51 protein-coding genes, 2 tRNA genes, 4 pseudogenes, 1 riboswitch and 1 other annotated feature (2 of these 59 only partly in view) are annotated in these 57014 nt (G+C 54.5%); of the genes and pseudogenes, 34 read left to right on the plus strand and 23 right to left on the minus strand.

All coding sequences use genetic code 11. The features are described from left to right. Positions 1 to 857: the 3' portion of an NADP-dependent phosphogluconate dehydrogenase gene (gene gnd / locus NL510_RS09020; RefSeq protein ID WP_253383926.1), read on the plus strand. It extends 550 nt beyond the left edge of the window; the window shows 857 of its 1407 coding nt (coding positions 551-1407); the start codon falls outside the window, past its left edge; it ends in the stop codon at positions 855 to 857. 252 nt (positions 858 to 1109) lie between these two features. Then, positions 1110 to 2276 carry a UDP-glucose 6-dehydrogenase gene (gene ugd / locus NL510_RS09025; protein WP_253383927.1) on the plus strand — a complete coding sequence of 389 codons (1167 nt, stop codon included), beginning with the start codon at positions 1110 to 1112 and terminating at the stop codon, positions 2274 to 2276. A gap of 50 nt (positions 2277 to 2326) precedes the next feature. Here ugd and NL510_RS09030 read toward each other — a convergent pair whose 3' ends face one another. After that, complete coding sequence (locus NL510_RS09030) at positions 2327 to 3331, minus strand: NAD-dependent epimerase (protein WP_253383928.1); 1005 nt, start codon at positions 3329 to 3331, stop codon at positions 2327 to 2329. A gap of 192 nt (positions 3332 to 3523) precedes the next feature. Here NL510_RS09030 and wzzB point away from each other — a divergent pair, with 192 nt between their 5' ends. Then, the gene (gene wzzB, locus NL510_RS09035; RefSeq protein WP_253383929.1) at positions 3524 to 4504 is read left to right on the plus strand and encodes an LPS O-antigen chain length determinant protein WzzB; all 981 of its coding nucleotides are present in this window, start codon (positions 3524 to 3526) and stop codon (positions 4502 to 4504) included. Positions 4505 to 4542: 38 nt separating this feature from the next. Here wzzB and hisIE read toward each other — a convergent pair whose 3' ends face one another. The 9 genes from hisIE to hisL form a co-directional block, all read right to left on the minus strand. Continuing rightward, positions 4543 to 5154: a bifunctional phosphoribosyl-AMP cyclohydrolase/phosphoribosyl-ATP diphosphatase HisIE gene (gene hisIE / locus NL510_RS09040; RefSeq protein ID WP_253383930.1), complete on the minus strand. Its 612-nt coding sequence runs from the start codon at positions 5152 to 5154 to the stop codon at positions 4543 to 4545. Further along, positions 5148 to 5924, minus strand: a complete 777-nt coding sequence (gene hisF / locus NL510_RS09045; protein ID WP_253383931.1) for an imidazole glycerol phosphate synthase subunit HisF — start codon at positions 5922 to 5924, stop codon at positions 5148 to 5150. Before hisF ends, hisIE begins: the two co-directional genes overlap by 7 nt. Next, positions 5906 to 6643, minus strand: a complete 738-nt coding sequence (gene hisA, locus NL510_RS09050; protein ID WP_253383932.1) for a 1-(5-phosphoribosyl)-5-[(5-phosphoribosylamino)methylideneamino]imidazole-4-carboxamide isomerase — start codon at positions 6641 to 6643, stop codon at positions 5906 to 5908. Before hisA ends, hisF begins: the two co-directional genes overlap by 19 nt. Then, on the minus strand, positions 6643 to 7233 hold the full coding sequence (hisH, locus tag NL510_RS09055; RefSeq protein WP_253383933.1) for an imidazole glycerol phosphate synthase subunit HisH: 591 nt from the start codon (positions 7231 to 7233) through the stop codon (positions 6643 to 6645). Before hisH ends, hisA begins: the two co-directional genes overlap by 1 nt. Beyond that, positions 7233 to 8300 (minus strand): bifunctional histidinol-phosphatase/imidazoleglycerol-phosphate dehydratase HisB, encoded by a 1068-nt coding sequence (gene hisB / locus NL510_RS09060; protein ID WP_253383934.1) that lies wholly within the window; start codon positions 8298 to 8300, stop codon positions 7233 to 7235. The genes hisH and hisB overlap by 1 nt, the downstream gene beginning before the upstream one ends. Continuing rightward, on the minus strand, positions 8297 to 9358 hold the full coding sequence (hisC, locus tag NL510_RS09065) for a histidinol-phosphate transaminase (RefSeq protein WP_253383935.1): 1062 nt from the start codon (positions 9356 to 9358) through the stop codon (positions 8297 to 8299). Before hisC ends, hisB begins: the two co-directional genes overlap by 4 nt. After that, the gene (gene hisD, locus NL510_RS09070) at positions 9355 to 10659 is read right to left on the minus strand and encodes a histidinol dehydrogenase (RefSeq protein WP_253383936.1); all 1305 of its coding nucleotides are present in this window, start codon (positions 10657 to 10659) and stop codon (positions 9355 to 9357) included. The genes hisC and hisD overlap by 4 nt, the downstream gene beginning before the upstream one ends. A gap of 5 nt (positions 10660 to 10664) precedes the next feature. After that, positions 10665 to 11564, minus strand: a complete 900-nt coding sequence (hisG, locus tag NL510_RS09075; protein WP_253383937.1) for an ATP phosphoribosyltransferase — start codon at positions 11562 to 11564, stop codon at positions 10665 to 10667. A gap of 44 nt (positions 11565 to 11608) precedes the next feature. After that, positions 11609 to 11732 (minus strand) — a sequence feature (His leader region). Further along, entirely contained in the window at positions 11708 to 11758 is a 51-nt protein-coding gene (hisL, locus tag NL510_RS09080) for a his operon leader peptide (RefSeq protein WP_099516347.1), read from the minus strand. (Overlaps the previous feature by 25 nt.) A gap of 175 nt (positions 11759 to 11933) precedes the next feature. Here hisL and NL510_RS09085 point away from each other — a divergent pair, with 175 nt between their 5' ends. From NL510_RS09085 to NL510_RS09095, 4 genes are all read left to right on the plus strand, one after another. Beyond that, complete coding sequence (locus tag NL510_RS09085) at positions 11934 to 12758, plus strand: SDR family oxidoreductase (RefSeq protein ID WP_253383938.1); 825 nt, start codon at positions 11934 to 11936, stop codon at positions 12756 to 12758. Positions 12759 to 12799: 41 nt separating this feature from the next. Then, positions 12800 to 13717, plus strand: coding sequence for a LysR substrate-binding domain-containing protein (locus NL510_RS09090; protein WP_253383939.1), 918 nt, complete (start codon positions 12800 to 12802; stop codon positions 13715 to 13717). A 232-nt stretch (positions 13718 to 13949) separates the two neighbouring features. After that, the gene (gene yoeI / locus NL510_RS23155) at positions 13950 to 14012 is read left to right on the plus strand and encodes a membrane protein YoeI (RefSeq protein WP_494546346.1); all 63 of its coding nucleotides are present in this window, start codon (positions 13950 to 13952) and stop codon (positions 14010 to 14012) included. Next, positions 14002 to 15360 carry an APC family permease gene (locus NL510_RS09095; RefSeq protein WP_253383940.1) on the plus strand — a complete coding sequence of 453 codons (1359 nt, stop codon included), beginning with the start codon at positions 14002 to 14004 and terminating at the stop codon, positions 15358 to 15360. Before yoeI ends, NL510_RS09095 begins: the two co-directional genes overlap by 11 nt. A 65-nt stretch (positions 15361 to 15425) precedes the next feature. Here NL510_RS09095 and sbcB read toward each other — a convergent pair whose 3' ends face one another. Continuing rightward, positions 15426 to 16862: an exodeoxyribonuclease I gene (gene sbcB, locus NL510_RS09100; protein WP_436299118.1), complete on the minus strand. Its 1437-nt coding sequence runs from the start codon at positions 16860 to 16862 to the stop codon at positions 15426 to 15428. 198 nt (positions 16863 to 17060) lie between these two features. Between sbcB and dacD the strand changes: the two genes are divergently transcribed. From dacD to yccX, 6 genes are all read left to right on the plus strand, one after another. After that, positions 17061 to 18227 (plus strand): serine-type D-Ala-D-Ala carboxypeptidase DacD, encoded by a 1167-nt coding sequence (gene dacD, locus NL510_RS09105; RefSeq protein WP_253383941.1) that lies wholly within the window; start codon positions 17061 to 17063, stop codon positions 18225 to 18227. A 131-nt stretch (positions 18228 to 18358) separates the two neighbouring features. Next, positions 18359 to 18832, plus strand: coding sequence for a DNA gyrase inhibitor SbmC (gene sbmC, locus NL510_RS09110; protein ID WP_253383942.1), 474 nt, complete (start codon positions 18359 to 18361; stop codon positions 18830 to 18832). Between the two features lie 92 nt (positions 18833 to 18924). After that, a complete protein-coding gene (locus tag NL510_RS09115; RefSeq protein WP_253383943.1) occupies positions 18925 to 19983 on the plus strand; it encodes an FUSC family protein in 1059 nt (352 codons plus the stop codon). Positions 19984 to 20158: 175 nt separating this feature from the next. Then, positions 20159 to 20494, plus strand: a complete 336-nt coding sequence (locus NL510_RS09120; protein WP_253383944.1) for a DUF496 family protein — start codon at positions 20159 to 20161, stop codon at positions 20492 to 20494. Positions 20495 to 20953: 459 nt separating this feature from the next. Further along, positions 20954 to 21798, plus strand: a protein-coding gene (locus tag NL510_RS09125; RefSeq protein ID WP_253383945.1) for an IS5 family transposase whose coding sequence is annotated in 2 segments (ribosomal slippage) — positions 20954 to 21299 and positions 21299 to 21798 — 846 coding nt in all. Because the reading frame shifts where the segments join, the coding sequence is not laid out codon by codon here. 1116 nt (positions 21799 to 22914) lie between these two features. Next, entirely contained in the window at positions 22915 to 23196 is a 282-nt protein-coding gene (gene yccX, locus NL510_RS09130; RefSeq protein ID WP_253383946.1) for an acylphosphatase, read from the plus strand. On the opposite strand, the gene tusE is transcribed toward yccX, so the two are convergent. Together tusE and yccA are read right to left on the minus strand one after the other, a co-directional pair. After that, positions 23193 to 23522, minus strand: coding sequence for a sulfurtransferase TusE (tusE, locus tag NL510_RS09135; RefSeq protein ID WP_253383947.1), 330 nt, complete (start codon positions 23520 to 23522; stop codon positions 23193 to 23195). The genes yccX and tusE overlap by 4 nt on opposite strands. 89 nt (positions 23523 to 23611) lie before the next feature. Then, entirely contained in the window at positions 23612 to 24271 is a 660-nt protein-coding gene (gene yccA, locus NL510_RS09140) for an FtsH protease modulator YccA (RefSeq protein WP_253383948.1), read from the minus strand. Between the two features lie 267 nt (positions 24272 to 24538). Between yccA and NL510_RS09145 the strand changes: the two are divergent. Both NL510_RS09145 and NL510_RS09150 read left to right on the plus strand, forming a co-directional pair. Further along, positions 24539 to 25884: pseudogene (locus tag NL510_RS09145) on the plus strand (ABC transporter substrate-binding protein). Between the two features lie 142 nt (positions 25885 to 26026). Beyond that, positions 26027 to 26114 (plus strand) — tRNA-Ser (locus tag NL510_RS09150). 44 nt (positions 26115 to 26158) lie between these two features. On the opposite strand, the gene NL510_RS09155 is transcribed toward NL510_RS09150, so the two are convergent. The 3 genes from NL510_RS09155 to NL510_RS09165 are packed head-to-tail and all read right to left on the minus strand — an operon-like array spanning position 26159 to position 28949. After that, positions 26159 to 26917 carry an ABC transporter ATP-binding protein gene (locus NL510_RS09155; protein ID WP_253383949.1) on the minus strand — a complete coding sequence of 253 codons (759 nt, stop codon included), beginning with the start codon at positions 26915 to 26917 and terminating at the stop codon, positions 26159 to 26161. Beyond that, the gene (locus tag NL510_RS09160; RefSeq protein ID WP_253383950.1) at positions 26914 to 27945 is read right to left on the minus strand and encodes a FecCD family ABC transporter permease; all 1032 of its coding nucleotides are present in this window, start codon (positions 27943 to 27945) and stop codon (positions 26914 to 26916) included. Before NL510_RS09160 ends, NL510_RS09155 begins: the two co-directional genes overlap by 4 nt. After that, a complete protein-coding gene (locus NL510_RS09165) occupies positions 27942 to 28949 on the minus strand; it encodes an ABC transporter substrate-binding protein (RefSeq protein ID WP_253383951.1) in 1008 nt (335 codons plus the stop codon). Before NL510_RS09165 ends, NL510_RS09160 begins: the two co-directional genes overlap by 4 nt. Positions 28950 to 29116: 167 nt before the next feature. On the opposite strand from NL510_RS09165, the gene NL510_RS09170 reads away from it, so the two are divergent. Next, positions 29117 to 29204: transfer RNA gene (locus NL510_RS09170), tRNA-Ser, on the plus strand. A gap of 220 nt (positions 29205 to 29424) precedes the next feature. Here NL510_RS09170 and NL510_RS09175 read toward each other — a convergent pair. Beyond that, positions 29425 to 29544 (minus strand): annotated as a pseudogene (locus NL510_RS09175) (hypothetical protein); the annotation flags it as partial. A 144-nt stretch (positions 29545 to 29688) separates the two neighbouring features. Between NL510_RS09175 and hpxU the strand changes: the two are divergent. The 8 genes from hpxU to NL510_RS09215 all read left to right on the plus strand — a co-directional run bounded on the left by hpxU (position 29689) and on the right by NL510_RS09215 (position 37727). After that, the gene (gene hpxU / locus NL510_RS09180) at positions 29689 to 30528 is read left to right on the plus strand and encodes a MurR/RpiR family transcriptional regulator HpxU (RefSeq protein WP_253383952.1); all 840 of its coding nucleotides are present in this window, start codon (positions 29689 to 29691) and stop codon (positions 30526 to 30528) included. 190 nt (positions 30529 to 30718) lie between these two features. Next, positions 30719 to 31501: a transporter substrate-binding domain-containing protein gene (locus NL510_RS09185; protein ID WP_253383953.1), complete on the plus strand. Its 783-nt coding sequence runs from the start codon at positions 30719 to 30721 to the stop codon at positions 31499 to 31501. 3 nt (positions 31502 to 31504) lie between these two features. After that, entirely contained in the window at positions 31505 to 32170 is a 666-nt protein-coding gene (locus NL510_RS09190) for an amino acid ABC transporter permease (RefSeq protein WP_253383954.1), read from the plus strand. Further along, a complete protein-coding gene (locus NL510_RS09195) occupies positions 32170 to 32826 on the plus strand; it encodes an amino acid ABC transporter permease (protein ID WP_253384827.1) in 657 nt (218 codons plus the stop codon). Before NL510_RS09190 ends, NL510_RS09195 begins: the two co-directional genes overlap by 1 nt. Further along, the gene (locus tag NL510_RS09200; RefSeq protein ID WP_253383955.1) at positions 32807 to 33547 is read left to right on the plus strand and encodes an amino acid ABC transporter ATP-binding protein; all 741 of its coding nucleotides are present in this window, start codon (positions 32807 to 32809) and stop codon (positions 33545 to 33547) included. The genes NL510_RS09195 and NL510_RS09200 overlap by 20 nt, the downstream gene beginning before the upstream one ends. A 9-nt stretch (positions 33548 to 33556) precedes the next feature. Then, entirely contained in the window at positions 33557 to 34798 is a 1242-nt protein-coding gene (locus tag NL510_RS09205; RefSeq protein WP_253383956.1) for a pyridoxal-phosphate-dependent aminotransferase family protein, read from the plus strand. Next, a complete protein-coding gene (gene hpxK / locus NL510_RS09210; protein ID WP_253383957.1) occupies positions 34795 to 36051 on the plus strand; it encodes an allantoate amidohydrolase in 1257 nt (418 codons plus the stop codon). Before NL510_RS09205 ends, hpxK begins: the two co-directional genes overlap by 4 nt. Before the next feature lie 329 nt (positions 36052 to 36380). Next, on the plus strand, positions 36381 to 37727 hold the full coding sequence (locus NL510_RS09215) for a B12-binding domain-containing radical SAM protein (protein WP_253383958.1): 1347 nt from the start codon (positions 36381 to 36383) through the stop codon (positions 37725 to 37727). Here the strand turns inward: NL510_RS09215 and NL510_RS22790 are convergent. Then, a pseudogene (locus NL510_RS22790) lies at positions 37714 to 37869 on the minus strand (carbohydrate porin); the annotation flags it as partial. The gene NL510_RS09215 and the pseudogene NL510_RS22790 overlap by 14 nt on opposite strands. A gap of 7 nt (positions 37870 to 37876) precedes the next feature. Beyond that, a complete protein-coding gene (locus NL510_RS09220; RefSeq protein ID WP_253383959.1) occupies positions 37877 to 38878 on the minus strand; it encodes a magnesium transporter in 1002 nt (333 codons plus the stop codon). Between the two features lie 60 nt (positions 38879 to 38938). Further along, positions 38939 to 39108, minus strand: a riboswitch (M-box (ykoK) riboswitch). Positions 39109 to 39363: 255 nt separating this feature from the next. Here NL510_RS09220 and NL510_RS09225 point away from each other — a divergent pair. From NL510_RS09225 to NL510_RS09250, 6 genes and pseudogenes are all read left to right on the plus strand, one after another. Then, on the plus strand, positions 39364 to 39999 hold the full coding sequence (locus NL510_RS09225) for a response regulator transcription factor (protein ID WP_253383960.1): 636 nt from the start codon (positions 39364 to 39366) through the stop codon (positions 39997 to 39999). Next, positions 39986 to 43135: an ATP-binding protein gene (locus NL510_RS09230; protein ID WP_253383961.1), complete on the plus strand. Its 3150-nt coding sequence runs from the start codon at positions 39986 to 39988 to the stop codon at positions 43133 to 43135. Before NL510_RS09225 ends, NL510_RS09230 begins: the two co-directional genes overlap by 14 nt. 122 nt (positions 43136 to 43257) lie before the next feature. Next, positions 43258 to 43692 carry a DUF1090 domain-containing protein gene (locus NL510_RS09235; RefSeq protein ID WP_253383962.1) on the plus strand — a complete coding sequence of 145 codons (435 nt, stop codon included), beginning with the start codon at positions 43258 to 43260 and terminating at the stop codon, positions 43690 to 43692. A gap of 218 nt (positions 43693 to 43910) precedes the next feature. Then, positions 43911 to 45917, plus strand: coding sequence for a fimbria/pilus outer membrane usher protein (locus NL510_RS09240; RefSeq protein WP_436299128.1), 2007 nt, complete (start codon positions 43911 to 43913; stop codon positions 45915 to 45917). A 64-nt stretch (positions 45918 to 45981) separates the two neighbouring features. Beyond that, positions 45982 to 46485: a DedA family protein gene (locus NL510_RS09245; RefSeq protein WP_253383963.1), complete on the plus strand. Its 504-nt coding sequence runs from the start codon at positions 45982 to 45984 to the stop codon at positions 46483 to 46485. Between the two features lie 135 nt (positions 46486 to 46620). Beyond that, positions 46621 to 46758: pseudogene (locus tag NL510_RS09250) on the plus strand (bifunctional glucose-1-phosphatase/inositol phosphatase); the annotation flags it as partial. Between the two features lie 71 nt (positions 46759 to 46829). Here NL510_RS09250 and NL510_RS09255 read toward each other — a convergent pair. Together NL510_RS09255 and wrbA are read right to left on the minus strand one after the other, a co-directional pair. Then, positions 46830 to 47057: a YccJ family protein gene (locus NL510_RS09255; RefSeq protein ID WP_253383964.1), complete on the minus strand. Its 228-nt coding sequence runs from the start codon at positions 47055 to 47057 to the stop codon at positions 46830 to 46832. 20 nt (positions 47058 to 47077) lie between these two features. Next, the gene (gene wrbA, locus NL510_RS09260; protein ID WP_253383965.1) at positions 47078 to 47674 is read right to left on the minus strand and encodes an NAD(P)H:quinone oxidoreductase; all 597 of its coding nucleotides are present in this window, start codon (positions 47672 to 47674) and stop codon (positions 47078 to 47080) included. A gap of 393 nt (positions 47675 to 48067) precedes the next feature. Here wrbA and NL510_RS09265 point away from each other — a divergent pair, with 393 nt between their 5' ends. Further along, positions 48068 to 48238, plus strand: coding sequence for a con-10 family general stress protein (locus NL510_RS09265; protein WP_137848914.1), 171 nt, complete (start codon positions 48068 to 48070; stop codon positions 48236 to 48238). A gap of 294 nt (positions 48239 to 48532) precedes the next feature. Here NL510_RS09265 and NL510_RS09270 read toward each other — a convergent pair whose 3' ends face one another. After that, complete coding sequence (locus NL510_RS09270; protein WP_253383966.1) at positions 48533 to 48928, minus strand: lysozyme inhibitor LprI family protein; 396 nt, start codon at positions 48926 to 48928, stop codon at positions 48533 to 48535. Between the two features lie 49 nt (positions 48929 to 48977). Then, a complete protein-coding gene (putA, locus tag NL510_RS09275) occupies positions 48978 to 52940 on the minus strand; it encodes a trifunctional transcriptional regulator/proline dehydrogenase/L-glutamate gamma-semialdehyde dehydrogenase (RefSeq protein ID WP_253383967.1) in 3963 nt (1320 codons plus the stop codon). A gap of 423 nt (positions 52941 to 53363) precedes the next feature. Between putA and putP the strand changes: the two genes are divergently transcribed. From putP to efeO, 3 genes are all read left to right on the plus strand, one after another. Further along, the gene (gene putP, locus NL510_RS09280) at positions 53364 to 54872 is read left to right on the plus strand and encodes a sodium/proline symporter PutP (protein WP_253383968.1); all 1509 of its coding nucleotides are present in this window, start codon (positions 53364 to 53366) and stop codon (positions 54870 to 54872) included. Positions 54873 to 55104: 232 nt separating this feature from the next. Next, on the plus strand, positions 55105 to 55938 hold the full coding sequence (efeU, locus tag NL510_RS09285; protein ID WP_253383969.1) for an iron uptake transporter permease EfeU: 834 nt from the start codon (positions 55105 to 55107) through the stop codon (positions 55936 to 55938). A gap of 40 nt (positions 55939 to 55978) precedes the next feature. Next, a protein-coding gene (gene efeO, locus NL510_RS09290; protein ID WP_253383970.1) for an iron uptake system protein EfeO crosses the window boundary here: on the plus strand, positions 55979 to 57014 show its 5' portion. Its footprint extends 86 nt past the window's final position; only the first 1036 of its 1122 coding nucleotides appear in the window; the start codon lies at positions 55979 to 55981; the stop codon falls past the right edge of the window.

The raw sequence follows: 57014 nt of genomic DNA on the forward strand, positions 1-57014 counted from the left end.
TGGTTCACAATGGCATTGAATACGGTGACATGCAGTTAATTGCAGAAGCCTATGCTCTGCTTAAGGGTGGCCTGAATCTGTCCAACGAAGAACTTGCTGAGACCTTTACCGACTGGAACACCGGCGAGCTGAACAGCTATCTGATCGACATCACCAAAGATATCTTCACCAGGAAGGATGAAGAGGGTAAATATCTGGTCGATGTGATTCTGGATGAAGCCGCGAACAAAGGTACCGGTAAATGGACCAGCCAGAGCTCGCTGGATCTCGGCGAACCGCTGTCTTTGATCACTGAATCCGTCTTCGCACGCTATATCTCTTCTCTGAAAGAGCAGCGCGTAGCCGCCTCTAAAGTGCTGTCTGGCCCACAGGCCAAACCTGCCGGTGATAAAGCGGAATTCATTGAGAAAGTCCGTCGTGCGCTGTACCTGGGTAAAATCGTCTCCTATGCGCAAGGCTTCTCTCAGCTGCGTGCCGCGTCCGACGAGAACAACTGGGATCTGAACTACGGCGAAATTGCGAAGATCTTCCGTGCAGGCTGCATTATTCGCGCACAATTCCTGCAGAAAATCACCGATGCCTATGCTGAAAACGCGGGCATTGCGAACCTGCTGCTGGCACCGTACTTTAAGAAAATTGCTGATGAGTACCAGCAGGCGCTGCGTGACGTGGTTGCTTACGCTGTACAGAACGGTATTCCGGTTCCAACCTTCTCCGCTGCCGTGGCGTACTACGACAGCTACCGAGCTGCCGTACTGCCTGCGAACCTGATCCAGGCCCAGCGTGACTACTTCGGTGCGCACACGTACAAACGTACTGATAAAGAAGGTGTGTTCCACACCGAATGGCTGGATTAATCTGATTTAAGTCAGTCTGATAGAAAGGCCCGATGCGTATCATCGGGCTTTTTTTATGGCTGATCAGCCTATTTCTTCTAGATCTTTCCATTCACACTTCTTCAATGCAGCATAAATCACTGAGAAATTACAAGCTTACAGCAAGGTATTCGCCTTGACAGTCAATCAACATAAGAGGTAAAAACCTCAACAGTTGTTTATTGCGGTGGTGTTCTTGTGCCTCCTGACACTCATACTGAAGAAGTCAAACGAATGAAAATAACTATCTCCGGAACTGGCTATGTGGGCCTTTCAAACGGTATCCTGATTGCGCAGAATCATGAAGTGGTTGCGCTTGATATCGTGCAGGCCAAAGTGGACATGCTAAACCAGAAGCAATCTCCGATTGTGGATAATGAGATCCAGGATTATCTGGCGAACAAGACGCTGAAGTTTCGCGCCACCACGGACAAAGAAGATGCTTACCGCAATGCGGATTATGTCATCATCGCCACGCCAACCGATTACGATCCTAAAACGAATTACTTCAATACCTCTACCGTTGAAGCTGTGATTAAAGACGTTGTGGCAATTAACCCTAACGCGGTAATGGTCATTAAGTCGACCATTCCGGTGGGTTTTACCCAATCCATTAAAGAAGAGTTGGGTATTGATAATGTCTTCTTCTCACCTGAGTTCCTGCGCGAGGGTAGGGCGTTATACGATAACCTGCATCCGTCGCGTATTGTGATTGGTGAGCGTTCTGAACGCGCCGAGCGCTTTGCGGCGCTGCTGCAGGAAGGCGCCATCAAAAAAGATATTCCGCTGCTGTTTACCGATTCCACCGAAGCCGAGGCCATCAAGCTTTTCGCCAATACCTATCTGGCAATGCGCGTGGCTTACTTCAACGAACTGGATAGCTATGCTGAGAGTCTGGGGCTAAATACCCGCCAGATCATTGAAGGTGTGTGTCTTGACCCGCGTATCGGCAATCACTACAACAACCCTTCATTTGGTTACGGTGGCTACTGCTTGCCGAAAGATACCAAGCAGCTGCTGGCGAACTATCAGGCGGTGCCGAACAACCTCATTTCAGCGATTGTTGACGCTAACCGTACGCGTAAAGATTTTATTTCCGATTCCATTCTCGCGCGTCATCCAAAAGTGGTTGGCGTGTATCGTTTGATCATGAAGAGCGGCTCCGATAACTTCCGCGCCTCTTCAATTCAGGGGATCATGAAGCGTATTAAGGCTAAGGGCGTTCAGGTCATTATTTTTGAACCTGCGATGCAGGAAGATGAGTTCTTCCACTCTCGCGTAATTCGCGACCTGAACGCCTTCAAGCAGGAGGCGGATGTCATTATTTCCAACCGCATGGCGGAGGAACTGTCAGACGTAGCGGATAAAGTTTATACCCGCGATCTGTTTGGCAGTGACTGATACCCCGTTTGCTGCTGATAAAACCCGGCTCATGTGCCGGGTTCTTAACTTTATACCTTGTAGAAACCGCGATACCAGTCGACAAAGTTTTTCACGCCGTCGTTAACGGATGTCTGCGGCCTGAAGCCGATAACTTCATAAAGCGCCTGGATATCCGCGCTGGTTTCAAGCACGTCGCCGGGCTGGACTGGCATCATATTTTTCTCGGCTTCCAGGCCCAGAGCATCCTCCAGGGCGGTGATGTAATCCATCAGTTCAACAGGCGAACTGTTGCCGATGTTGTATACGCGATACGGGGCTGAACTGGTCGCGGGCGAACCGCTCTCAACGCGCCAGTTAGGATCGGGCGTAGGGATAACATCCTGAAGTCGAATAATGGCTTCAGCGATATCGTCGATATAGGTAAAGTCACGCTTCATCTTACCGTAGTTGTATACGTCGATGCGTTTACCCTCAATCATTGCTTTAGTAAATTTAAACAACGCCATGTCCGGGCGACCCCATGGGCCATACACGGTAAAGAAACGCAGGCCGGTGGTCGGCAGGTTATAAAGATGTGAATAGGTATGCGACATCAGCTCATTAGCTTTTTTGGTCGCTGCGTACAGCGAAACCGGGTGGTCTACAGAGTCATCAGTCGAGAACGGCATTTTGCGGTTAAGCCCGTAAACGGAGCTTGAGGATGCATACAGCAGATGTTGTACCTTATTGTGACGACAGCCTTCCAGTACGTTCAGGTGGCCCGTCAGGTTGGCATCCGCGTAGGCATGAGGGTTTTCCAGAGAGTAACGAACGCCGGCCTGGGCGGCGAGATGAATGACGCGGTCGAATTTCTCATCCGCGAACAACGCGGCCATGCCCGCACGGTCAGCTAAATCGAGCTTGTGGAAAGTGAAATTGTCTGATGTGAGCAGATCAAGACGCGCCTGCTTGAGGCTGACATCATAGTAGTCATTGAGATTATCAATGCCAGTGACCTGATGGCCAGCGTCAAGGAGTCGCTTGCTGACATTTGCGCCGATAAAGCCAGCAGCGCCTGTTACCAGAAATTTCATACTTTCACCTCATTCACACATGTTCTTACAAATGCCATAACGCATCCGTTTACGCCTATGATACCGCGATGGCCGCCAGTAACATAACCCATCTTTCCGATATAACTCATCGGATTCTTATAGAAAAATTGCCAGCAACAGATACACTATGTAGACATGTTTTTTTTGCCCTTTTTATCTGTTAGGGATTGTATGACGCAGAACAACAATAACCTGGTCAATCGAAGCAATGACCCGGAGCAAATTGATTTAATTGATTTAGTAATTCAACTTTGGCGCAGCAAGTGGACCATTTGTTTGTTTGTCTTCTTCGCAATTCTGTTAGCGGGTAGCTATCTATTTGTTGTTAAAGAAAAATGGACGTCAACAGCAGTCATTACCCAGCCCGATGCAGCGCAAGTCGCCTCTTATTCAAATGCGCTGAATATTGTCTACGGTAATGCTGCTCCTTCTATGTCCGATGTGCAAACGCGTACGATAAATCGCTTCTATTCTGCTTTTTCAGCCCTTTCGCAGACGTTAGAGAACCAGCAGGAACCTGAAAAACTGACAATTGAACAATCTGTTAAAGGTCAGGCTCTCCCACTCACTGTCTCTTACGTCAGCACCACTGCTGAAGGTGCCCAAAAGCAGCTTGCGCAATATATCCAGCAGGTGGATGAACAAACCGCTAAAGAACTAAGTGTTGATCTCAAGGACAACATCAAGCTGCAGATTGCGACGCTGAATGACTCTCTGGAAAATCAGGAGAAGGTTGCTCAGGAGCAGAAAGATTTGCGCATTAAGCAGATTATTGAAGCACTTAAGAACGCAGAGGCCGCTAAAATTACCTCTCCGCAACTTCAGCAAACCCAGGATGTCACCCAGGAAACAATGTTCTTATTGGGTTCAGAAGCGCTTAATTCAATGATCCAAAATGAGGCTTCACGTCCCTTAGTATTTTCATCTGCTTATTACCAAACCAAACAGAATCTGCTGGATATACAAAATCTGCGTGTGAACCCGGAAACCATCCATGTTTATCGCTATGTGATGAAGCCTGATTTGCCAATCAAGCGGGACAGCCCGAAACGTGCTATTACGATGATTTTGGCTGTATTGCTGGGTGGGATTGTAGGTTGCGTGTTTGTTATCGGACGTAACGCACTGCGTAGCTATAAGCCAAAATCCTGATTCACATATAAAAAAGGCCGGGTTTCCCCGGTCTCTTTTTATTTATGTCGCTTTCGCAAATTCTCAATCACTGCCGTTAAATCCAGCTCCTGATCCTGCAGCAGCACCAGCAGGTGATACAGTAAATCCGACGCTTCGTTGGTCAGCTCTTCCCGGTCATGCACGGTGGCAGCCAGCGCTGTTTCAACGCCTTCTTCACCTACCTTCTGCGCAATACGCTTGGTGCCACTGGCGTACAGTTGTGCGGTGTAGGAACTTTCAGGGGCAGCCGTTTTACGTTCAGCCAGAAGTTGTTCCAGCTGGTAAAGGAACAGCCACTGATGGCTCGCCTCGCCGAAGCAGCTACTGGTGCCTGTATGGCAGGTGGGGCCGATGGGGTTCGCGAGGACCAGCAGGGTGTCGTTATCGCAGTCTGGGGTAATGCTGACCAGGTTCAGGAAATGACCAGAGCTTTCCCCTTTGGTCCACAGGCGTTGTTTGGTCCGCGAATAAAAGGTGACATTGCCGCAGTCGAGGGTTTTGGCCAGCGCCTCTGGGTTCATATAGCCCAGCATTAGCACTTCCCCCGACACGGCATGTTGTACAACCACTGGCAGTAACCCGTCAGTTTTTTCCCAGTCAAGCTGTGCCTGCTGTTGCTCTGTTAACATACCCTAATCTCCACGCCCTGGTCGACCAGGTACGTTTTTAACTCACCAATATTGATAATCTGCTTATGGAATACGGAGGCCGCCAGCGCACCGTCAACGTCCGCATCGCGGAAGGCTTCCAGGAAGTGTTCCATAGTGCCTGCGCCGCCGGAAGCAATCAGGGGGACGTTACACACCGTGCGCACTTTTCTCAGTTGTTCCAGATCATAACCGTTACGTACGCCATCCTGGTTCATCATGTTCAGTACAATTTCGCCCGCACCGCGTTTTTGCACTTCCTGCACCCAGTCCAGCGTTTCCCATTCGGTTACGCGGGTGCGGCTCTCGTCGCCTGTGTATTGATTAACGTGATACTTGCCGGTTGCAGCGTCATACCACGTGTCGATCCCCACTACAATGCACTGCACGCCGAAGCGGTCCGCCAGGCGGGTAATAAGTTCGGGTTCGGCCAGCGCCGGGGAGTTAACAGAAATCTTATCTGCGCCGAAAGAGAGGATTTTGGCCGCGTCTTCCGCGGATTTAATCCCGCCCGCCACGCAGAACGGAATATCTATGACTTCCGCCACGCGCGCCACCCAGCTTTTATCGACCACGCGGCCATCGCTCGACGCGGTGATATCGTAAAAAACCAGTTCGTCCGCGCCTTCATCGGCGTAACGTTTTGCCAGCGGGACGATATCGCCAATAATTTCGTGGTTGCGGAACTGTACGCCTTTGACGACCTGGCCTTCGCGTACGTCCAGGCAAGGGATTATCCGTTTTGCCAGCATTGAATCGCCTCCGTCACAGTGAACTTATCTTCCAGTAAAGCCCGTCCCACAATCACGCCCTGCACTCCAGTACCGCGCAGTGCGGCAATATCGGCTAATTCACCAATCCCACCGGACGACTGAAATGCAACGAGCGGATAACGCGCGCAAATTTCTTCATACAGCGAGACGTTCGAGCCTGCCAGCGTCCCGTCGCGGGAGATATCCGTGCACAACACGTGCTTCAGGCCAACGGGCTGATAAACGTCCACCAGCGCCTCCAGCGTTACGCCGGAATTCTCCTGCCAGCCGCTGACCGCAACCTGTTTGTTGCCCCGTTCGTCGATACGTACATCCAGCGCCAGCACCAGCGCATCAGCGCCGAAGCGGCGGAACCAGCCTTTGACCCTTTCAGGATCGTTAACGGCAGTAGAGCCAACCACCACGCGGGCCACGCCAGCGTCCAACAGGGCAGCAACATCATCCTCTGTGCGCACGCCGCCGCCAACCTGTACCGGAACATCCACGCCTGCGACCAGCTTTTTAAGCAGCGGGATCTGACGTTTTGCCGGATCCTTCGCGCCCGTCAGATCGACCAGGTGCAACACCTGTGCGCCCTGCACGGCGTAATCCTGCAGACGCGGCAGCGGATCGTTACCGTAGTCACGCTGCTGACCATAATCGCCCTGATGCAGACGCACAACCGTGCCGTCAATTAAATCTAAAGCAGGAATAATCATCACATCTCCAGGAAGTTTTTCATCAACTGTGCGCCTGCGGCACCGGAGCGTTCCGGATGAAACTGCACGCCGAAGAAGTTATCTTTCTGTAGCGCAGCGGTGAAGGCCTCGCCGTAATGGCACTGGGCGATGGTGTTCACGTTCACGGGCATGGCGTAGCTGTGCACGAAGTAAAACCAGGCGCCGTCTTCGATACCGCTAAACAACCTCTCGCCCGCTTTTGGGTAAACGCGGTTCCAGCCCATGTGCGGCAAAGGCAGGCCGTGGTCAACCATTTTAGGCACGTCTTCCTCAATAATGCCCAGCAGGTCAACACCGTTGCTCTCTTCACTGCGACGGCCGAGGAGCTGCATACCTAAACATATCCCCAGCACCGGTTGGGTACAGGCTTTAATCAGCTCAACCAACTCACGCTCGTGGATCTGATCCATCGCGGCCTGGGCGGTGCCCACACCCGGCAAGAAGAGTTTGTCCGCGCGTAATACGACGTCCGGATCACGGCTCACCACTGGCTCATAGCCGTGGCGTATAATCGCCGCTTTTACCGAGTTCAGGTTGGCGCATCCGGTATCCAGAATCACCACGTTCATCACAACACTCCTTTCGACGAGGGCAGGGTGTCGCCTTCCACACGAATGGCCTGGCGCAGGGTGCGGCCAAAGGCCTTGAACAGGCTCTCTACACGATGATGGTCATTCTTGCCTTTCGTTTTCAGGTGCAGCGTCAGGCCCATGGTGTAGGACAAAGAGCGGAAGAAGTGCTCCACCATTTCGGTGCTGAGGTCGCCGACGCGCTGGTAGGTGAAATCGGCTTTATATTCCAGGTGCGGGCGGCCAGAAATATCCAGCGCACACCGCGCCAGACATTCGTCCATCGGCAGAACAAACCCAAAACGGTTGATGCCACGCTTATCACCCAGCGCCAGCTTCAGCGCTTCACCCAGCGCCAGGCCAGTATCTTCGACGGTGTGGTGATCGTCTATGTACAGATCACCTTTCACCGCGATCTCCATGCGGAAGCCGCCGTGGGTGCAGATCTGGTCCAGCATGTGATCGAAGAAACCGACGCCGGTGTGGATCTTGCTGCCGCCTTCGCGGTCCAGCCAGACCTTAACGTCGATTTGCGTCTCTTTTGTATTCCGCTCAACGTGCGAGTAGCGGTCACGTTTGGTCAGTTGTTCGCCAATTTGCGCCCAGTTGAGCGCTTCGCGGTTATAGCGCAGGCCCGCGATACCCATGTTTTCGGCAAGCGTCAGGTCGGTGACGCGATCGCCAATCACATAGCTGTTGGCTTTATCAAGCCGGCCTTCTGCCAGATAACGTTCCACCAGCTTGATCTTCGGTTTACGGCAGTCGCACTCATCGGCGGGCAGGTGCGGGCAAATCAGCACCTCCTCAAACACCACCCCCTGAGAGCTAAGCACTTGCATCATCAGGTTGTGCGGGCCGTCAAAATCCCCCTGCGGAAAGCTGTCCGTACCCAGGCCGTCCTGGTTGGTGATCATCACCAGCATAAAGCCTGCGCTCTGCAGTTTGAGCAGCACCGGGATCACGTCCGGTTCAAAAGCCAGTTTGTCGAAACGATCGACCTGAAAATCGGTTGGTGGCTCCGAAATGATAGTGCCGTCGCGATCGATAAAGAGATACTTCTGACTCATACTTTCTCCGCTTTCAGGGCGTCAATAACGCGCTGGCTCTCTGCCCGGGTGCCTACGGTAATACGCAGGCAGCCGCTCAAGGAAGGTTGTTTATTTTGGTCTCGTAAGATAATGCCCTGATCCCATAAAGATTTAAATACCGCGCTTGAGGCGGTGAAGCGCACCAGAATGTAGTTAGTTTCAGAGTCGAACACCTGCTCCACGCACGGAAGATTATTCAGTGCCCTCACCAGGTACTGGCGCTCTTCGAGGATCTGCGCCACGCGTTCACGCATCGCAGTAATCCCCTCGGGAGCCAGCGCCTGAGCGGCTATATCCGCGACTGGCGTAGAGAGAGGGTACGGGGCGATCACTTTCAACAGCAGATCGATAACCTCTTTATTCGCCAGCGTAAACCCACAGCGCAGTCCGGCAAGGGCGAAAGCTTTAGACAGCGTGCGTAGTACCACCAGGTGGGGATATTCTTCGAGCCAGCCTGCCAGCGTCGCCTGTGGGCAAAACTCAATATAGGCTTCGTCGGCCACAACCAGCGCTTTACCACGGGTCATTTCCAGCAGCGTGCGGATATCCTGCGGGGTGATTATCTGTCCGGTCGGGTTGTTCGGGCTACAGACAAACACCACCTTCACGCCATCAAGATTATCGGCTATTCCCTGTAAATCTAGCTGCCAGTCGTCCAGCGCCAGCACGTTGCGGCACGCCACGCCGAAGGTCTCAGCGCTGACGCTGTACATGCCATAGGTTGGCTGACAGTACATCACCGCATCTTTGCCTGGCTCACAGAAGGCGCGGATCAACAGCTCGATCCCTTCGTCTGCGCCACGGCTCACCAGTACCTGCTCAGGCTTCACGGCCGCGTAGCGGGCGTAGTTTTCAATCACCGCTTTTGGCTGACACTCTGGGTAGCGGTTCAGCGTTTGCTGTGACAGTTCAAACTGCACTGCCGTTGGAAATTCATTGGCGTTCAGCCACACATCACCGTTACCACCCAGACGGCGCGCAGACTGATAGGGAGTCAGGCGACGGACATTTTCGCGGGCTAACTCTTCAATGTTCATGCTTGCTCCTTCAGCGCGGCAACGCGAAGCGTAACGGCGTTTTGGTGGGCGGTCAGCCGCTCTGCGGCGGCCAGCGTTTCAATGGTTGAGGCCAGTGCAGCAAACCCCTCGCGGGACAGCTCCTGCACGGTCATGCGTTTCTGGAAATCGGCCAGCCCCAGGCTTGAGCAGGTAGAGGTATAACCGTAGGTTGGCAGCACGTGGTTGGTGCCGGAGGCGTAATCGCCCGCCGATTCCGGCGACCAGTCGCCAAGGAAAACCGAACCGGCGCTGGTAATGCTGTCGACCAGTTGACGTGCGTTGCGCGTCTGAATAATCAGGTGCTCAGGGCCGTAAAGGTTAGAGATCTCAATACACTGGTCTATATCGCGCGCGACAATCAGGCGGCTGGCGGATAACGCCTGACGTGCCGTATCGGCGCGCGGAAGGTCAGCTAGCTGGCGCTCAACCGCTTCAGCCACGCGTTTCGCCATATTTGCGTCCGGGGTGAGTAATATCACCTGAGAGTCCGGCCCGTGCTCGGCCTGAGATAACAGGTCAGAAGCCACGAAGTCCGGCGTGGCGCCGCTGTCGGCGATCACCAGTACTTCAGACGGCCCGGCAGGCATATCAATTGCCGCGCCGTCCAGACGCTGGCTGACCTGGCGTTTTGCTTCGGTGACATACGCATTGCCCGGGCCAAAAATCTTATTGACCTTTGGTATGGATTCAGTGCCAAACGCCAGGGCCGAAATAGCTTGTGCGCCGCCTGCGTTAAACACCTCTTGCACGCCACAGAGCCTTGCGGCATACAGAATTTCATCGGCAATGGGCGGCGGAGAGCAGAGCACCACTTTCTGGCAACCGGCGATACGCGCCGGGGTAGCCAGCATCAGCACGGTGGAGAACAGCGGGGCGGTTCCGCCAGGAATATAGAGGCCGACGGAGGCGACCGGGCGCGTCACCTGCTGGCAGCGGACGCCGGGCAGTGTTTCCACATCCACCGTTGGCAGTATCTGCGCGGTGTGGAAAGTATCGATATTTTTTACCGCGACGGCCATTGCCCGTTTGATATCGTCACCGAGACGAGCTTCCGCCTGGGCGATCTGCTGTTCGCTAACCCTTAACGCGCTTACCTCGGTTTTGTCGAACCTGGCGCTATACTCACGTAACGCGTCGTCGCCACGGGTTTTGACGTTATCGAGGATTTCCGCGACGGTGCGGGAAATGCTCTCTGAGGCGGAGATCGCCGGGCGCATCAGCAAATCACGCCGCTGCTCCTCGGTACAGGTATTCCAGTCGATGATTGTGTTAAAACTCATGGCCGTTACTCCATCATCTTCTCAATAGGCAGCACCAGGATGGAGCTTGCGCCCAGCGCCTTCAGTTTTTCCATGGTTTCCCAGAACAGGGTTTCGCTGCTGACCATGTGCATCGCCACCCGCTGTTGGTCCCCTGCCAGCGGCAGGATTGTCGGGCGCTCGGCGCCTGGCAGCAGCGCAATGATGTCATCCAGACGCTCGGTAGGGGCATGCATCATGATGTATTTGGATTCACGGGCCTGAATCACGCCCTGAATGCGGGTCAGCAGTCTGTCGATTAACTGCTGTTTGGCTTCGGCCATTTCGCCATCGCGCTGAATAAGACAGGCTTTGGAGCGGTAAATAACTTCCACTTCACGCAGGCCGTTGGCTTCCAGAGTTGCGCCAGTTGAGACGAGGTCGCAGATGGCATCCGCCAGGCCCGCGCGCGGAGCGACTTCGACAGAGCCGTTCAGCAAGCAGGATTTAAACTGTACGCCTTTTTGATCAAGGTAACGCTTTAACAGGTGAGGGTATGAGGTGGCGATACGTTTACCGTCTAGCGCCGCCGGGCCATCCCATGCTTCATCTACCGGCGTTGCCAGCGACAGGCGGCAACCGCCAAAATCGAGGCGACGCAGGGTGAAGTAACGCGGATCTTCGCCCTGAGCCCGGCGGGTGAGCAACTCTTCTTCCAGCACGTTCTCGCCGATAATCCCCAGGTCAACCACCCCATCCATGACCAGACCCGGGATATCGTCATCACGGACGCGCAGAATATCGATAGGCATATTTTCGGCCAGCGCAATCAGGCGCTGGGTGTGCAGATTAATTTTGATCCCGCAGCGGGCCAGCAGTTCGCGTGATTCGTCGCTCAAGCGGCCTGATTTTTGAATAGCTATGCGTAAACGTGCGTTATCTAACATTCTATATTCCTTATTATCCTGTTGAACCTGGCTGATGACGTACCAAAAAAAAGCCCCCGGAAGAAGATCTTCCGGGGGCTTTTTTTTGCGTTCTCGCACCACTGGAAGATCCAAATGTCTTCCAGCACACATCGCCTGAAAGACTAATCAGGATGATGGTGGTGATGGTGGTTTTTAAATGGAACGCGTGTCATATGAATTCTCTTTGAATGCGTATGCCTCTGATGCCTTTTAACCTAAACCAGTTAGGCGCCAGAATGCAAGGGCTTTTAATGATCATTAATTCATTTCATAGTGATGCTATGAATTGTGTGTTCCCGAAGGCTGACGTAGCCTTAATATAAATGTGTTAAAGCAGGGAGAATTTATATGAAAAAGGTCGCGATTGTCGGTTTAGGGTGGCTCGGAATGCCACTGGCAATGTCATTAGCCGTGAAAGGCTGGCAGGTCACCGGGAGTAAAACCACCGTGGATGGGGTGGAAGCGGCACGGATGTGCGGGATTGAAGGCGTCGAACTGCGTCTTGAACCGGAGCTAATATGCGACTCTGACGACCTGGACGCATTAATGAACGTCGATGCGCTGGTCATTACTCTACCGGCACGACGCAGTGGCCCGGGTGAGACATTTTATCTGCAGGCGATGCAGGAAATTGTCGATAGTGCGCTGGCGCACCGCATTCCGCGCATTATTTTTACCAGCTCAACGTCGGTTTACGGTGATGTTGAGGGGCTGGTGAAAGAGAGTACCGAGCGCCGCCCCGTGACGGCGAGTGGCAGGGTGCTGAAAGAACTGGAAGACTGGCTGCACAATCTCCCGGGCACCCAGGTGGATATCGTGCGTCTGGCGGGCCTGGTCGGCCCCGGGCGGCATCCTGGCCGCTTTTTTGCTGGAAAATCGGCGCCAGATGGACAACATGGCGTTAACCTTGTCCATCTGGACGATGTTATTGGCGCAATTGAGCTCCTCTTACAGGCTCCAAAAGGCGGGCACATCTATAATATCTGTGCGCCCTCGCACCCTGCGCGAAACACCTTTTATCCGCTAATGGCTCGTCAGTTGGGTCTGGCGGCGCCAGTATTTAGCGATGCGCAGGGTGAGAGTAAAGGCAAACGTATTGATGGCAATCGAATTTGCCACGAGCTGGGTTTTGAATACCAGTATCCCGATCCGCTGGTGATGCCAATGGAATAAGGCCATCAATGGAGGCTACCGCATACCGGGAGGGGACGAAAATGAAACCGCTGCTGGATGTTCTGATTATTCTGGATGCCCTGGAAAAAGAGGGGAGCTTTGCGGCAGCCTCGGCGAAGCTCTACAAAACCCCTTCGGCACTGAGCTATACCGTTCAAAAACTGGAAAGCGATCTTAATATTCAACTGCTCGATCGCTCCGGGCATCGCGCACGCTTTACCCGCACCGGGCAGATGCTGCTGGAAAAGGGGCGGGATGTACTTCACACCGTCCGTGAGCTGGAAAAACAGGCCGTTAAGCTCCATCAGGGATGGGAGAACGAGCTGGTAATTGGCGTGGATGATACCTTTCCATTTTCACTCCTCGCGCCGCTGATTGAGGCATTTTACCAGCATCACAACGTGACCCGGCTGATTTTCATTAACGGCGTGCTGGGCGGCTCGTGGGAGGCTTTAACTCAGGGTAGGGCGGATATCATCGTTGGGGCGCTGCGCGAACCTCCCCAGTTGAGCGAGTTTGGGTTTGCTCGTCTCGGCGTTCTGGAACAGGTTTTTGTCGTCGCCTCACATCATCCGCTCGCTCAGGAAGCTGAGCCCATTAATCGCCGTACTATCAAAGGTTATCGCGCCATTGTGGTGGGTGACAGTTCTCTTGCGCAGTGTGCTGTCTCGTCGCAACTGCTTGATGAACAGGAGGCGATTACCGTCTTCGATTTCAAAACCAAGCTGGAATTGCAAATTAGCGGATTGGGTTGCGGTTATTTACCGCGTTATCTGGCACAGCGATTTATTGATAGCGGTGCGCTTGTTGAAAAACAGGTGCTCGGGCAAAGCAGTAATGAATCGGTATGGGTGGGCTGGAATGAACAAACCGCCGGGCTTGCCAGCGCCTGGTGGCGGGATGAGATTTTAGCAAATAGTGCTATCGCCGCTGTTTACACTCAGGCCAATGCTGGCTAATCAACCGGTTAGCGAAAATAATTTATTGTTGGCTTTCGCGAACTATTGCCTTTTGCCTCGGGAATAGGGCAAAATGCCGCCGCTGCAAACAAATGAATAATCGACGATATAAAAGGCGTCGGTTATTTTTTTTTGCATGTACGAAACGAAACTAAAATCCAAGAGGCCGGGCTTCGTACCGGATAGATATTTACTAAAATCCGACAGTTGTTGTCGCTGAGGAATACTGAAAATGGGGCAATATTTCGCTTACGTGGCGGTTTTCACCGTAATGGAGAAAACCCATGTCGCATAACGCAACTCCAAAAACCTCTCGCGTGGAATTACGTAAAACGCTTACGTTGATTCCGGTTGTTATGATGGGCCTTGCCTACATGCAGCCAATGACGCTGTTCGATACGTTTGGTATCGTATCTGGCCTTACGGACGGTCATGTTGCAACGGCGTACGCCTTTGCGCTGGTCGCCATTCTCTTTACAGCGCTGAGCTACGGTAAACTGGTTCGCCGTTTCCCGTCAGCAGGCTCTGCATACACCTATGCTCAGAAATCCATTAGCCCGGCGGTTGGCTTTATGGTGGGCTGGTCATCTCTGCTGGACTACCTGTTCATGCCGATGATCAATATTCTGCTGGCAAAAATTTACTTCGAAGCGCTGGTACCTTCTGTACCCTCGTGGATCTTTGTTGTCGCGCTGGTGGCCTTTATGACCATCTCTAACCTGCGCAGCATTAAGACCGTTGCTAACTTCAATACTCTGATCGTTATCCTGCAGATGGGCATCGTTGCCGTTATTGTGGGCATGATTATTTACGGTGTGATGCACGGTGAAGGTGCAGGTACGTTGACCAGCACCCGTCCGTTCTGGTCTGAAGGGGCGCACGTGGTACCGATGATTACCGGTGCGACTATCTTGTGCTTCTCGTTCCTGGGCTTCGACGGTATCTCTTCTCTCTCTGAAGAGACCAAAGACGCTGAGCGCGTGATCCCGAAAGCGATTTTCCTGACTGCGCTGATTGGCGGCCTGATCTTTATCGGCGCTTCCTACTTCCTGCAGCTCTATTTCCCGGATATCTCACGCTTTAAAGACCCGGATGCGTCACAACCTGAAATCATGCTTTATGTGGCCGGTAAAACCTTCCAGTGGGGCGTGTTGATCTTCTCCAGCGTGACCGTACTGGCATCCGGTATGGCCGCGCATGCGGGCGTTTCCCGTCTGATGTATGTGATGGGCCGCGACGGCGTATTCCCGACCCGCTTCTTCGGCTATGTTCATCCGAAATGGCGTACTCCGGCATGGAACGTGCTGCTGGTTGGGGTGATTGCCCTGCTGGCGATTAAATTCGACCTGGTGACGGCAACCGCGCTGATTAACTTCGGTGCGCTGGTGGCCTTCACTTTTGTTAACCTCTCTGTGATCTCTCAGTTCTGGATCCGTGAGAAACGCAACAAGACGCTGAAAGACCACCTCAACTATCTGCTCCTGCCAGTGTGTGGTGCTCTGACCGTGGGCGCACTGTGGATTAACCTGGAAGAGAGCTCTATGGTTCTGGGTCTTATCTGGGGCGCTATTGGCCTGATTTACCTGGCATGCGTAACCAAAAGCTTCCGCAACCCGGTACCTCAGTACGAAGACGTCGCATAAGCGCAACGACACAGGGTAAAAAAAACCGGAGATTAATTTTTCTCCGGTTTTTTTATGCCTGCCCTTCAGACAATCTCTTGTGCGTACTGGAACAGCGCTTTCAATAACACCTGCTTTTCCGCATCGCCTTCATACTGGTTGTACAGCGATTCCAGCTCCTGAGCATAGCTGTGCAGGAATTCGGGGGTAAACACATTGCGGCGATGCTGCAGCCAACGCGCCTGCTCTGTTTCGTCCAGCGTGCCGGGATAGTTACGGGCGCGGTAGTTAAACATCAGTTTTTCGATGCGCTTATCTGCAAAGGTAATATCCAGCGCCGGCAAATTCCGCGGCTCGGTTTGCAGCACGATATTCATGGCTGCCCGGTCAGCATCGCTAAAGAAGCCGTTATACAACTGCGTGTCGATGTTGTCTGATGGCACAAAGGGCTCGGCTTCAGCGAAGATAGCGACCACTTTCTCACGCACCTGCGGGTTGTCGCGCAGCACTTTCAGGTTATCGAGACAATGTTGGCGATTAATGCCGAGGCGATCGGCATCTTCCGGGCGCAGCGTATTGGCCTGCGCCAGTACCGGACATTTATTGATATGCACCAGTTTAACCGGAACTGCTGGCAGGTCGCCCAGCGCTTCTTTCGACGTATAGAGGCGTTCACGCAGGGCATCGCTGTCGAGTTCCAGCAGTGGCGAGATGTCACCGGCTAAATCGACCATAATCACCGCATTGCGGTTGTCAGGGTGCCAGGCCAGCGGGGCGACCCAACTGGTATTGCCGCGCCAGGCGCCGAACATACCGGAAATATGGACCAGTGGTTTCATCTGCGGCACATCAATCAGCGTGGTGAGCTTGTGCTTGCTGCGGTGGCTCAACAGATAGTCAAACAGCCGTGGCTGAGCGGTTTTAATAAGCTTCGCCATCGCAATAGTGGCATAGACGTCCGCCATCGCATCGTGAGCATTGCTATGCTCAATGCCGTTGGCACGCGTCAGGTGTTCAAGCCTGAAGCTGGGCATTCCGTCATCGTTTTCCGGCCAGATGATACCTTCAGGGCGCAGGGCATAGCAGGCGCGCATAATGTCGAGCAAGTCCCAGCGCGAATTGCGATTTTGCCAGCTCCAGGCATAAGGATCGTAAAAGTTGCGATAGAAAATATTGCGCGTTACTTCATCATCAAAGCGGATGTTGTTGTAACCCACTACGCAGGTATTGGGAACAGTAAACAGGTCATGGATACGCCCGGCAAACTCCGCCTCGTTAACGCCTTTCTCCCGCGCTTCCTGGGGCGTTATCCCGGTCACCATCACGGCACCAGGCTGCGGCAGGTAATCATCGGCAGGTTTGCAGTAAAAGACCTCGGGCTCGCCAATGATGTTGAATTCGTCGTCGGTACGGATGGCGGCAAATTGCGCCGGTCTGTCCAGCGCCGGATGCGTGCCAAAGGTTTCATAATCATGGAACAAAAAAGTCGGGCGTACGGCAGAGTCAGACACCAGTAATACCATCCTGTTAAATATTGACGTCTCTATGGTAAACGATCGTCGAGGGCAGGCCGAACAAAAAGCATCTAAAGATGAGAAATTTGCGCGTCGCCTTCAAATAAATACAGGCTGTCTGTCACATTTATTTGCAATTAAGCCAGGTAACGACAGCAGAACTGCCGTAAAAAGGGCAACGTTTTTTAATGACCTGAGGATATACCGTTGAATCGCCGTCTGTTTATTGCTGTCACTTTACTCGCTTCAAGTATTTCATCTGCACTGGCGGCCGACCCGCTGGATTTCTCCCCGCAGCCTCCTGCTATCCAGGCAGGCTCCTGGGTGCTGATGGATTACACTACTGGTCAGATCTTAACGGCGGGCAACGAACATCAACAACGTAATCCGGCGAGCCTCACCAAACTGATGACGGGCTACGTCGTCGACCGAGCCATTGATAGCCATCGCATTACGCCGGATGACGTTGTGACCGTCGGTCGCGATGCGTGGGCCAAAGGTAACCCGGTATTTGACGGCTCATCGCTGATGTTTCTGAAACCCGGCGACCGCGTGACCGTACGCGACCTGAGCCGCGGCCTGATTGTTGACTCGGGTAATGACGCCTGCGTAGCGCTGGCGGACCATGTAGCCGGTGGACAGCCACAGTTCGTCAAGATGATGAATGACTACGTCCAAAAGCTAAACCTGCGCGATACCCACTTTGAAACCGTGCACGGTCTGGATGCGCCAGGCCAGCACAGTTCCGCCTACGACCTGGCCGTACTGTCCCGGGCCATCATTCATGGTGAACCCGAGTTCTACCACATGTACAGCGAAAAGAGCCTCACCTGGAACGGGATCACCCAGCAAAATCGTAATGGCCTGCTGTGGGATAAGACCCTGAACGTTGACGGCCTGAAAACGGGGCATACCTCTGGCGCGGGCTTTAATCTGATTGCCTCGGCGGTTGATGGCCAACGTCGTTTAATCGCTGTGATTATGGGGGGCGAGAGTCCGAAAGGGCGTGAGGATCAGGCGCGTAAATTACTGCACTGGGGCCAACAAAACTTCGATACCGTGCAGATCCTGCATAAGGGTAAAAAAGTGGGAACAGAACGGATCTGGTACGGTGATAAAGAGCAGGTGACACTGGGAACCGATCAGGACTTCTGGCTGGCGTTACCGAAATCGGAAGTGCCTAATATAAAGGCCAAATACGTGCTGGATAAAAAAGAGCTGGACGCGCCAATCGCCAGCCATCAGCGAGTCGGTGAAATTCAGCTTTACGATCGGGATAAAGTGGTCGCGCACTGGCCTCTGGTTACGCTGGAAGCGGTGGAGAAAGGCGGGATGTTCTCGCGCATGAGCGACTATTTGCACCATAAACTCTGACGACCGCAGCCAGACGTGAAGAGTAGACTGGCAGGGTTGCGAGTCTGCTCGCATAATAAATATTGCGCATTTGCTGAACATTTGAAATCTGCTTTATAATGTATGTATATACAGTAATTAACGGAGGCAGTATGGACTACAGCATTAAGCAGCAACAAAAACGAAAGATTGCCGGTTTTCATCTGGTTGGTCCGTGGGAAAAGACGGTAAAGCAAGGCTTTGAACAGCTGGCTATGTGGGTCAATGGGCGTCATATTCAGCCGCTGGAGTGGGTTGCGGTTTATTACGATAATCCGGATGAAGTGCCTGCTGAAAAGTTGCGTTGCGATACCGCCGTCACGGTTGCGGAGGATTTCGTTATTCCTGAGAACAGCGAAGGGGTTACGTTGACTGAAATCGCTGCCGGTGATTATGCCCTGGCGACAGCACGCGTCGAAAACCATGATTTCGCCACGCCCTGGAAGCAGTTTTTTAATTCCCTCCTTGAGGACAACAAATTCCAGATCGCGCCAAAAGCGTGCTTCGAGCGCTATCTCAATGATGGCAACGCGGATGGCTACTGGGATATTGAGATGTTCGTCCCGGTAGAGCATAAAGCGGGTTAACCATGCTGAGTGTGGGGTTTTTCACTCGGGTATGATCCACCCGGCTAAAAACGCAGTACAATCGGAGTTTGCTGAGTAGCTGGAGAGCGGGTGTGCGTCCCGACAAATCTTTAACGCCGTTTGAAATTCGGTTGTACCGACATTACCGCGTGGTGCATGGGTGCCGCATCGCGCTGGCATTCGTGTTGACGTTTGTGCTGGTCCGTTTACTGGAGGTACCGGAGGGGACGTGGCCGCTGATCACGCTGGTGGTGATCATGGGGCCTATCTCATTTTGGGGCAACGTTGTTCCGCGCGCCTTTGAGCGTATTGGCGGTACCGTTTTAGGCTCCGCGCTGGGGCTTATTGCCCTTAAGCTTGAGCTTATCTCATTCCCGGTAATGCTGGCGTGGTGCGCCGGGGCAATGTTCCTCTGCGGCTGGCTGGCGTTGGGCAAAAAGCCGTATCAGGCGCTGCTCATCGGTATCACCCTCTCTGTCGTCGTCGGAGCCCCTGCGGGTGATATGACGACCGCTCTGTGGCGAAGCGGGGACGTCATTCTCGGCTCATTATTAGCCATGCTCTTTACTGGTATCTGGTCGCAACGCGCTTTTATCCACTGGCGCATTCAGATGGCACACTACGTCACGGCGTTTAATCGGGTCTATCAAGCCGGTTTTTCACCGAACCTGGTCGAACGCCCGCATCTGGAGAAGCATCTACAACAGATCCTCAATGATGTGGTCAACATGCGCGGCTTGATTACCCCAGCCAGTAAAGAAACGCGTATCCAGAAAGCGATTTTCGAAGCGATTCAAACGGTAAGCCGCAATCTGGTTTGTATGCTCGAATTGCAAATCAATGCGCACTGGGCTTCACGTCCCAGCCACCTGTTAATGCTTAACGCCCAGACGCTGAAAGAGACGCAGCAGATGACGCAGCAAACCCTTCTGACCATCGCCCACGCGCTGTATGAAGGAAATCCGCAGCCTATACTGGCTAACAGTGAGCGTCTTACTGAGATCGTTACCGAACTCAAACAGTTGATGAATGAGCGGCAAGGGGATAACGTGGCCGAAACGCCTATTCATGGCTACGTCTGGTTGAGCATGGAGCTGGCGCGGCAGCTTGAGCTGCTGTCGCATCTTATTTGCCGGGCACTGCGCAAATAAAACGCTGCCATTTCCTTATGTGACGCGTGCTGCTTCGATTCAGCAGCAATTGGGGTTATGATAGCTTTACAGTATGACGGGTTTAGTCATTGTCATTCGCGGTCGCTGTCAGTAAGGTTACTGTTACAACGGTTGCTTTAACGAATCCGAATCTCACATTATCAGGGGTGTAAAAATGGAAACTACCAAGCCTTCGTTCCAGGATGTTCTGGAATTCGTCCGCCTGTTCCGCCGCAAAAACAAACTGCAGCGTGAAATCCAGGACGTTGAGAAGAAGATCCGTGACAACCAAAAACGCGTTCTGCTGCTCGATAACCTGAGCGACTACATCAAGCCAGGAATGAGCGTTGAAGCTATTCAGGGCATCATCGCTAGCATGAAAACCGACTACGAAGATCGCGTGGATGACTACATCATCAAAAACGCGGAACTCTCTAAAGAACGTCGCGACATCTCTAAGAAACTGAAGGTGATGGGCGAAATCAAAAACGGCGAAGCAAAAGGCGAGTAAGCGCAGCCTATTCGAAATAGGCCCTCTGATGGACTAAACCCATAATTGGACAGTTCATGTTACGCGGCCTTCAGAGCCTGAGCCCGGTATCCTACCAGGCTCAGGCTTTTCAAATTTGGCACCTCTGACTGGGATCGTCTTAGCCATTAACTGGCTGAAAACTACAGACATGCGATTTCTTTATAATCAAATAGTCAGTATCGTCCTGACAGGTAAACCTGACGCTTGCTGTCCAGCCATAGTCATTACGATCTTATAAGGCAGGAACCTCTTCAGCGCAATTGCAGGGCGGTGTCCCGTCTGTCTGCCTGAGTGTGGAGCCACTGGAATGAACCAGCAGGTTGAGGCCGAATCCGTCAGCGAGCTTGAAAGCCTTTTCAGAAGACTGTGCATTTTTTAGGCTGTGTCCCTTAATCGTTTGAGCTATAGTAACTGTCTGTTTCCACAACATATTGAACTATGGCTCGCTACGACCTTCCTGATGAAGCATGGATTATCATCCAGCCTTTATTGCCTGCTGAACCCGTATCTCCACGGGCCGGACGCCCATGGGCTGAGCATCGTAAAATTATCAACGGTATGTTCTGGGTGTTGTGTTCCGGGGCTCCGTGGCGTGATTTACCTGAACGATATGGACCATGGAAAACGGTTTATAACCGCTTTAACCGGTGGTCAAAATCAGGTGTTATTAACATTATTTTCAACAGGTTGCTTTCGCTACTTGATGCCAGCAATCTTGTTGACTGGTCTGCTACGGCGCTGGATGGCAGCAATATCCGGGCGTTGAAATGTGCTGCCGGGGCTCAAAAAAACATCCCGATATCGCCGGAGATAATGGGCTGGGTCGCTCTCGCGGTGGTTTTGGCACCAAAATCCATCTGGCGACAGACGGAAACGGTCTCCCGTTAAACATAGTGCTGAGTCCCGGACAGGCTCACGAAAGCCAGTTCGCGCAACGTCTTCTCGACGGTATCGGTGTTCAGCGCCAGAACGGCAGCATGAAACGCCGTGGTCATGCGGTACTGGCCGACAAAGCGTACTCCGGGCATGCGTTATGCAACGAACTGAAAAACAAAGGTATAAAAGCAGTCATTCCCCGAAAATCAAATGAGAAAATGGCATTGGATGGGTGTTCACAGCTCGATCGTAATGCGTACCGCAATCGCAACGCTGTTGAGCGATGTTTTGGTCGCCTGAAAGAATACCGTCGCATAGCGACGCGTTACGACAAAACGGCGAGAAATTATCTGGCGATGGTGAAGCTGGGCTGCATCCGGCTCTTTTATCAACGACTATATAATTAAGGGACACAGCCTAGTTAAACCACCAGGATCATTTTTACCCGCATTACGCAACTTACCTAACCATGATAATCCTAATGGATCAATGTAACCTTGTGGGTTTTTAACATATCCATAGAGGTTTACTCCGCCTCTTAATCCAATCGGGTCATCGGGACGCCATCATACTTTTTAACACCCCACAACCCGCGCCATACCTGCGTTTTTAAAGAGCAACTTTTACAACATTAACAACACGTTAACCCGACTTTCCCGACACGCGTTTTGACGCCCGTTCACCATACCACCGCCGCCGTAACCTGTCATTACCCGTTCTCCTCTTACGTCGTTTTTACCCTCCGCCAGATCCCCGCAGGCGATGCCGGGGTTTCCGCCATGGAGCACGCTAACCTGTGACGACCATGCAACTTGTTTGCATGGTCGGGCGCGGGTTGACAGGGGCGCGGGGGTGTAGCCCCCGCAGCCAGACGCAGCCGGGCGGGCATGAACGCCCTTAAGCGGAGGGCGCAGGCCGACAACATTATTGAGGGAACTGACACACGATGATGAGGCTGAAGAACGGCGACCCGCGGCTGAGGATGAACGCCACCGCCCACAGCAGAGCTGAGCGCCAGCGCAGCTTTGCGCTGCCACGGACTGAGAGGCTGAACGCGGGGGCAAGCCGCACGCCGTAGCCGATGCAGCACGCGAAGCGCCCCGGCGCCTCCCGGCGCTGACATCTGAATTGAGCTACAGGCGGACATTACTATTGAGCCCCCACAATACTATGATTCCAGTACCAGCGGTCTTTCCGGGCTTTTCCGCTCAGGTAACGTTTATGCGGATCGTTTTGATGGTTGATGCTGGTTTTGTCATGTAAGTCACCTCTGGTTGAGAGTTTACTCACTTAGTCGCGTGTCCACTATTGCTGGGTAAGATCAGCTGTCGAAGTGTTTTACAATCTGTACAGATAAAGAGGGGCAAGAAAAAAACTGGAGGGGGGGTTATCAGGTTTTAGTATTTCGCTAACGCTAAACGTACACTCATAATTTGCTATTCTGTCGAACCCGCGAAAATGGCCGCCATTTTCGCGGGTTCGCTGGGTAAAAGCAACGTATCAGACGGATAAGGAGAGAGAAGATGTCAAATATCTGCACCATTGCCTGGGTACACGGTGTCGTACAGGGCGTTGGGTTCCGCTATAGCACCCAGCGCGAAGCCCTTAAGCTTGGGCTGACGGGATATGCCCGAAATATGGATGACGGCAGCGTCGAAGTGGTAGCCTGCGGCGAAGCAGGGCAGGTTGAGGCGATGGTGTTATGGCTGAAGGCGGGCGGGCCACGTAGCGCACGGGTGGATAACGTTCTGACAGAGCCGCATCAACCCGGCCGGGAATACGTGAACTTCAGTATTCGCTATTAAATACACTTCACTGGTTTTGGCAATCCCGCAATTTTAGTCGCCTGTTTTGCCGGGCCTTTCGGGAACAGGCGATAGAGATAGCGACTGTTGCCTTTCTCTTCACCGAATTTATTGGCCATTGCTTTGACCAGCATACGAATAGCCGGGGAGGTGTTGTATTCGAGATAGAATTCGCGCACAAAACGCACCACTTCCCAATGCTCTGGCGAGAGGGTAATTGCCTCTTTCTCCGCGATAGCGACTGCCAGCGCTTCGCTCCACTGGCTGCTTTCTTTTAAATAACCGTCGTTATCGGTTTCGATCTCTTTACCTTTAAAACTTAACATACTCATTCACGCGTCAGTCAAATACCGCTGCATTGTAGCGTATAAGCGCTGAGGTTGATACGCATCCCTCAGCGCATAAGCGGGGCGGGTTAATCGCGGCTTGCGAAACCCAGGATGCTTAACAGGCTGACGAAGATGTTATACAGCGAGACATACAGGCTCACGGTGGCGCGGATGTAGTTCGTCTCGCCGCCGCGAATAATATTGCTGGTTTCAAACAGGATCGCGCCGGATGAAATCAGGATAAACACCGCGCTGATCGCCAGGTGCAGGGCAGGCAACTGCAGGAAAATGTTTGCCACCATCCCGACCAGCACCACCACGATACCCGCCATCAGCATGCCTCCGAGGAAGGACATGTCCTTACGGGTGGTCAGCACATAGGCCGAGCAGCAGAAGAACACCAGCGCGGTGCCGCCCAACGCCATACCAATAAGATCGCCCATGCCGGCAGAAAGATAAGCGTTAAGGATGGGCCCCAGGATATAGCCCAGGAAGCCGGTAAAGGCGAACGCAGACAAAATACCCACCGGTTTGTCAGCGGTTTTGTAGGTCAGGAACATCAGACCGTACATCCCCACCAGAGTCAGAATCAACCCTGGAGATGGCAGCATCAGCACGGTGCTTGCCGTTGCGGTGATAGCAGAAAATGCCAGCGTCAGGCTGAGCATAAAGTAAGTATTGCGCAGCACTTTGTGCGTGCTAAGTAGCGATGTGCGGTCGCGTGACGATGAAACTATACGATCCATGAGCCACCCTCTTGTGATAGATATAATTAACGGCAAGAATAGGAAACCCAGCGCCAGTCTCAAAATGGTTTTACCCATCTTTACTCAACGCGTTAGCGCTAACGCTGGTGATTTATTCTTCCTAAATCCCTTCCCGCAATATGAACAGCGGATTAAAACATTTATTCAGATCAACCTCTTATAGGTCACTGAAAAATATTGCGTTATTGCTGCTGGGGCGCTAAGAGTTATCTCCGGATCGTCAAAACAGGCAATAAGGCGAAGGAAATGAAACCACAAACACGCACCCGCTTTACGCTCTCTTTGTTAACTGCCGCTCTTCTGTGCGTCAGCACGGCAAGCCTGGCGGCTAACGTGCCAGCAGGGACGACGCTTGCGGATAAGCAGGAACTGGTCAGGAATAACGGCAGTGAACCTTCGTCACTCGACCCGCACAAAGCTGAAAGCGATGTCGAATACACTATTATCAGCGATTTATTCGACGGTCTGGTGAGCGTCTCTCCGTCCGGGGATTTTCAGCCACGTCTGGCGGAGAAATGGGAAAATAAAGACAACACCGTCTGGTTGTAATGCCGATCAGTTAAGGATCGGTTGACCGATCCAGTGGCTGTGTAAGAATCCGGAAATGCTCACCCGTTTCCGCATTTTTTTATGCACATTGGACAGGCTCTTGTGGCCGAGCGTAACCCGCGCTACTGGGATAACGACCATACCGTCATCAACAAAGTGACATATCTGCCCATCACCTCTGAAGCCTCAGATGTTAATCGTATAAAGCGGGCGAAATTGATATCGTCTTTACGGTGCCGATCAACCAGTTTGCCCAGCTCACGAAAACCCTGGGCGGCGTGCTGGATGTTTCGCCGCAGCTTGCAATATACTATTACGAATTCAACACTACCCGTCCGCCATTTAACGATGTTCGCGTGCGCAAGGCGCTTAACATGGCGCTCGATAAAGAGATCATCGCCGAAAAGGTGTTAGGGCAGGGGCAGCGCCCGGCATGGCTTATCAGTCAGCCGAATATTGGCGGTGTCGCGCTGAAGCAGCCTGACTACGCCAGTTGGCCGATGGATAAACGCATCGCAGAGGCGAAAAAACTGCTGGCTGAGGCTGGTTACAACCCCGGGCATCCGCTGACGTTTAATCTGCTGTATAACACCTCTGAATCGCACCAGCGGATCGCGATTGCCGCCAGCTCAATGTGGAAGAAAAATCTCGGGGTGGAGGCGAAGCTGCAAAATCATGAGTGGAAAACCATGCTGGACACGATGCACACTCACAACTTTGATGCGGTGCGCTACTCGTGGATTGCGGACTATGACGATGCCGCAACCTTCCTGAATAACTTCCGCACTGGCGACAGCGAAAACACCAGCCAGTACAGCAATCCGGAATTTGACCAGACGCTGGTGAATGCTGCGAAAGCGACAGCCCCGCAAGCGCGCGGTAAGTTCTACCAGCAAGCGGAAGATCTCCTTGCCCGTGATGTACCGGCCATTCCGGTCTATCACTACGTGCGTACGCATCTGGTCAAGCCCTGGGTGGGTGGCTTCATGCCGGATAAACTTGGGTACTATTTCACCAAAGATATGTACATCAAAAAGCACTAAGCGCGAAAGGAGTGGGGTGATGATAAAATGGTCAATACGTTGTCTATTCAACCGATTAAACACGTATTGGCTATTTTTGAAGCGAACGAATGCCCTCACACTTTACAGTGTGCGATGAGGTGTTTATAGTTCGCCTCACTTAGGAAGCGTGGCCGAGCGGTTGAAGGCACCGGTCTTGAAAACCGGCGACCCGAAAGGGTTCTAGAGTTCGAATCTCTACGCTTCCGCCAAATTCGAAACCCTGTGATAGCACTATCACAGGGTTTTTTGCTTTCTACGCCATCTGATAGCCGATAGTGATGCTGGTCTCTTCCCGTTTGACCCGTGCCCGAACGTTCCAGGTGCTTGCAATACTGTCTTGCGTAAGGACTGCATCAGGCGTGCCGTACGCCGATACGCAGCCAGAATTTAGCAGCACAAGGTTCTGACAAAAGTTCGCCGCAAGATTAAGGTCATGAAGTGCCACCACCACCGTGATCGGCAGTTGAGAAATGAGTCGCATCAGCTCCAGTTGATACTGAATGTCCAGGTGGTTTGTCGGCTCATCAAGCAGCAATACCGCTGGCTGCTGGGCCAGCGCTCGCGCTATATGACTGCGCTGGCGCTCTCCACCAGACAACTGGCCCCACCGTCGGTGACGCAGCCCGCACAGCTGCATCCGCATCAGCGCGACCTCAACGGCTGATTCATCTTCGCGAGAAATTCCCTGAAACGATCGTCGGTAAGGCGTACGCCCCAGGCGCACAATCTCCTCCACGCAGAGTTCTCCCTCCACCTGCGCATGTTGCGGTACAAACGCCATACAGCGTGCGCGCGTTTTTAGCGACATCTCACTAAGGAGTATGCCATCCAGCGCAACGTGCCGGAAATAGCGTGGGTCAAGCCCTGCAAGGCAGCGTAACAGCGTGGATTTACCCGAGCCGTTGGGGCCTAAAAGACCGCTCATCTGGCCGGATACAAGCTCAAGGCTGATATCGCTTAACACCCTCCGGGATTGCCTGGTCACGGTTAGCCCGGCCACAGAAATGTTCATCTATTATTCTCCCGATTACAGTAGAGCAGCACCACAAAGGCAGGCGCACCGACCAGCGCCGTTACCACGCCGATGGGGAGCACCTGATGGACGATAAGCGTTCGCGACACGATATCGGCCAGAATCATAAAGTGCGCGCCGGTGAGGAAGGTCAGCGGAATTGCGCGACGGTGGCCCGGGCCGATCAGCATGCGGGTAATATGCGGGATAACCAGCCCGACAAATCCCACAGCGCCAATAGCACTCACCAGGGTTGCCGTCACGACCGCGCAGGTCAGCAACAGGACAATGCGCACCACGGTGACCGGGATCCCAAGCGTGGTCGCTACCTCATCTCCAAAGGTGAAGGTATCGAGCGCCCGGGAAAAGGTGAACACCACGAGCAAACCGACAAGCGTCACCGTGAGCGCCAGTAGTGCATCCGGCCAGCGCACGCCGCTTAAGCTCCCCAGCAGCCAGAACATCACGCTGCGGGACTGCTCGGCATTGGCGGAGGTACTGACGACATACGCGGTCAGGGCATTAAAGAGCTGTGTCCCGGCAATGCCTGCCAGCAAAATACGTGACGGGCTTGCGGTCATCCCGTTTGTTATCAGCATAATCAGGGTAAAGGCGGCGCAAGAACCGATAAACGCACCGCCACTGACCCCCAGAATGCTCCCGCCCATGCCGAGCAGCATCACGCACACCGCGCCCAGCGAAGCCCCGGCGGAAATCCCCAGCAGATAGGGCTCCGCCAGCGGGTTACGCAGTATCGACTGCAGCACCAGCCCGCAAAGAGCAAGGCCGCCGCCGCTACACGCCGCCATCAGCGCACGGCTCATACGATACTGCCAGATAATGCCTTCTTCTACTTGCGGCACATCGAATGTTGCCAGTCCCAGCCCGTTGAGAATCGCTTTTCCGCTGTCTGTCCAGCTTACCGTCATGTCTCCGATGCTGGCCGCGAAAACCAGCATCAGCGGTAACGTAATGAGGCCCGCCGCCAGAATCCAGTGCTGGCGGAAAAGGGAGGAGAAGTGGCTCATTGTTCGCTCTGCTGCAAGGCCAGTTGCGCGCTAATCTGCTCGACCGCATCAACGTTACGCAAGGACGGGTTCAGGGACATCGCCGGAACAACGATGATGCGCCCGTTTCTGACGGCGGGAATGTGCTTCGTCACCGGATCGCTGCGCAAAAACGCCTCTTTTACCTTAACATCATCGGCGGGGTAGAGCCTGCGGGACATATCCGCGATGACGATAATATCCGGCTGCGCCTGAGCAATATGCTCCCAGGTCACTGCGGGCCATTCGTCGTGGGAATCAATGATATTTTTTAACCCAAGCGTTTGGCTGATCCAGCCGGGAGCGCCGTAATTGCCGGCCACCCAAGGGTCGCCATTCAGACGACTGCTGGAAAACCAGTAAATGACCTTCAGCGGTTTAACCGGGACAGATGCCCGCGCTTTCTCAATGCGCGTTTCCAGCTCGCGGTTGAGCTGCTCGCCCCGTGCCGCGACATCAAAAATGGCCGACAGCGCGGTCACTTCTTTTTGTATTTCAGTCAGTGAAAAGGGGATGCTACGTGCTCCGTCGGCGTTCGAGTTTTTAGTGACTTCTTTATCCGCGCAGTCGGCGGGGGAGATCCAGGTATTTATTCCCAGCGAGGAAAACTGTTCCCGGGTGCCGACTTCGCCCTGCGGGCCAATATGCCAGTGATACTGGGCCAGCACCAGATCGGGTTTTCTGGCGACCACCGCTTCAAATGACGGCGAGTTATCCGCCAGTCGGATAAGGTTTTTACCTTGCTTTGCCAGCGGCACCGGTAGCGTGCCAAACCACACCGACGTAGCGTCGATTTTGTTTGCCAGTCCTAATGCCAGCAGCAGCTCTGTTTCGTGTTGTCCCACCGTTACCACGCGCTGGGGGGGCTGCATAAAAGTCGCTTTCACCCCGCAGTTTTCCACGGTAAGAGGATACGTCGTTGATGAGAATGTTGCAGATGAAAAAATAAACAGTGTAGACAGTAACAGCGCTTTTTGAGTTAACACGATGAGAGGACCTGTAAATGTTATGTTATAACATAATACATGTATTTGAGGTCAGAGCAACAGGCCACGAGCGGAATGTCCGGGGCAGGAAAAACATGAACACTTTCAAATTCTTCAATTTCTTGCTTTACATAGCGCGAAGAGATGTTTATAGTGCGCCTCACTTTGGAAGCGTGGCCGAGCGGTTGAAGGCACCGGTCTTGAAAACCGGCGACCCGAAAGGGTTCTAGAGTTCGAATCTCTACGCTTCCGCCAAATTCGAAAACCCTGCGATAGCAATATCGCAGGGTTTTTTCGTATTACAGCCCAGGCACCAGCTCCCCTGAATGGCTCTGCGAGCAGCACAGTGCCCCGGCAGCGCATCGCAGACACAGTCCAGGTCGTTTACGAGACGGGCATCATCCAGTCGCCTTGCACGGTTTCCATTTGAGCAAGGTAGTCATTCCAGTCGTTCATGGCGATCTCCTTGATATCCGGCGGCAACCACCATTGCCTCCATCGCCCTACCGCCTTCACGCAGGATCGCCAGCGCGCGCTGACGGGCAAAATGATGGAGTGCCACGGCTATTCCGTGTACACAGACATTACTTTGCATCGGGAGTCCTCAAAACCCAAAGAGTGAACGGGCGTTGCAAAAGCTGTTCCACATCTGGACGAAAAGTTTCATGTTTTCCACGGGGAGAAGCTGGCATGCTTAATGAAAGGGGTAACGCAGTGAAACAAAAGTTACAGAGGCTATATGCAACAACTTGATGAACGTCTGAAAGAACAGTACGCGTTATTGTCCGGGCAGGAGCAGCGGGTGGCCGATTTTATTTTCGATCACTTTGACGACCTCATTAGCTACAACAGCGCCGAGCTGGCGCAGCTGAGCGGGGTGTCAAAAGCCACGGTGAGCCGGCTGTTCAGGCGTCTGGGCTATGAGAAGTACAAAGACATGCGCGATGAGCTTCGCACGCTGCGCCAGAGCGGTATGCCGTTAACAGATAACCGAGATGCCGTACAGGGCAACACGCTGCTGGCACGTCACTATAAGCAGGAGATGGCGAACCTGACCCGGTGGGTAAATGCCCTGGACGCACGGCAATTTTCCGAGGCCATGGCCTGCATGGTCAGGGCGCGGCGGATTGTGATAATCGGGATGCGTAATGCCTACCCGGCTGCGCTGCACCTGCGCCAACAGTTGTTACAGGCGCGGGGGCAAGTGCTGGTGCTGCCCCAGCCGGGACAGAGCCTGAGCGAAGAGCTGGTTGATTTAACCCCCGACGATGTCGTGGTGGTGATGGCCTTTCGCCGTCGGCCACGCATTATCCGCCCGTTAATGCAACAGCTTCAGCGCGGCGGTATTCCACTCCTGCTAATGTGCGAGCCGCAGGCCCACAGCCTGTTTCCGCTGGCAAACTGGCAGCTTTGCGCGCCGCTGGACAGCGTCTCGGCCTATGACAGCTACGCCTCGGTAAACAGCCTGATCAACCTGCTCGCGAACGCCTTTTTGCACGAAATTCTTGATAAGGGTCGTCCACGCATTCACGACATTGCCTCTCTCTACCAACGCCTCGACGAGCTGGAACAACGCTAATGGGGCGTCAGGCGGGTGCTTTGCATTAAAAGAGTGCAAGTGATTGGCAGTTAAAATGCGTGGCTTCGCCGCAGTGCCCCGTTTACTCTGCCCTCAACAGAAAATGGCCGTTTCGCTTTCGTTGGCACATTAGTTGCAAAAGTCAAATAAACGAATCTTTTGTTTCATGCTAACGTAACGGGTAAAGACCATGAAAAAACTGTTGATTGCACTGGCCGGGGCCGCTTGTTTGTTCACTCTGGCGCCCGCAAAGGCAGACCAGCTTCAGGATATCGAGAAACGCGGCACTCTGCGTATTGCCGTCCCGCAGGATTTCCCGCCGTTTGGCTCGGTGGGGACCGATCTGCAGCCGCAGGGTTACGACATCGATATGGCGCGTTACCTGGCGACGCAGATGAAGCTCACGTTGCAGCTGGTGCCGGTCACCAGCGCTAATCGCGTGCCCTACCTGCAGACCGATAAAGTGGACCTGGTTATTTCAAGCCTCGGTAAAAACCCCGAGCGCGAAAAGGTGATCGATTTTAGTCGCGCCTATGCCCCGTTCTTCCTCGGCGTGTTTGGCCCAAAAGGGGCTGAACTGCAAGACGCCGCCGCGCTGAGCGGCAAAACCATCGGCGTGACGCGCGGCGCGGTGGAGGACATGGTGCTGACCAGCCTCGTACCGAAAGACGCCGACGTGAAACGCTATGAAGACAACAACACCACGCTGTCTGCTTACCTGTCCGGCCAGGTACAGTACGTGGCGACCGGCAACCTCGTGGTGGCGGCCATTTCGCGGCAGAACGCGGCTAAAGCGCCGGTTGCGAGCTTTATGCTGAAAGACTCGCCGTGCTTTATCGGCCTGAAGAAGAACGAACCGGCGCTGAAGGCGAAAGTGGACGCGCTGATTGCGCAGGGGATTCAGGATGGCACCCTGAACGGCCTGTCTGAACGCTGGATGAAGGCACCGTTGCCGGCAAGCTTTGGCGTATAAGCCATGGCAGAACATCTTGATTTTTCTGCGCTCTGGCCGTACTGGCCGGCGCTGCTGGCGGGGCTTGGGACCACTATTCAACTGACGGTGATGGCGACCATTGGCGGGCTGGCGATAGGGATAGTCGGGGCGGCCATTCGCAGCGGACGGGCAACCTGGTATAGCCGGATGTGGGGCGTTTACGTGGAAATTATTCGTAACACGCCGTTTGTGGTGCAGCTATTTTTCATCGTTTTTGGCTTGCCCAACATGGGGCTGAAAATGACGGCGGGCGAGGCGGCGCTGCTGGCGATGGTGGTGAACCTGGGCGCCTACAGCACTGAAATCATCCGCGCGGGTATCCAGGTGACGCCAAAAGGGCAGTGGGAGGCCGGACGCGTGCTGGGGCTATCCCATCTACAGACCTTTATCCGCGTGGTGTTACCGCCTTCGCTGCAGCGTATTTACCCGGCGCTGGTGAGCCAGTGCATCATCGTGATGCTCGGCTCGTCGGTGGTGTCGCAGGTCTCGTATGAAGAGCTGACCTTTGCCGCCAACCTGATCCAGTCCAGAACCTTCCTGAGCTTTGAGGTGTATCTGGTGACGACCGCGATGTATTTGGCACTGTCAATCACCCTGCGTCAACTGATGATGGCGGCAGGACGCAAATGGCTCGGGGTACAGACATGATGACCACCTTTACCGACTGGGACATTCTTCGCAACCTGCTGCTGGCCGCACGCTGGACGGTACTGCTGTCGCTGGTGGCGTTTGTCGGCGGCGCGGTGGTGATGCTGCCCTTGCTGCTGTTGCGTCTGACGGGCGGGCGTACGGTGAAGCGCATTATCCGCGGCTACATTGAGCTGTTTCAGGGTACGCCACTGCTGATGCAACTGTTCCTGGCCTTTTTCGGCGTGGCGTTGCTGGGCATTGACGTTTCACCGTGGACCGCAGCTTCAGTGGCGCTCACCTTCTATACCAGTGCCTTTTTGCTCGATATCGGCTATGGCAGCCTTCGTGCGCTGCCAAAAGGGCAGTGGGAAGCCTCGCGCTGCCTGGGGCTGAGCTTTGGTCAGACCTTGTTTCGGGTGGTAGTGCCTCAGGCGCTACGCATCGCCATTGCCCCGACGGTCGGCTTTGCCGTACAGGTTATTAAAGGCACCGCGCTGGCGTCGATCATCGGGTTTATTGAGCTAACCAAAGCCGGAACCATGCTCACCAACGTGACCTACCAGCCGTTTAAAGTCTTTGCGCTGGTAGCGCTGGGCTACTTCATTCTGTGTTATCCGCTGTCGCGTTACAGCCGCTATCTGGAGACGAAATGTAATGCCTCTCATCACCATTAATCAGGTGCAAAAGTACTACGGCGATAACCACGTGCTTAAAGGCGTGGATCTGGATATCGACATGGGCCAGGTGATTTCGATTATCGGGCGCAGCGGATCGGGTAAGAGCACCCTGTTGCGCTGCATCAACGGTCTGGAAGGGTACCAGGACGGCAGCATCAAGCTCGGCGGCATGACCATCACCGAGCGGGATTCTCAGGCGCGGGAGATCAGCCGCTCGGTCGGCATGGTATTCCAGAGCTTCAACCTGTTTCCGCACATGACGGCCCTGGAAAACGTGATGCTTGCTCCGCGTCGGGTGCTGAAGAAAAGCGCCGCCGAATGCCGAGAGCTGGCGCAGCGCATGCTGGAGAAGGTGGGCTTAGGCGATCGCCTGGAATACTTCCCGTCAAGCCTCTCCGGCGGCCAGCAGCAGCGCGTGGCGATTGCCCGTGCGCTGGCGATGTCGCCAAAAGTTTTACTCTGTGACGAGATAACCTCGGCGCTCGATCCCGAACTGGTGGGCGAAGTGCTTAAAGTGCTGGAGCAGCTGGCGGCAGAGGGGATGACGCTGATCCTCGTGACCCATGAAATGAATTTTGCCCGCGAAGTGGGCGACCGCGTGGTGTTTATGCATCAGGGGAAAGTCTGGGAGCAGGGCGACAGCAAAACGCTGTTTGCCAACCCCCAGACCACGGAACTCAAACAGTTCATCTCCTCCGTGCGCGGCCTCAACGTTTAAGGACTCAAAATGGATATCGCTCAGTTTCCGCAAATCAATCCGCCACCGCGCCTGCTGATGGGGCCAGGGCCAATCAACGCCGACCCGCGCGTGCTGCGCGCGATGTCGAGCCAGCTTATCGGTCAGTACGACCCGGCGATGACCCACTACATGAACGAGGTGATGACGCTCTATCGCGGGGTGTTCTGCACCGAAAACCGCTGGACAATGCTGGTGGATGGCACTTCCCGCGCGGGGATTGAAGCGATTCTGGTGTCGGCCATTCGCCCGGGTGACAACGTGCTGGTGCCGGTATTTGGCCGCTTCGGCCATCTGCTGTGCGAGATTGCCCGCCGGTGCCGGGCGAAAGTGCACACCATTGACGTGCCATGGGGCGAGGTGTTTACGCCGGACCAGATAGAAGAAGCCATCAAGCGTGTGCGTCCTCGTCTGCTGTTCACCGTGCAGGGAGATACCTCAACGACCATGCTGCAACCGCTGGCGGAACTCGGGGAGATTTGCCGCCGTTACGATGTGTTGTTTTATACCGATGCCACCGCCTCGCTTGGGGGCAACGCGCTCAGGACCGATGCCTGGGGGCTGGATGCGGTTTCCGCCGGGATGCAGAAATGCCTCGGCGGCCCGTCTGGTACCTCACCCATCACCCTGAGTTCACGGATGGAAGAGGCGATCCGCCGTCGCAAATGCGTCGAGGAGGGGATCCGCACCGATGCCCACCGCGACGGAGACGATGAGATGATTTATTCCAACTATTTCGACCTCGGTATGGTGATGGACTACTGGGGGGCTGAGCGTCTGAATCATCATACCGAAGCCACCAGCGCGCTGTTTGGCGCCCGGGAATGCGCGCGTCTGATCCTGCAGGAAGGGCTGGAGAACGGTATTGCCCGCCATAAGCTGCACGGCGACGCGCTACTAAAAGGCATTCAGGCGATGGGGCTAGACACGTTTGGCGACCTGAAACACAAAATGAACAACGTCCTTGGCGTGATGATCCCCCAGGGGGTGAACGGCGACCAGGTGCGTAAGCTAATGCTGGAGGGTTTCGGTATCGAAATCGGGACCTCGTTTGGCCCGCTGCACGGCAAAGTGTGGCGCATTGGCACCATGGGCTACAACGCCCGTAAAGACTGCGTGATGACTACCCTGAGTGCGCTGGAATCGGTACTGAATTACCTGAAATTTAGCACCACCCAGGGGGCCGGGATGCAGGCCGCGTGGGAACACTATGCAAGCGAGACGGCACAATGAACCCGGCGGCAAAGCGCGTGATGGCGCGCGCGGATGCGCTGGCCGCCATCAGTGAAACCCCGGATACCCTGACGCGCGTGTATCTTTCAACACAGCATCTGCAGGCCAACCAGCTGGTCGGGCAGTGGATGAGGCAGGCCGGGATGACCGTCTGGCAGGATAGCGTGGGGAATATTTGCGGTCGCTATGAAGGCCTCCGGGCGGGCGCTCCGGCAGTGCTGCTTGGCTCGCATCTGGATACCGTGCGCAATGCCGGCCGGTACGACGGCATGCTCGGCGTGCTTAGCGCCATTGAGGTGGTGGACAGCCTTCATCAACAGGGGCTGCATCTGGCACAGGCTATCGAAATTGTCGGTTTTGGTGATGAAGAGGGTACTCGCTTCGGCATTACTCTACTGGGAAGCCGCGGTCTGACCGGCACCTGGCCTGAGAGCTGGCTGGAAAAATGCGATGCCAGTGGCATCAGCGTGGCGCAGGCAATGGCGCAGAGGGGCATGGATCCTGCCCACGTTCCGCATGCCGCGCGCCATCAGAAGGATTTCAGCGCCTATCTGGAACTGCATATTGAGCAGGGGCCGTGTCTGGAACAGGAGGATTTGGCTTTAGGCGTCGTGGACGCCATTAACGGCGCGCGCCGCCTGAACTGCCGATTTATCGGCGAGGCGGGGCATGCCGGAACCGTACCCATGGCGCACCGTAAGGATGCCCTGGCCGCTGCCGCCGAGTGGATGGTGGCTGTTGAGAAGAGTACGCAGCAACACGCGGGCAACCTGGTGGCGACGGTGGGAGCCGTGCACTGCCTGCCCGGTGCGGTAAACGTGATCCCCGGCGAGGCCGCGCTTTCGCTGGATATTCGTGGTCCGCAGGATGGCCCGCTGGAGCGGTTGCTCGACGAACTGTTGGCGAGTGCGCAGGCCATTACCGCACGTCGCGGGCTGAGTTTCAGCGCCGAGACCTTTTATCGTATTGCCGCCACCCCTTGCGATGCGCGCCTGCAGAGTTTGCTGGGCGAGGCGGTGATCTCGGTACAAGGGCGCACGTTATCGCTGCCCAGCGGAGCGGGACACGATGCGATAGCGATAGCGGAGCGCTGGCCGGTGGGCATGCTGTTTGTGCGCTGCAGGGGGGGCATCAGCCACCATCCGGCGGAGTCGGTCATGGCGGAGGATGTGGCGCTGGCGATTAAGGCGTTCGGGCGGGCGGTGTGCCGGCTGGCTAACGGAATGGCTAATCTTCCCGCCGGGAAATGTTAAGGATTTGAATGACCGTTTGTTGAACCTTGATTAATCTCTGCTCCAGGCTGTATCTCCTGTACAAATCGAGCGTTTCATCCGGTCCTCCTTTGGGCGGAGGGGGCTCCTCTCAATTTGCAATCTGATAGTGAGCTTACAAAATACCCCTATCGAGAGAAAAGAGGATTTAATAATTCATGCCTAAAAAGACAGTGCAATATGAGCGAATAAAAAATAATTATGCCTTTTCCCGTTGATTAACATCAACATTTACATCATTAATCGCCTTGAATTTCGACGGGATCCGGTTTTATAATCATTAGAAATCTTTCCAAAAATAGACAAATAAAATGAGTCTTGTATTTTTTATTTCTGCTGGACAGTTGAAAACAAAGAAAGGTGCAAATGTTTCTAATCAAAGAAATATGTACCTTAACTACGGGCTTCTTTCTTTAGCCACGGTTGTGAAAAATGCTGGTTATAGCCCCCTTGTTTTTCATGGTAACTTTACATCGCCAGCCGAATTCTTTGAAGTAGTAGTTGTCAATGGGCTACTAAAAACGCAGTGCCCGATTTATATATCCATACCGAGTTATTACGCCTTAACATGGACAAATGAGCTCACATTTCTAATTAAACAAAAAAGCAAAAATAAAATAATCGTTGGAGGGCGCTGGGTTATTGATGGCGATGAAGATCTTCTCAAAGCTGAACTTCCTTATGTGGATGAAATAAGTCCCGGCTTGGGTGAAAATAAGATTGTTACGACCCTCACAGGTATAATTGATGATAATGATTATAGTTATCTAATGCTTGATTATTCATTGCTACACGATCGTCAATATTATCAACCAAGTATTGAGGTATCGAGAGGGTGTGGAAAGGGGTGTTTGTTTTGCCAGGAAAAAGATGAGCCACTAAAACAACTAAAGCCACCTGAACTGATTTTGAAAGAATATAATAAGTTATTGCTAGATGATGAGCTTAGAACTATGACTCCTTATTTTGAAGCATCTCTTTTCTCGCCTACAGAAGAGTGGTTGAAAGCGCTAATTAATGTTCGAAAAAAATATCAAAAATTTTTCTTATGGCGAGCCGAATGCCGGGTCGATTCCCTGTCCAAAAGAATTGTTCCCCTAATGGCAGAGGCTGGCATGGGCGTAATAGATCTTGGGCTCGAGAGTGCTAGTCTGGAGCAATTACGCAAGATGAATAAATCATCAAGACCGGAGAATTATTTAGAACGAGCATCGAGCCTGTTAAGGCTCTGTTATGAGCATAAAATCAAAACAAAAGTAAATGTAATGTTTTATGCCGGGGAGAATGACTCCTCAATAGCTGAAACACGCAATTGGTTAAACGCACACAGAGAATATATTTACGGTGTTTCGTGTGGTGTGGTCTCCGCATTTGGCTGGGATTGCAACAAACAGGGATTTATTGATGAACTTTGCCAGTATGGTGCTTCTGTATGTCCTGAGGAGAGTTTTCTCGGGGTGACTAATTTCCATCTTAGTGATGCTTTGAATTTTTATCAGGCCTCGAATGAAGCAAAGAAACTTTCTAGAGAATTTATGACAATGGAGCAATTCTTCAGTTTAAAAGCATTCTCTTACTATCCGAGAAATTATATGTTTGAGCAGTTCAAAAATGAAATTAACCTTGAGCAAGGGAGTTATAGTTTCAGGTGTGATTAACCAGCAACAACTGCTTTGTATTTGCTTTTAGGCCTATAAGATAAGAGGCGAAGCAGCGCAGTTCAGGACGGGACATAACATCAGGGACAATCGCCAGACCCAGGGCGACAGTGAACTTGCAGGCACCTCGGGGCGAGGTGCCGGTAAAATTACTCCAGCCCCAGCGTGTACTGGGCAATTTTGAAGTAGATAATCAGCCCGGTACCGTCGATAAGTGTCGCGATAAAGGGCGCGGAAACCACGGCAGGATCGATGCGACAGCGCTTGAGCACCATCGGAATAACCGACGACACAATCGCACTCCACAGCGTAATACAGATGAGCGTCAGGCTAACGATAATCGTAATTTCCATTCCGATCCCCATCATCCAGGCGCGGATACACCCGGCGACACCCAGCGTGGCGGCAATCATCAGTGAGGTGGTCATCTCTTTACGCAGTACGCGCCCGACATCGCGCAGGTGCACTTCACCCAGCGCCATGGCGCGCACCAGGGTGGAGGTAATCTGCGTCCCGCTGTTACCGCCGGTGCCAATCAGCAGAGGAATAAAGAACGCCAGCGCGATGGCGGATTCCAGCGCCTCTTCAAAATGCTGAATAACCGAACTGGTATAGGCCTCCGCAATAAACAGCAGTAGCAGCCAGACGGAGCGTTTTTTCCACAGGCTATACGGGCTGATTTCCAGATAAGGCTTTTCCAGCGGTAGCGTTGCCCCCTGCAGTTGTGCATCTTCGGTCACGTCATCTTCCAGCAAATGCGCAATTTCGCGTTCGGTAAGGCAGCCGACCAGCTTGCCGTGCGTCACGACCGGCACGACATCCGCACTGCCGTGGGCCAGCACTCCGGCGACGTCGGCGCGTTCATCTTCCGGTTTCACCTGGATAAACTCAGAGAGCATTAATGTCTTAACTGGCTGCACCGTGTCAGAAGATTGTAATAATTTTCGCACCGCGATCATGCCTGCCAGACGGCCATGATCTTCAATAAATATATGCGATGGAATATCATCGTCTTTTAATTTTTCGAAAAATTGTTCGCGCGCCAGCGCCACGGATAATGAAATGTCGAGGACGATAAAATCGGTATTCATATATTGCGCTATGGCGCTGTCAGTGAATGCCGGGTTTTGATTATGAATCGCGTAAGACATAGTGAATTCCCTTAGAATAGTAAAATCTCTCAGGGGCGAGCAAGACAGGGCATGTCGAAGAGGAGATCCCCACGTCCTGGGTTCAGCACTGTACACCGTATCCCATAAGGGAAGTTATACTGACAAAGCCTTGATTCGACAGTGCCTGTTTTACCCTGTGCCGGTTCTCTCGAACCCACCAGAGCGATAACGTGTATTTGTACAGGAGCCTCGCCATAACGAGATCGTTGTAAACGTGGGGGATAATACGCCAGTTTTAAAATCCTGCTCTGGAATTTAAAAGATGTTTATGAAACGTTTAGAAGACAAGCCATTGCCGCAGCCTTTCTGTTTCCCTCTTAACCCATAGTGCGAAATACTTTTTCCATAATCCTAAATCCTCCCTCCGGCGCTATCGATCTCATCAGGTGTTGACTATCATAGCGCCCCTGTTGATGGGGAAGGCTGGCGTGGGTCTGCAGGCCGCCAAAAGGAAAGGGAGGAGTATGATTTCCATTTTGCTCGTGGACGATCATCCGGCAATCTGTTTTGCACTGAAGGTGCTGCTTGAAAAGCAGGGTGATATGGTCGTCAGCACCTCTACCGGGGAAAACCTGCTGGCACAGTTGCATCAACTCCGTCCGCAATTACTGATTCTGGATCTCGAACTAAAGCATGCGGACGGCCTGGACCTGTTGCCGCGAATTAAGCTGCACTATCCGCACCTTAACATCCTGATCTTTACCAGCCAGTCTGCAGGTATTTATGCCCTGCGGACGCTTCAGGCCGGGGCGCAGGGATTTATGAATAAAAATATGCCGCTGGAAAACGTCGAGCCGCTGTGTCGGTTAATTATGGCCGGTTATCAATGTTTTCCGGAAGGGACGCTGTTCAAGGCTGCCAGCGTCAGTAATAACAGCGACGCGCACGAAGCGCTGTCAGGCCGTTTTTCCGATCGCGAAATCGCCGTGCTCAACTATTTCAGGCAAGGTAAGACCAACAAAGAGATTGCCGATCTGCTGATGCTGAGCAACAAGACTATCAGCACCTATAAAGCCCGGATGCTGCAAAAATGCGGCTGCGACGAACTCAGCCAGCTTATCTCCCTGGTGTTTAAAGAGGGCGATAATGAGGATCCTTAGCGGGCTGCTGCTGTTATTCATCTCGTGCATCGTTCACGGTGCGATGGCCCAGGAGCCGCTTAAGCTTCTCGCCAGAAGTCTGGAGACGATTGCCGACCCTGGCCTCAGCGCCAGCGAGTGGCGCTGGGTGCGGGAACACCGTAAGATCCGCCTGGCCGTCTGGCTGCCAATGTCGCCGCCCTATGACATTACCACTGGCCTGAACGACTACGGAGGCATTAACGCCGATTTTATCGGCCTGGCAGCAAGTAACCTCGGCGTCGAAATAGAGGTTATTCGCTATCCAGACTATGACGACGCGCTGGCCGCGTTGCGTGCAGGTCATGCCGATTTTATTGCCCAGGCCAGCGATAACCAGCGTAGCCAGGGGCTACTGCTGAGCCATCCCTATAGCCCTAACACCGCCGTTGAAGTAGTGAATAGCGAAGCCACTCAGGATGACCGCGTCAGAAAAATTGCCATCGCGCCGGGCTACTCATCGCACAAAGTCCTGCAACGCTATCCGCAGGCGCAAATCGTCCCCTTTTATTCACCACGGCACGCACTCGAAGCACTCGCGTTTCGAAAAATCGATCTCTTCTTTTGTGACGGCGTTACTGCTCGCTATCTGGTGAACCAGTCTGCTATCAGTAATTTACTGATCCGCCCCCTCGACTCACCTTTTCCCGTCTCCGGGTTTTCCTTTGCCGCGCTGCCGAAAATGCAAACCTGGATAACCGTGCTTAATCGCGTGCTGGCCGCGCTGCCGGAAAGCGCGTCGATAGAGATCCACCGCCGCTGGAACGGAGGCATCCCGCTATCGCTTAGCGAGCAGCGACCGATTTTTACCTCGCTTGAGAATAAATGGATTGATGAGCACCCACGCATCCGGGTGGCGGTGGCCGAAGATAACCCGCCGGTGGCCTTCTTTGATGAAAACGACCAACTGCGGGGCATTATTGCCGATGTCCTTACCGCGTTACAGCTTCGCACCAGGTTTACCTTTGCGATCCAGCGTTTTCCCACTCAGCGGGCGGCCCTGAAGGCGGTAAAATCGGGTAAAGCGGATCTGGTCGCTGGCGTGGCGCAGGGGGATATCTGGCGTGCGGATCTGCTGACCACCCGCACCTGGCTTTATAACTCCTGGGTCATGGTCGGCCGAGCGCACCCCCTTGCGGACGCGGTGAACCCTGGCGTGTTAGGCCTGGAGGGACAGTCGCCAGAAGAGTGGCTGCGCAAGCAGAGCGGCGGCCAGTTGGTAAAAGTCGATACCTGGCGACACGGGCTTAACCGGGTGCTTTACGGCGACGGCGAAATGATGGCGATGCCGTTGATTGTCGCGAACACCCTGCTGGAAAATAACGCCTATTCCACGCTGCGTATTCTGGGCAGTATCGACATCGATCCGATGCGATACGCGTTCGGCGCGTCGCGTCAGTCCTGGCCGCTCGTTACCATTTTGAATAAAGCGCTGATGAATATTCCGCCGGAAGATCTCCATGCCATCACCCGTGGCGGCGGTAGCGCCAACCGCTTCGCCTCGTCCGGCCAGAAGCAGGTCGCGCTGAGCACGGTGCTTATTGCCGCCATGGCCGCGGGGCTGCTGCTGATCCTCGCCACCGGCTACGGTTATCGTCGCCAGGCGCGCTACCAACGGCGAGTGATGGCGATCGTCGCCGCCCAGCGTCAATCCAGAAATCGTGCGCTGAGCGCCAGCCGGGCAAAGAGTAGCTTCCTGACCACCATGAGCCATGAGATCCGCACCCCGGTCAGCGCGATCCTCGGGATGCTGGAGTTGGTGATGCAGCGCCCGGGTGATACGCCGCAAAATCGCCAGTCGGTTCGGGTGGCGTGGGACGCGGCCCAGGCGCTGCTGCACTTAATTGGCAATATCCTGGATGTGACGCGCATAGAGTCTGGCCGCCTGATACTTCGCCCGGAACGCGCCTCGCTGCGTAAGCTGATTGAGGAACCGGCGATGCTGTTCGACGGGATGGCGAGGCAAAAAGGGCTGGCATTCGTGCTGGAGCTTGATGCCGATCTCCAGCAGGATGCGCTGGTCGATCGTAGCCGCTTCAGGCAAATTCTGGTCAATCTGGTCGGAAACGCGATCAAGTTCACCCAACGCGGCCAGATAACCCTGCGGGTGCAGCTTCAGGGGCGCGATAACGGGTATGTGCTGTTGCGCATTGACGTGGAAGATACCGGCGAAGGTATTGACGGCGCGACCCAACGGCGGCTGTTCCAGCCCTTCATGCAGGGCAGCAGCCAGAACGTCGCCCAGGGGAGCGGGCTGGGCCTCTATATCTGCCGTACGCTTACCCGGATGATGGGAGGCAGTATAAAATTACACAGCGAGCCAGGCCGCGGCACGCAGGTGACGGTATGCCTCATGCTGCCCGTGATGGAAGGGCTACAGGAGGCGCCTGTTCAGCCTGTATCGCATCAGTCTCCTGCTGGCCTGCGCGTGATGATCGTGGACGATAACCCGGTAGGCAGAATGTTACTAAGCCAGCAGCTTAGCTGGCTCGGCCATCACGTCATCAGCGCCGACGGTGCTAAATCGGCGTTAGACAAGCTCACGTCTGCCTGCCCTGATGTGGTTATAACCGACTGCAATATGCCCGGCATGAGCGGCTTTGAGCTGGCGCAGGTTATCCAGGCACAGTATCCCGGCATCCCCATTTTTGGCGCAACCGCTGACGCGCGGGACGTTGTGCGTATAGACGCGCGGGAAGCCGGAATGCGCGACTGCCTGTTTAAGCCGGTCACCCTCACCACGCTTGCGCAGAGTATGGCAACGGTAAGCACTGCCAGCCCCGCCCCCGATGAGCCGCAACAGGCGCTGGCGTGTAACCTGCCGCCGGCGCTGCTGGAAGGGGATAACCTGACCCTGTTTCTTTCGCTGCAAATCGCTGTGCTGGATGAGTCCCTTACCCGCTTGCGCGCATGGCATAACGCGCCGGAAACTTCCCTGCGTGAGACGTTGCACAAGCTGCGGGGCGGGATCGAGATGTTGGGTGTTCCCGCCCTGGTCGCAGCCTGTGAAGAGCAGGAAGCCGCCCCGCACAGCACAGGAGTACGCCAGCTGGAGAACGGGCTTGAGCAGCTTCGCGCCGTCCTCACGCGTTGGCACGATACGGGACTACACCCGTAATCCGCGTCCTACACCGATGAGGACGCGTCTGCATCGTTTTGGCTATCCTCATTGCAGTACTCTTTTGTCGACAGGAGATGGTATGCGCATTGGCTCATGTCATCCATCAACAAAGGAGAAAGATGATGAAAAAATTAGTGTCCGTTCTGACCGTAGTGGCTGCTGCAGGTATGTTCGCGTCCACTTCCGCCCACGCCGCTGAGACCTGTGCGGCTAAAAGCGCTGCGCTGGAAAAAGAGATCAAAATTGCTCAGCAATATGGCAATACCTACAAAATCGACGGCCTGAAAAAAGCGCTGGCAGAAGTTAAAGCGCACTGCACCAACGCAAGCGTGCTGGCTGATGCGCAAAAAGAGGTGAACAAGCTGGAGAAAAAACTGGCTGAAAAACGCAGTGACGTGGCTGAAGTGCAGGCAGATTTGTCTGAAGCTAAAGCAAAAGGTGATGCGAAGAAGATCGCTAAATACCAGAAAAAACTGGCAGAAAAACAGGCCGACCTGCGTGACATTCAGCAAGAGCTGAGTCAGGCTCGCGCCGAGCTGGCTGCGCATAAGTAATCAAGTGTTGTGAGCTTCAGTGCGGGGAGTCTTATGGCTCCCCGCGTTGTTTGTTGACGCAAGGATGTTGATTCGGCATGCCACGCGAATAATGCTGCCAGGCGTAATGGCAGCGGCGGCCCTGGCACAGGAAAAAAACAGGGGTTATTCTCAATAACACCTATAAAGGGGCGATATCGCTTGATATTCATGCCGCTACCCCGTGCCTGACGCGCCCTCTGCTTGAAGAGTGGGGCGTAAAATCCAGGGTACTGGATAAGCTCAACTGGGATATCAGAGGCTGCCTTACCCGCGACTCGGCAAATCAGTTCGAACTCCAGTTCTGGTACCGCCCGGAGGCCAGCCTGCTGACGCTATTATTCCCGCAGGAGGCTTTCAACCCACAGCAAAACGGAGTCAGCACCAGCCGTTGGGATGATGGCATCAACGCTCTGTTCGTTAACTACCAGCTTGACGTTAATCATCAGCGGGGACAGTACCGCTGGGATACGCCGGGGACTGACGCAACGCTGGTGTTAGAAAATGGCCTTAACGTCGGACCGTGGCGAGTGCGTTACCAGAACACCTTCTGGCGAGAGGCCGATAAACAACACGGCTCCTACAGCAACGCCGCCTCGGTGTGGCGCAGTATTACCGCCATGCGTTCGCGCCTGAACATCGGCGACGGGTACACCTCACCGAACCTGTTCGACAGCCTCGCCTACAAGGGGGTCTCGCTTGCCAGCGATGAAGCGATGTTTCCGGATAGCTGGCGCCCCTATTCGCCGCTGATTAACGGCTATGCGCGCAGCGAAGCGGACGTCACGCTGCGCCAGAACGGCGAGCGTGTCTACCGCATCCACGTGCCGCCGGGGCCGTTTGTTATACGCGATTTCAACCCGCCTGATACACAGGGCAACCTCGAACTGACCATTCAGGAGAGCGACGGCAGCGAGCGTACGCGCTTGATTCCGTACTCGATCATGCCAAACCTGGTTTCGCATGACATGTTTAGCTACGAGCTGACGGCCGGACGCTACACACCTTATCACGGCGTGGAAAGGGATAAAGACCGCTTCTGGCAGAGCACGTTCTCCTGGGGCATCGCTCGGCATACCACGCTGTTTGGCGGCGTGCAGCATGGCGAGAACTACGTCAGTCATGGGGTGGGCATGGGCGGTAATATGGGTAAATGGGGAGCCTTATCAGCGGATGTGCGCCACGCGCGCTATACCCAGCAGGGAGAAACGCTCAGCGGCAACGTTGGGCGGCTGCGGTACGCGAAAACATTTTCTCGCACCGAAACCAGCCTTAATGCCGGGCTTTTGTGGTACCCCAACGACAGCCAGTATCGTTCGCTTGAAGAGCGGCTAAACCGGGCCTCGATGCTGGCCTGGGGGTGGGATGATAACACCACCCGGCGAACGCTGGAGAGCCAGGTGGCGTTAACGCAAAACTTCAACGAAAACTCAAGCCTGAGCCTCTCCTGGCGCTGGCTGAAATCACGCAGCCGCGAGGCAGGCAGCAACAGCCTCACGTTGAGTCTTGACGCCAGCTGGCAGGAGATGGATATCGCCTTGTACGGCAGCTATGACCGCTACGCCGACTCTGCGCCGGAATCGACGATCGGCATTAACATCAGCATTCCGTTTAGCATTGGTCGCCACTTCAGCAACATCGGGTGGGTTTCCAGTCTCGCTAACCGGAACAAGAACACGCACGGAATCAACGTCAACGGCTCGGTGCTGGATGATTATAGCCTGCGCTATGACCTCACCGCCTCGCACACCGAACACGCAAACGATGCCCTGAACACCCGCGTGGGCTACCAGTACAACAGCGGGGAGCTGAACCTCAGCATGAACCACAGCGGTACGCAACGCGATTACCATGGCGACGTCAGCGGCAGTGTGCTGTTTTATCCGGCGGGGGTGGTCTTTGGGCAAAAACTCGGCAGCACCGCGGCGCTGGTTCAGGTGCCGGGCTCGGCGGGGATCGGATTTTATAATCAGTTCGGTTCAACCACCAGCGCGGATGGCGACCTGCTGGTGAGTTACCTTACGCCGTGGCGAGTGAACCGCATTACGGTGGACAGCTTAAGCCTGCCAGAAGGCGTGGATATGGATGTCAGCGAACGGGAAACCGTCCCGACGGACGGCGCCATTGTGAATATACGGTTTATGCGATCGGAAACAAAAAAGGTTACGCCGGACTCGCTTACCGCCTCGCCGGGGGCTGGCGGTTGATACCTCATTTAAGATTATTCGTTTCTAATAGCCCGTATGTGAAGACAACGATCCGGGTGTGGGAATGGCGTGGTTTGACAATTGGCTGAATCATTTTGCGCTCTATCCGGCGCAGCTATTCGTACTGCTATTTGTGATAGCGTTGAGTAAATCGACAGTGCTTCTCTCCTCCGTGCTCCCGCCCGCGTCGGTGATGCTGCTGACGGGCATAACCGTCAGCCAGTCGAGCCTGCATCCCGGGCTGACGTGGTTTGCGGTGGTGATGGGGGGAACGACGGGGTCAGTGCTGAACTACCATATCGGCCAGTTGATGGGACATACGCGGCTGGTGACGCGCCTGACGACAAAACATGCCGATAAATTTTTGCGGGTACAACATCAGTTGCAAAAAAACGGCGTGCTGGTGTTATTCACGGCGCGTTTTCTGGCGGTGCTGCGCTACATCGTGCCGCTGGCGGCGGGAATGCTCAGGCTCCATGCCCTGAAAGTGTATGCCGTCAGCCTGGCTTCCGCCAGCGCGTGGGCGGCACTCTATGTCGGCATTGTCACCGGCATCAGCGCCTTTTGAGATGCAGGTTTCGCTCTACGCCAGGATGTGCGAATACAGAGTGGGAGGAGCCCGGCGGCCAGCTCACCACTAAAGGGGCGTGCTTGAAGTGTAGATGGGGCATTATATGCGCGAGTGGGCCCGGCAGGGGATGGTGAAAAAGAGCCTGGTGCATCCGGGCCGCTGAAGGTGGGTAACTCGCTGGTGGATGCGTTTACTTTGTAATATTACCAGGGTTTTCCTGCCGATCGGGACGCGTGGGGTGAAATCAAAACCGATCGGCAATGGCGCCTGTAGCCTGGATAGCCAGGGTGGCAATTAACCCACCCTGGCCGGTTCCTCACTCCCCAGCGGGGGAAGGGAGGTTAGACGTTCTTCCGTTCGATGGTTTGTTCGCCCCAGAACAGCGAGTCCTTATCCGTTTTTTCGAAAGCGCGTACCAGCACTTCATCACTGCCTTCTTCCCAGATTTTCTCCGCCAGCTTCTCGTCATATTTCGCGACTTCAAAGATAGCCTCGGCAATTTCCGGAGAGGTGTTGCGTAAACGTGCCCATTCGCCCACGTGGTGAGCTTTAGATTCTTGAGTTGGCATGCTTGTCCTCCTGTAGGGGTTTAGCCGTTCAGTTTTTTAGCCAGAGTGGCGACATGTTCACCCTGGAAGCGGGCAATAGCCAGCTCTTCATTGCTGGGCTGGCGCGAACCATCGCCACCGGCAATGGTAGTTGCACCGTAAGGCGTCCCGCCGCGCACCTGGGAGATATCAAACAGTTCCTGTGCGCCGTAGCCAATCGGCACAATCACCATCCCATGATGAGCAAGGGTAGTCCAGGTTGAGGTAATCGTCTGCTCCTGACCGCCGCCGGTTCCGGTGGAGCTGAATACGCTGGCGAGCTTGCCGTACAATGCGCCTGAAGCCCAGAGGCCCCCGGTCTGGTCGAGGAAGGTACGCATTTGCCCCGACATATTGCCGAAGCGGGTGGGGGTTCCGAAGATGATCGCATCGTAGTCTGCCAGTTCCTGCGGGGTGGCCTGCGGGGCATTCTGCGTTTTTCCGCCCGCCTTCAGGAACGCTTCGGCATTCATGGTTTCCGGCACGCGCTTCACCACAACCTCAACGCCATCGACTCGGTTAGCCCCTTCAGCCACTGCGTGAGCCATGGTTTCAACGTGTCCATACATGGAATAATAGAGCACCAGAACTTTTGCCATTTTGCATCACTCCTCGTTTATGTTTTCTTTCAGCGCCTCGCTGCCTCTCTTTTAAAGATAAGACGTGATAGCCAGACTGCAAATTTTAAGGCCATTTCTTTGATTTATAACAAAATGTTAACGTTAATCAGGCTGTAGCAATATGAAACATTTTTACGTTGCTTGTTTTCTGGAATGATAAGAAAGACTTATTGATAATTCAGCGCGGCGGCCGTTTATATCACGCCGAACATGTTGCAGGATATTACCTTATGCTTGCCGGAATCCCTTATTACACTAAGCTTAGTTTCACGCGGCGCAGTTAAAGATCCGTTATTAACGTCGCGAGGTGAAAGAATTCTCTTTTACTGAATGCAGTATGATGTCTAATGTTTCACACTCTGGAGGTTAGAGATGGCAAACCATCGTGGTGGTTCCGGTAATTTCGCTGAAGACCGTGACAGAGCATCAGAAGCAGGCCGTAAAGGTGGCCAGTCAAGCGGGGGGAACTTCAAAAACGATCCTCAACGTGCATCAGAAGCTGGCAAAAAAGGGGGGAAAAACAGCCACGGCAGCAGCAAGTAACACGCCGGGTTGAAACCCTGCCGCCGGGACTCCCGGCGGTATTTTTGTTTCTGCAACACTGAAGTAACCTCTCACGTCAGGCAACGCACGCTCACGGTTGTTTTTTAATGCACAAAGCACCCGTTCCTCCTGCGATGGGTACGGATAAATGCCGTACGTAACAGGGTGGCGTATGCCGACACGAAAAAACGTATCGACCTTCGCTTAAACGTTCAAGACAAAACGATAATTGAAGTTTTTCCAGAGCACGCTGGAAAACGTACCGCGGATGATTATCGAAGGGATCCGCGAGCGTTAATTCTCCGACGGGAGGGGGCAGCTTAAATCGCCCTCTTCACACTGCATGAGCGTAGCAAGGAAGGCTTCGCGCTCCACAGTTTTCTCCGCAAGGCACTGATTGACGATCATCGGCTGAACGCTGCCGCTCTCGGTCCCTGAGCCTATAAAGGCACAATCAGCATCACGCAGGGCGATCCACGCCTGCTGCGCTTTTTTTAGCAGAACGCGCTGCGGCGCAGGCGCACGCTTGACAGCGGCCTGGTAGGTCTGATTGAGTTTTTCATCCGCAGTCTGGACCTGCTGCGCGCTGCAGGTGTTTAGCTCGGCCTGGGTGGTGGCGTCGGCGCAGGTTCCGGCCAGCGCGTTGGCGCTGAAAAGCAGTGCTGCGCCGGCGATAAGATAGTATTTCATACATTCCCCATAAAAAAAGCTCCGTCTCCGGAGCCTTATTAGCACAGCCTCAGCCTATTGTCATCAGGCTGGCGTTGCCGCCCGCCGCCGCCGTGTTGACGCTGAGCGAGCGCTCAACGTACAGCCGCTCCAGCAGCAGGTTAGTTTCGCCGCGGGCGAAGCCCTGCACCGAGACAATGGCCCCGCTGCGTGCCGCCACCTGCTCACACAGTTCGCGCAGTTGGTCAGAATCACCGTGATAAATCACCGCATCGAACGGCTGAGACAGCAGGTCATCCGGCTGCGCAAAATGAATACGGGCAGAGACAGCATTCGGCAACTGTTGCGCCAGGTCACGGTGCAGGGCATCTTCCGGCCAGAGTACTTCACAACCCGTTGCGGCTGCGGCCGCCAGCTGAACCAGTGCGTCCTGTTCGTTATCTGCAACACACAGCACGCGTTCGCGCGGCATCAGCGTCCAGGTGTTGCGCTCACCGGTTGGCCCCGGCAGCAGACGTTGAGTACCGGCCTGGGCCAGTTCGCCATACTGTTGAGCGAGGGCGCGCAGTGCCGGGCGTTTTTCCGCCCAGGTGATGAGCGCCTCAAGCGGCTGCGTCAGTAGCGTTTTCAACCGTGCATCAACCGCATACTCCGTATCCTGCCGCTCCAGCGTGACGTTCAGCGCATTTTCCGGACGGTTAGCCAGCAGACGGTACAGATAGAGCGGGCCACCCGCCTTCGGACCCGTACCGGAGAGACATTCACCGCCAAACGGCTGCACGCCCACCACGGCGCCGACCATATTGCGGTTCACGTACAGGTTGCCCACTTTGGCGCTGCCGATGACCTGGGCGATGGTCTCGTCGATGCGGGTGTGCACGCCGAGCGTCAGGCCATAGCCGGAGGCGTTGATCTGCTCGATCAGTTCATGCAAGTTGTTACGGTTGTAGCGCACCACGTGCAGGATCGGACCGAAGACCTCTTTTTTCAGCTCGTCGAAGCGTGCCAGCTCAATCAGCGTTGGCGGTACGAAGGTACCGCTCTGCCATTCGCGGGTATCTTCGCTGTTATCACGCACCGCCTGGAACACCGGGCGACCTTTGGCGCGCAGGGTCTGAATGTGGTTTTCAATGTTCGCTTTAGCTTCTGCATCAATCACTGGCCCGATATCGGTGGTGAGACGGCCCGGGTTACCCATACGGCACTCGGCCATAGCGCCGCGCAGCATCTTCAGCGTGTGGTCAGCCACGTCGTCCTGCAGACACAGCACGCGTAGGGCGGAGCAACGCTGTCCGGCACTGTCGAACGCCGAGGCCAGTACGTCGATCACCACCTGCTCGGTGAGCGCCGAGGAGTCGACAATCATGGCATTCATGCCGCCGGTTTCAGCCACCAGCGGAGTGGGACGGCCCTGGGCATCCAGGCGCGATGCGAGGTTACGTTGCAGCAGCATCGCCACGTCGGTGGAGCCGGTAAACATCACGCCGCGCACGCGTTCATCAGACGTCAGTCTGGCGCCGACAGTTTCCCCCCGGCCTGGCAACAGCTGGACAACGCCTGCAGGCACGCCGGCTTCCAGCAGGATGTTAATCCCCTGGGCGGCAATCAGCGGCGTCTGTTCTGCCGGTTTTGCCAGCACGCTGTTGCCTGCGGCAAGCGCGGCGGCAATCTGGCCACTAAAGATCGCCAGGGGGAAGTTCCACGGGCTGATGCAGACCACAGGGCCGAGCGGACGGTGAGTTTCGTTGTCGAAATCATCGCGCACCTGCCCGGCGTAATAGCGCAGGAAGTCGACCGCTTCGCGCACTTCCGCGATGGCGTTGCTGAAGGTTTTACCGGCTTCGCGCACCAGGATGCCGATAAGCTGCTGCATCTGATCTTCCATCAGTACCGCAGCCCGCTCGAGAATGGCGGCACGCTCCTGAGGCGGGGTGGCGAACCAGATTGGCGCATTGTTCACCGCGTTATCCAGGGCCAGTTCCACTTCCGCGTCGGTGGCTTCACGCACGTAGCCCACAATATCTTTTGGCTCTGCCGGGTTGAGGACCGGCTGCATTTCACCTTCAGCCACCGCGTGTTCGAGGATCGGTTTAGCCTGCCATTTCTGTAACGCGCTGTTCAGCAGAGCAGAGGAGAGGGAGGCCAGGCGGTGCTCGTTAGCCAGATCCAGACCGGCGGAGTTGATACGCCCTTTGCCATACAGCTCGCGCGGCAGGGCAATCTTCGGATGCGGCAGGCCCAGTTGACCTTCCTGCGCCGCCATTTTCTCAACGGCCTGCACCGGGTCGGCGACCAGTTCGTCAAGCGGCAGGGTGGTATCCGCGATACGGTTAACAAAGGAGGTATTGGCCCCGTTTTCCAGCAGACGACGCACCAGGTACGCCAGCAGCGTTTCGTGCGTCCCGACCGGGGCATAAATACGACACGGACGGTTCAGCTTACCGTCCGCCACTTTACCGGTGACCTGCTCGTACAAGGGTTCACCCATCCCGTGCAGGCACTGGAATTCGTACTGACCTGGATAGTAGTTCTGCCCGGCGAGGCTGTAAATCGCCGCCAGGGTATGGGCGTTGTGGGTGGCGAACTGGGGATAAATCAGGTTTGGTACGCCGAGCAGTTTCTTTGCACAGGCAAGATACGAGACGTCGGTGTAAACCTTGCGGGTATAAACCGGATACCCTTCCAGGCCGTCCATCTGCGCGCGTTTGATTTCGCTGTCCCAGTAAGCGCCTTTCACCAGACGGATCATCAGACGGCGGCGGCTACGGCTTGCGAGGTCAATCAGATAATCAATCACGAACGGACAGCGTTTCTGGTAGGCCTGAATCACAAAGCCAATTCCGTTCCAGCCTGCCAGCTCCGGCTCAAAGCACAGTTTTTCCAGCAGGTCGAGGGAGATCTCCAGTCGGTCTGCCTCTTCGGCATCGATGTTGATGCCAATGTCATACTGGCGGGCCAGCAGGGTCAGAGATTTCAGGCGTGGATACAGCTCGTCCATCACGCGGTCATACTGCGCGCGGCTGTAGCGCGGGTGCAGGGCGGACAACTTAATTGAGATGCCCGGGCCTTCATAAATCCCGCGGCCGTTCGAGGCTTTACCGATGGCGTGGATCGCCTGTTGATAAGAGACCATATAGGCCTGCGCGTCGGCGGCGGTGAGGGCCGCTTCGCCCAGCATGTCGTAAGAGTAGCGGAAACCTTTATCTTCCAGCTTGCGGGCGTTGGCCAGCGCTTCGGCAATGGTTTCACCGGTGACGAACTGTTCGCCCATCAGGCGCATCGCCATGTCCACGCCTTTGCGGATCAGCGGCTCGCCGCTTTTACCGATAATGCGGTTCAGCGAGCGGGAAAGGTTGGCTTCGTTGTGGGTTGAAACCAGTCTGCCGGTAAACAGCAGCCCCCATGTGGCGGCGTTGACGAACAGCGATGGGCTGCGGCCAATGTGCGACTGCCAGTTGCCGTTGCTGATTTTATCGCGGATCAGCGCGTCGCGGGTGGCTTTGTCCGGAATACGCAGCAGGGCTTCCGCCAGACACATCAGGGCCACGCCTTCCTGAGAAGAGAGAGAGAACTCCTGCAGCAGACCCTGTACCATCCCGGCGCGTCCGGAGGCGTTTTTCTGTTTACGCAGTTTTTCCGCCAGTTGATACGCCAGGCTATGCGCCTGCACGGCAATGGCTTGCGGCAGACGCGCCTGCTCAAGCAGCATCGGCACCGCATCCGTTTCACTGCGGCGGTATGCGCCGGTAATAGCGGCACGGCTGACGGACTGCGGCAGGATCTGCTCGGCGAACTCGAGGAATGGCTGAGGGGTCTCTTCCACCGCGCTGGCTGTGTCGTCGCTCTCATTGGCTGCGCCGGAGAGCAGGGCAGGCAGCTCTGGCAGACCCTCCTCGCTCTCCAGCCTCTCCAGATAGTTAAAAATCGCCTGCTTGATTAACCAGTGTGGTGTGCGGTCAATGCGGGTCGCGGCAGTCTTAATTCTTTCGCGTGTGGCGTCATCCAGCTTAACCCCCATGGTGGTCATCCCCATGCCTTAACTCCTGTTGTTCTTTAATGGTATTCGGTCGTTAGCGTGAAATATCCACCATGTTGCAACTTTGTGCAACCTTGTTAATTGTGACCTGCCTTGCAGGCTGATAAATGAATGGATTGTTAAAGGTTGGTTGGCTGGAAAAATTGCCCCGCCTCTGCATCTGTAGCCTTTTTTTATGCAAAGCTTAACACTTTTAAAAGGTGCAACCCGCAAAAGCGTGAGCGAGTGCAACCTATAGGAAATACATATAAAAGCAGGGATGAATTTGATGTAAATGCAGTGTTAAATCGTTTGTCACGGGAAGGCGTATACGCCAGGATAGCGCGCCCAACGCAAACACTTACATACATCACTACGTTCCGGTGATCATATAACAAGGCAACCCGGACGGTTGTCGCTCGACACTTTTGGAGAATTTAAATGGCAATTAGCACACCGATGCTGGTGACATTTCTCGTCTATATTTTTGGCATGATCCTGATAGGCTTTTTGGCATGGCGCTCAACGAAAAACTTTGACGACTATATTCTTGGCGGCCGAAGCTTAGGCCCAATGGTCACCGCACTCTCTGCGGGCGCATCCGATATGAGCGGGTGGTTACTGATGGGTCTGCCGGGCGCGATTTTTATCTCCGGTATTTCCGAAAGCTGGATAGCCATTGGCCTGACCGTTGGCGCGTGGATCAACTGGAAGCTGGTGGCAGGCCGTCTGCGCGTGCATACCGAAGCCAATAACAACGCCCTGACGCTGCCGGATTATTTCACCGGACGCTTTGAAGATAACAGCCGCATTCTGCGCATTATCTCTGCGGTGGTGATTTTACTGTTCTTCACCATCTATTGTGCTTCCGGCATTGTGGCCGGTGCGCGGCTGTTCGAAAGCACCTTCGGCATGAGCTACGAAACAGCGCTGTGGGCCGGGGCTGCGGCAACCATCCTCTATACCTTTGTGGGCGGTTTCCTGGCGGTTAGCTGGACCGACACCGTACAGGCGAGCCTGATGATTTTCGCCCTGATCCTGACCCCGGTGATTGTGATTTTCACCGTCGGCGGCTTTGCCGATTCGCTGGAAGTGATTAAGCAAAAGAGCATCGAAAACGTGGATATGCTCAAAGGGCTGAATTTTGTTGCTATCGTGTCGCTGATGGGCTGGGGGCTGGGCTACTTTGGTCAGCCGCATATTCTGGCGCGGTTTATGGCGGCGGATTCCCACCATACCATCGTGCATGCGCGGCGTATCAGTATGACGTGGATGATCCTCTGTCTGGCAGGGGCGTGTGCGGTGGGCTTCTTCGGTATCGCGTATTTTAACAATAACCCTGCCCAGGCGGGCGCGGTGAACCAGAACGCCGAGCGGGTGTTCATTGAGCTGGCGCAGATCCTGTTCAACCCGTGGATTGCCGGTATCCTGTTGTCTGCTATTCTGGCAGCGGTGATGTCCACCCTGAGCTGCCAACTGCTGGTGTGTTCCAGTGCGATCACCGAAGATTTGTATAAAGCCTTCCTGCGTAAAGGGGCGAGCCAGCACGAGCTGGTATGGGTCGGGCGTTTTATGGTGCTGCTGGTGGCGTTAGTCTCCATTGCGCTGGCCGCCAACCCGGAGAACCGCGTGTTGGGCCTGGTGAGCTATGCATGGGCTGGCTTTGGCGCCGCGTTTGGCCCGGTGGTGCTCTTCTCCGTGCTGTGGTCGCGTATGACCCGTAACGGCGCGCTGGCGGGGATGATTATCGGTGCCATCACCGTTATCATCTGGAAGCAGTACGCGTGGCTGGGTCTGTACGAAATCATTCCAGGCTTTATCTTCGCTAGCGTTGGAATTGTGGTGTTCAGCCTGCTGGGTAAAGCCCCGTCACCCTCGATGCAGCAACGCTTTGCTGAAGCGGATGCGCATTATCATTCTGCTCCGCCGTCTAAACTGCAGGCGCAATAAACACCCCTCCCTTCAGTTTTCAATACTCACGGGGGGATCGCCCGCCGTGAGTATTATCGCTAACCGCTACAACGATAATCCACGTCACTATTACCCCGCGATACGTTTACATCTCGTCATTAAAACATCCCACATTTCGCTTGTTTTTCTTTTTTCCGTAATGATAATCACTATCACAATAATTTACCTTTCTTTGCATCAATTGACCGTGACTAACATTTGAGGTATCGGCATGTTTGTTCCATTTCTCATTATGTTGCGTGAAGGGCTTGAAGCAGCGCTTATTGTCAGCCTTATCGCCAGTTATCTGAAGCGAACCCAGCGCGGGCGCTGGATTGGCGTGATGTGGATTGGGGTATTCCTCGCTGCGGCCCTGTGCCTGGGGCTGGGTATTCTGATCAATGAAACTACCGGCGAATTCCCCCAGAAGGAGCAGGAACTGTTTGAAGGTATCGTGGCCGTTATCGCGGTAATTATCCTGACCTGGATGGTGTTCTGGATGCGTAACCTGTCCCGCAACGTGAAGGTGCAGCTTGAGCAGGCGGTGGATAGCGCCCTGAAGAAGGGCAATAACCATGGTTGGGCGCTTATTCTGATGGTCTTTTTCGCCGTCGCGCGCGAAGGGCTGGAATCGGTTTTTTTCCTGCTGGCGGCGTTCCAGCAGGATGTGGGGATCTGGCCACCCATCGGCGCGATGCTGGGGCTGGCCACGGCCGTGGTGCTGGGCTTTCTGCTTTACTGGGGCGGTATTCGTCTTAATCTCGGGGCGTTCTTTAAATGGACCAGCCTTTTCATTTTACTGGTGGCGGCAGGGCTGGCGGCGGGAGCGATACGCGCCTTCCACGAAGCGGGCCTGTGGGATCACTTTCAGAACGTGGCGTTCGATCTTAGCAACGTGCTTTCGACCCACTCGCTGGCAGGTACCTTGCTGGAAGGCATTTTCGGCTACCAGGAAACCCCGAGCGTCAGCGAAGTGGCGATCTATTTTATGTATCTGGTTCCGGCGCTGGTGCTGTTCGCTATGCCGCCGCGTACCGGTTCTCAGACGTCGCGCGTGGCGCGGTAATAGGCTATTTAGTTACAACATAATTTTAACGGGAAGGCTTATGGCAATTCAGTTCCGTCGTAGTGCACTGTGCGCAGGCATTGCCGCGCTGTTCGCTTCTGCATATGCCGCGCAGGCTGCGGATATTCCACAGGTTAACGTGACCGTAAATGATAAACAGTGTGAGCCGATGACCCTCACGGTCAACAGCGGTAAAACCCAGTTTATTATTCAGAACCACAGCCAGAAAGCCCTGGAATGGGAGATCCTGAAAGGTGTGATGGTGGTGGAAGAACGTGAAAATATCGCCCCTGGCTTTAGCCAGAAAATGACCGTCAACCTGCAACCGGGCGACTATGACATGTCCTGTGGGCTGCTGACTAACCCGAAAGGTAAGCTGATCGTCAAAGGTGGAGCGACGCCAGACGCCGGTACCGCATTACTGAGCCTGGGTGACGCCATCACCGCCTATCAAGACTATGTCATCCAGGAGACGGCCGAGCTGGTCGCCGGAACTCAAGCCTTTACCGCTGCGGTGAAAGCCGACGATATCGCAAAAGCGAAATCTCTGTATGCGCCGACCCGCCAGCACTACGAGCGTATCGAGCCGATTGCCGAACTGTTCTCAGACCTTGATGGCAGCATCGATGCCCGGGAAGATGATTACGAGCAAAAAGCCGCCGACCCGAAATTCACCGGTTTCCACCGTCTGGAAAAAGCGCTGTTTGGCGATAACACCACCAAAGGAATGGATAAATATGCTGAGCAACTGAATTCTGACGTGCTGGAGCTGCAAAAACGCATTAGCGAGCTGGCCTTCCCGCCGTCAAAAGTGGTGGGCGGTGCGGCGGGGCTGATTGAAGAAGTTGCCGCCAGCAAAATTAGCGGTGAAGAAGACCGTTACAGCCATACCGACCTGTGGGACTTCCAGGCCAACGTCGACGGCGCGCAGAAAATTGTTGATTTGCTGCGTCCTCAGCTGCAAAAAGAGGATAGCGAGCTGCTGGTCAAAGTGGATGCCAACTTCAAAAAAGTTGACGCTATTCTGGCAAAATACCGCACCAAAGAGGGTTTCGAAACCTACGATAAACTGACCG

Source organism: unidentified bacterial endosymbiont, assembly GCF_918797525.1.
Classification (GTDB): Bacteria; Pseudomonadota; Gammaproteobacteria; order Enterobacterales; family Enterobacteriaceae; genus Enterobacter.

Excerpts from the sequence above, each read along its gene's own strand:
- NL510_RS09095 (WP_253383940.1), top strand. The coding sequence starts at position 14,002 with ATGTCGCATAACGCAACTCCAAAAACCTCTCGCGTGGAATTACGTAAA.
- hisB (WP_253383934.1), bottom strand. The coding sequence starts at position 8,300 with ATGAGTCAGAAGTATCTCTTTATCGATCGCGACGGCACTATCATTTCG.
- NL510_RS09155 (WP_253383949.1), bottom strand. The coding sequence starts at position 26,917 with ATGAACATTTCTGTGGCCGGGCTAACCGTGACCAGGCAATCCCGGAGG.
- NL510_RS09200 (WP_253383955.1), top strand. The coding sequence starts at position 32,807 with ATGCCTCTCATCACCATTAATCAGGTGCAAAAGTACTACGGCGATAAC.
- NL510_RS09030 (WP_253383928.1), bottom strand. The coding sequence starts at position 3,331 with ATGAAATTTCTGGTAACAGGCGCTGCTGGCTTTATCGGCGCAAATGTC.
- hisIE (WP_253383930.1), bottom strand. The coding sequence starts at position 5,154 with ATGTTAACAGAGCAACAGCAGGCACAGCTTGACTGGGAAAAAACTGAC.
- NL510_RS09255 (WP_253383964.1), bottom strand. The coding sequence starts at position 47,057 with ATGCCAACTCAAGAATCTAAAGCTCACCACGTGGGCGAATGGGCACGT.
- NL510_RS09085 (WP_253383938.1), top strand. The coding sequence starts at position 11,934 with ATGAAAAAGGTCGCGATTGTCGGTTTAGGGTGGCTCGGAATGCCACTG.
- NL510_RS09230 (WP_253383961.1), top strand. The coding sequence starts at position 39,986 with ATGAGGATCCTTAGCGGGCTGCTGCTGTTATTCATCTCGTGCATCGTT.
- NL510_RS09195 (WP_253384827.1), top strand. The coding sequence starts at position 32,170 with ATGACCACCTTTACCGACTGGGACATTCTTCGCAACCTGCTGCTGGCC.
- hisA (WP_253383932.1), bottom strand. The coding sequence starts at position 6,643 with ATGATTATTCCTGCTTTAGATTTAATTGACGGCACGGTTGTGCGTCTG.
- NL510_RS09090 (WP_253383939.1), top strand. The coding sequence starts at position 12,800 with ATGAAACCGCTGCTGGATGTTCTGATTATTCTGGATGCCCTGGAAAAA.
- wrbA (WP_253383965.1), bottom strand. The coding sequence starts at position 47,674 with ATGGCAAAAGTTCTGGTGCTCTATTATTCCATGTATGGACACGTTGAA.
- NL510_RS09270 (WP_253383966.1), bottom strand. The coding sequence starts at position 48,928 with ATGAAATACTATCTTATCGCCGGCGCAGCACTGCTTTTCAGCGCCAAC.
- NL510_RS09265 (WP_137848914.1), top strand. The coding sequence starts at position 48,068 with ATGGCAAACCATCGTGGTGGTTCCGGTAATTTCGCTGAAGACCGTGAC.
- NL510_RS09120 (WP_253383944.1), top strand. The coding sequence starts at position 20,159 with ATGGAAACTACCAAGCCTTCGTTCCAGGATGTTCTGGAATTCGTCCGC.
- sbcB (WP_436299118.1), bottom strand. The coding sequence starts at position 16,862 with ATGGTATTACTGGTGTCTGACTCTGCCGTACGCCCGACTTTTTTGTTC.
- hisD (WP_253383936.1), bottom strand. The coding sequence starts at position 10,659 with ATGAGTTTTAACACAATCATCGACTGGAATACCTGTACCGAGGAGCAG.
- hisC (WP_253383935.1), bottom strand. The coding sequence starts at position 9,358 with ATGAACATTGAAGAGTTAGCCCGCGAAAATGTCCGTCGCCTGACTCCC.
- NL510_RS09220 (WP_253383959.1), bottom strand. The coding sequence starts at position 38,878 with ATGTCTTACGCGATTCATAATCAAAACCCGGCATTCACTGACAGCGCC.
- NL510_RS09235 (WP_253383962.1), top strand. The coding sequence starts at position 43,258 with ATGATGAAAAAATTAGTGTCCGTTCTGACCGTAGTGGCTGCTGCAGGT.
- NL510_RS09245 (WP_253383963.1), top strand. The coding sequence starts at position 45,982 with ATGGCGTGGTTTGACAATTGGCTGAATCATTTTGCGCTCTATCCGGCG.
- hisG (WP_253383937.1), bottom strand. The coding sequence starts at position 11,564 with ATGTTAGATAACGCACGTTTACGCATAGCTATTCAAAAATCAGGCCGC.
- hpxU (WP_253383952.1), top strand. The coding sequence starts at position 29,689 with ATGCAACAACTTGATGAACGTCTGAAAGAACAGTACGCGTTATTGTCC.
- NL510_RS09185 (WP_253383953.1), top strand. The coding sequence starts at position 30,719 with ATGAAAAAACTGTTGATTGCACTGGCCGGGGCCGCTTGTTTGTTCACT.
- ugd (WP_253383927.1), top strand. The coding sequence starts at position 1,110 with ATGAAAATAACTATCTCCGGAACTGGCTATGTGGGCCTTTCAAACGGT.
- putP (WP_253383968.1), top strand. The coding sequence starts at position 53,364 with ATGGCAATTAGCACACCGATGCTGGTGACATTTCTCGTCTATATTTTT.
- NL510_RS09190 (WP_253383954.1), top strand. The coding sequence starts at position 31,505 with ATGGCAGAACATCTTGATTTTTCTGCGCTCTGGCCGTACTGGCCGGCG.
- efeU (WP_253383969.1), top strand. The coding sequence starts at position 55,105 with ATGTTTGTTCCATTTCTCATTATGTTGCGTGAAGGGCTTGAAGCAGCG.
- NL510_RS09205 (WP_253383956.1), top strand. The coding sequence starts at position 33,557 with ATGGATATCGCTCAGTTTCCGCAAATCAATCCGCCACCGCGCCTGCTG.
- yccX (WP_253383946.1), top strand. The coding sequence starts at position 22,915 with ATGTCAAATATCTGCACCATTGCCTGGGTACACGGTGTCGTACAGGGC.
- wzzB (WP_253383929.1), top strand. The coding sequence starts at position 3,524 with ATGACGCAGAACAACAATAACCTGGTCAATCGAAGCAATGACCCGGAG.
- NL510_RS09160 (WP_253383950.1), bottom strand. The coding sequence starts at position 27,945 with ATGAGCCACTTCTCCTCCCTTTTCCGCCAGCACTGGATTCTGGCGGCG.
- hisH (WP_253383933.1), bottom strand. The coding sequence starts at position 7,233 with ATGAACGTGGTGATTCTGGATACCGGATGCGCCAACCTGAACTCGGTA.
- hisF (WP_253383931.1), bottom strand. The coding sequence starts at position 5,924 with ATGCTGGCAAAACGGATAATCCCTTGCCTGGACGTACGCGAAGGCCAG.
- tusE (WP_253383947.1), bottom strand. The coding sequence starts at position 23,522 with ATGTTAAGTTTTAAAGGTAAAGAGATCGAAACCGATAACGACGGTTAT.
- putA (WP_253383967.1), bottom strand. The coding sequence starts at position 52,940 with ATGGGGATGACCACCATGGGGGTTAAGCTGGATGACGCCACACGCGAA.
- yccA (WP_253383948.1), bottom strand. The coding sequence starts at position 24,271 with ATGGATCGTATAGTTTCATCGTCACGCGACCGCACATCGCTACTTAGC.
- hpxK (WP_253383957.1), top strand. The coding sequence starts at position 34,795 with ATGAACCCGGCGGCAAAGCGCGTGATGGCGCGCGCGGATGCGCTGGCC.
- NL510_RS09225 (WP_253383960.1), top strand. The coding sequence starts at position 39,364 with ATGATTTCCATTTTGCTCGTGGACGATCATCCGGCAATCTGTTTTGCA.
- sbmC (WP_253383942.1), top strand. The coding sequence starts at position 18,359 with ATGGACTACAGCATTAAGCAGCAACAAAAACGAAAGATTGCCGGTTTT.
- NL510_RS09215 (WP_253383958.1), top strand. The coding sequence starts at position 36,381 with ATGAGTCTTGTATTTTTTATTTCTGCTGGACAGTTGAAAACAAAGAAA.